Origin of the sequence: Bacillus sp. SDLI1 (assembly GCF_001553895.1) — a bacterium.
In the GTDB taxonomy this organism is placed as follows: domain Bacteria; phylum Bacillota; class Bacilli; order Bacillales; family Bacillaceae; genus Bacillus; species Bacillus siamensis.
This window is the reverse complement of the sequence record NZ_CP013950.1, coordinates 227,178-284,848: the sequence shown is the minus strand read 5'-3', so window position 1 is coordinate 284,848 and position 57,671 is coordinate 227,178. Positions and strand designations below refer to the sequence as shown.

General features: G+C 49.8%; 24 protein-coding genes and 1 pseudogene (2 of these 25 cut by a window edge). 3 read left to right on the top strand and 22 right to left on the bottom strand.

The annotated features are described in order from the left end of the window. From AUL54_RS01470 to AUL54_RS01440, 7 genes are all read right to left on the bottom strand, one after another. Positions 1 to 61: the 5' portion of a GntP family permease gene (locus AUL54_RS01470; protein WP_060962660.1), read on the bottom strand. 1,385 nt of this gene lie to the left of the window's left edge; 61 of the gene's 1,446 nt are visible here — the first part of the coding sequence; its start codon is at positions 59 to 61; its stop codon lies off the left edge, out of view. A 312-nt stretch (positions 62 to 373) separates the two neighbouring features. Continuing rightward, on the bottom strand, positions 374 to 1,570 hold the full coding sequence (locus AUL54_RS01465; RefSeq protein WP_060962659.1) for a cytochrome P450: 1,197 nt from the start codon (positions 1,568 to 1,570) through the stop codon (positions 374 to 376). Position 1,571: 1 nt separating this feature from the next. Then, entirely contained in the window at positions 1,572 to 2,591 is a 1,020-nt protein-coding gene (gene bioB / locus AUL54_RS01460) for a biotin synthase BioB (RefSeq protein ID WP_060962658.1), read from the bottom strand. A 2-nt stretch (positions 2,592 to 2,593) separates the two neighbouring features. Beyond that, complete coding sequence (gene bioD / locus AUL54_RS01455; RefSeq protein ID WP_060962657.1) at positions 2,594 to 3,295, bottom strand: dethiobiotin synthase; 702 nt, start codon at positions 3,293 to 3,295, stop codon at positions 2,594 to 2,596. Next, a complete protein-coding gene (gene bioF / locus AUL54_RS01450) occupies positions 3,292 to 4,446 on the bottom strand; it encodes an 8-amino-7-oxononanoate synthase (protein WP_060962656.1) in 1,155 nt (384 codons plus the stop codon). The genes bioD and bioF overlap by 4 nt, the downstream gene beginning before the upstream one ends. Then, positions 4,436 to 5,782, bottom strand: coding sequence for an adenosylmethionine--8-amino-7-oxononanoate transaminase (gene bioA, locus AUL54_RS01445; protein WP_060962655.1), 1,347 nt, complete (start codon positions 5,780 to 5,782; stop codon positions 4,436 to 4,438). The genes bioF and bioA overlap by 11 nt, the downstream gene beginning before the upstream one ends. Continuing rightward, a complete protein-coding gene (locus AUL54_RS01440; RefSeq protein WP_060962654.1) occupies positions 5,779 to 6,549 on the bottom strand; it encodes a 6-carboxyhexanoate--CoA ligase in 771 nt (256 codons plus the stop codon). Before AUL54_RS01440 ends, bioA begins: the two co-directional genes overlap by 4 nt. A 222-nt stretch (positions 6,550 to 6,771) precedes the next feature. Between AUL54_RS01440 and AUL54_RS01435 the strand changes: the two are divergent. From AUL54_RS01435 to AUL54_RS01425, 3 genes and pseudogenes are all read left to right on the top strand, one after another. Beyond that, positions 6,772 to 7,202 (top strand): annotated as a pseudogene (locus AUL54_RS01435) (GtrA family protein); the annotation flags it as partial. A 6-nt stretch (positions 7,203 to 7,208) separates the two neighbouring features. After that, positions 7,209 to 8,102 carry a UTP--glucose-1-phosphate uridylyltransferase GalU gene (gene galU, locus AUL54_RS01430; RefSeq protein ID WP_060962652.1) on the top strand — a complete coding sequence of 298 codons (894 nt, stop codon included), beginning with the start codon at positions 7,209 to 7,211 and terminating at the stop codon, positions 8,100 to 8,102. A gap of 74 nt (positions 8,103 to 8,176) precedes the next feature. Continuing rightward, positions 8,177 to 8,767, top strand: a complete 591-nt coding sequence (locus AUL54_RS01425) for an undecaprenyl phosphate transporter UptA (protein WP_060962651.1) — start codon at positions 8,177 to 8,179, stop codon at positions 8,765 to 8,767. A 55-nt stretch (positions 8,768 to 8,822) separates the two neighbouring features. Here the strand turns inward: AUL54_RS01425 and AUL54_RS01420 are convergent, their stop codons facing one another. The 15 genes from AUL54_RS01420 to dacB all read right to left on the bottom strand — a co-directional run. Further along, positions 8,823 to 10,352 carry an acyl-CoA carboxylase subunit beta gene (locus AUL54_RS01420; RefSeq protein WP_060962650.1) on the bottom strand — a complete coding sequence of 510 codons (1,530 nt, stop codon included), beginning with the start codon at positions 10,350 to 10,352 and terminating at the stop codon, positions 8,823 to 8,825. A 17-nt stretch (positions 10,353 to 10,369) separates the two neighbouring features. Further along, positions 10,370 to 11,149 (bottom strand): enoyl-CoA hydratase, encoded by a 780-nt coding sequence (locus AUL54_RS01415; protein WP_060962649.1) that lies wholly within the window; start codon positions 11,147 to 11,149, stop codon positions 10,370 to 10,372. Positions 11,150 to 11,164: 15 nt separating this feature from the next. After that, positions 11,165 to 12,064: a hydroxymethylglutaryl-CoA lyase gene (locus AUL54_RS01410; protein WP_060962648.1), complete on the bottom strand. Its 900-nt coding sequence runs from the start codon at positions 12,062 to 12,064 to the stop codon at positions 11,165 to 11,167. 15 nt (positions 12,065 to 12,079) lie between these two features. Continuing rightward, complete coding sequence (locus AUL54_RS01405; protein ID WP_060962647.1) at positions 12,080 to 12,292, bottom strand: acetyl-CoA carboxylase biotin carboxyl carrier protein subunit; 213 nt, start codon at positions 12,290 to 12,292, stop codon at positions 12,080 to 12,082. Beyond that, a complete protein-coding gene (locus AUL54_RS01400) occupies positions 12,289 to 13,638 on the bottom strand; it encodes an acetyl-CoA carboxylase biotin carboxylase subunit (RefSeq protein ID WP_060962646.1) in 1,350 nt (449 codons plus the stop codon). Before AUL54_RS01400 ends, AUL54_RS01405 begins: the two co-directional genes overlap by 4 nt. Before the next feature lie 21 nt (positions 13,639 to 13,659). Further along, on the bottom strand, positions 13,660 to 15,300 hold the full coding sequence (locus AUL54_RS01395; protein ID WP_060962645.1) for an AMP-binding protein: 1,641 nt from the start codon (positions 15,298 to 15,300) through the stop codon (positions 13,660 to 13,662). A gap of 44 nt (positions 15,301 to 15,344) precedes the next feature. After that, positions 15,345 to 16,487, bottom strand: coding sequence for an acyl-CoA dehydrogenase family protein (locus AUL54_RS01390; RefSeq protein WP_016935926.1), 1,143 nt, complete (start codon positions 16,485 to 16,487; stop codon positions 15,345 to 15,347). A 140-nt stretch (positions 16,488 to 16,627) separates the two neighbouring features. Beyond that, the gene (locus tag AUL54_RS01385; RefSeq protein ID WP_060962644.1) at positions 16,628 to 18,166 is read right to left on the bottom strand and encodes a glycoside hydrolase family 10-like protein; all 1,539 of its coding nucleotides are present in this window, start codon (positions 18,164 to 18,166) and stop codon (positions 16,628 to 16,630) included. A 117-nt stretch (positions 18,167 to 18,283) separates the two neighbouring features. After that, complete coding sequence (locus AUL54_RS01380; protein ID WP_045927036.1) at positions 18,284 to 18,664, bottom strand: DUF1360 domain-containing protein; 381 nt, start codon at positions 18,662 to 18,664, stop codon at positions 18,284 to 18,286. Positions 18,665 to 18,736: 72 nt separating this feature from the next. Next, a complete protein-coding gene (locus AUL54_RS01375) occupies positions 18,737 to 22,540 on the bottom strand; it encodes a non-ribosomal peptide synthetase (RefSeq protein WP_060962643.1) in 3,804 nt (1,267 codons plus the stop codon). An 18-nt stretch (positions 22,541 to 22,558) separates the two neighbouring features. Next, positions 22,559 to 33,334, bottom strand: coding sequence for a non-ribosomal peptide synthetase (locus AUL54_RS01370; protein ID WP_060962642.1), 10,776 nt, complete (start codon positions 33,332 to 33,334; stop codon positions 22,559 to 22,561). 25 nt (positions 33,335 to 33,359) lie between these two features. Further along, a complete protein-coding gene (locus AUL54_RS01365; RefSeq protein WP_060962641.1) occupies positions 33,360 to 41,006 on the bottom strand; it encodes a non-ribosomal peptide synthetase in 7,647 nt (2,548 codons plus the stop codon). Positions 41,007 to 41,021: 15 nt separating this feature from the next. After that, entirely contained in the window at positions 41,022 to 48,719 is a 7,698-nt protein-coding gene (locus tag AUL54_RS01360) for a non-ribosomal peptide synthetase (protein ID WP_060962640.1), read from the bottom strand. A 25-nt stretch (positions 48,720 to 48,744) separates the two neighbouring features. Further along, positions 48,745 to 56,403, bottom strand: coding sequence for a non-ribosomal peptide synthetase (locus tag AUL54_RS01355; RefSeq protein ID WP_060962639.1), 7,659 nt, complete (start codon positions 56,401 to 56,403; stop codon positions 48,745 to 48,747). Positions 56,404 to 56,878: 475 nt separating this feature from the next. Continuing rightward, positions 56,879 to 57,671: the 3' portion of a D-alanyl-D-alanine carboxypeptidase/D-alanyl-D-alanine endopeptidase gene (dacB, locus tag AUL54_RS01350; protein WP_060962638.1), read on the bottom strand. Its footprint extends 683 nt past the window's final position; the window shows 793 of its 1,476 coding nt (coding positions 684-1,476); its start codon lies off the right edge, out of view; its stop codon occupies positions 56,879 to 56,881.

The following is a 57,671-nucleotide window of genomic DNA, read 5'->3' as shown; positions in this document are numbered from 1 at the left end:
AGCCTCGATAAGCCGCAAACATCAGCAAGCATAATGCCAATAAAATAATGATAATGTCCACAAATCCCCCTCTTTTCTGCTTCATGATAGCAAACGCTTACAAATTGATTCGAAGGAAGAAAATGCAACAACCATGCCAAGCTTACATCATGCTTCGTTTTTTCGAAAAAAGACGAATGAATTCTGGACAATCGGAAGTTTCCGTTTTGGCGGAAAGAAAAGGAAGCCCTTGTTACGTTATATTGAATGGCTGAGCGGTGAGTTTTTTTGGATATGAGAGAGAGGATTTTTGCTTTATAAATATGTATTCTTTTTTCTTTCATTTATTTCCTGCAAGAGGAACCGGAAAAATCCGGCCCTCCTGCATGGTCATTCAGCCGACGACAACCGGAAGCTCTGTGAGCGATCTAAAACCAATGAGCTTGCGGTATTCAAGCTTAGGTGCGGCCAGCCGAAGCTTAGGCAACCGCTCTAACAGCGCGAGAATGGCTATTTGTGCTTCAATGCGCGCTAATCGTGAACCCACGCAAAAATGGGCATTCTTTCCGAATGCAAGATGCGGATTCGGTTTTCTTTCAATGTCCATTTTGTGAGGCTGATCGAATATGCTTGGATCACGATTGGCTGCACCTAAAAGGATATATACCTGCTCTCCTTTTTTTATGATCTTTCCATATATTTCGCAGTCTTCTGAAGCGGTGCGGGCCGTCAGCTGTGTAGGGCTGTCGTAACGCAAACATTCCTCGACTGCAGTTTCAATAAGCGTGGGGTTTTCTCTCAGTGCGCTAAGCTGTTCAGGGTGTTTCAATAAAGTATACACACCGTTGCTTATGAGGTTTACCGTCGTCTCGTGTCCGGCTATGATAAGTAATACACATGTCGCGAGTACTTCGTCTTTTGAAAGCTGTTCCTCCATAATAAACCTGCTGATTAAGTCTTCCTTGGGATGCGTTTCCCGCTTGTGAATCAAATCTCTGAAATATGACGTCATCCTGCCTTGGGTGTCGCTTGCTCTGACTAATGTTTTTCTTGACCGGGTAAAATCAATGGCCTGAATGACGTCTGCTGTCCATTGTCTGAATTGATATCTCTCCTCTTTCGGCACTCCGAGTATCTTCGCAATGATGAGGCTTGCCAATGGAAAGGCAAACTCTGAAACAAGGTCTGCGGTTTTTTTGTTTTGCACTTGATCCAATAAGTCATGCACCGTTTCTTTTATACAGGGGCGGAGTGATTCCGCCGTCTTTGCGGTGAATTCTTTCCCTATAACCATCCGCATCCGCTTATGGTCTGATTGATTTTTAAATAACAGCATATCGTGCTGGATATGCGATAGATTTTGATATTTCGTTGATGTTTCCGGAAGAGGAACTCGGTTTTTAAACCGGGTGTCTTTCAGAATCGCTGCCGCCTCTTTATACCCGGTGACATACCAGCCCGGATATTTTAATACGGTTCCTTTATAAACAGGATCAATGGCCCGCAGGTTGTCATAAAACGGGTAAGGGTCATTCCAAAAATCCGAATCCGCCTGGAGGGACGGATGTGAAATTGATACGCCCGCCGTCATCTTATACCTCCGTTTTGCAGGCGGATTGTAAGCCGGCTTTCATTTCTTCGACGGATTCAACTTCAAAACCTAGATCATGGAGCATTTGATGATCCTCTGTTTCATGCTGTCCTGAGGTTGTTAGGTAATCGCCGACGAATATAGAGTTTGCCGCGTACAGGCCGAGCGGCTGCAGCGAACGCAGGTTGACTTCCCGGCCTCCTGAGATACGGATTTCTTTTGCCGGATTGATAAAACGGAACAAGGCGAGCACTTTCAGGCAGTACACCGGACTTAATTCGCTTACTCCTTCTAACGGAGTTCCGTCAATCGCATGCAGAAAATTAACCGGGATGCTGTCGGCATCAAGCGCTTTCAAGCTGTTCGCCATATCAATGACGTCCTGTTTCGTCTCTTTCATGCCGACGATGACACCCGAACAAGGTGACATCCCCGATTGTTTCGCCGTTTCCACTGTATTGACCCTGTCGTCATACGTGTGTGAGGTCGTAATGTTTGCGTGATTCCTTTGTGATGTATTGATGTTATGATTGTATCGGTCGACTCCTGCCTGTTTCAGCCGCTCCGCCTGTTCCGGCTTCAACAGACCGAGGCATGCGCAGATTTTTAAACCGTACGTTTCTTTTATTTCTTTGACAGCATCAACCACTTGGTCTACTTCTCTGTTTGACGGTCCCCGGCCGCTGGCGACGATACAGTATGTTCCTATATTCAGGTCATGGGCGCGCTTTGCCCCTTTAAGCAATAAATGCTTATCCACCATCCGATAAGACTCGATCGGCGCTTTTGATATTGAAGATTGTGAACAGTACCCGCAATTTTCGGGACACAGGCCTGACTTTGCATTCATAATCATATTCAGCTTTACCTTTTTTCCGTAAAATCGTTTTCTGATATGAAAAGCGGCATGCATCAGCAATAAAAGATCCTCATCAGGGCAATTTAAAATGGCAAGCGCTTCCTGGTTCGTTACTTCCGCCCCGTCCAGCACTCTTTCTGCAAGATCCATCCATTGATTCATGTTTATCTCCCCATTTGTGTCAGATTCATGAAAGAGGAAACATCTACATGTTTCTCAATCATGTGTTGAATGTTTTCTGCTGAAACGTGATCCAGCTTCGGTGTCATTCCCAAAATCGGAACTTTGCATAATCTTTCAATCATGCTCGGGTTTGTCTTTTCATCCAGACCCGGCCGGCTCTTTACGCCGTTGATAATGATGCCGAGAACCTCTATCCCCATGTTTTTCGCATATTCAACGGTTAAATATGTGTGGTTGATGGTTCCGAGATCAGGCCTGGCCACAATCACTGCCGGCAATTCCAAGGCCTTTATCAGATCACTGACTAAATAATTTTCACCAAGCGGGACGGAAATGCCGCCTGCCCCTTCGACGATGAAACACTCATGACGATTTTTGATCTTTCTCCAGTGGGCCGTGACCTCCTCCATGCTCACGGATTTTCCTTCAAGCATGGCGGCCGTGTACGGTGCAAGCGGCTCTTTCCATTCAAATGGCGTAATCTCTTCATGAGACAGGGCGGTTTGTGAGATGTCTTTCAACATCGAGGTGTCACTGTCCGGATGAGTCCGCGGCACCCCGCTTAAAAACGGCTTAAACACTCCGACATCCGCACGTTTCTGCCTGAATGCCGCGGCTAGTCCGCAAGAGACGATAGTTTTTCCGACGCCCGTATCTGTTCCTGTGACAAAAAAACTTCTCATTTGTTTATATTCAGCTCTTTTCTAATGGAATCAAATGCTTCTGTAAGCTCGTCTATGTCCTGTAAGCTGCGGTCCGCCGTGACGGTCAGCCTGATTCTGCTTTCACCGTCAGGAACGGATGGCGGGCGGATGGCCGGGGCGCAGATTCCCTTTTTCTCCAGCAGTGCAGCAACTGAAACCGCTGTTTTTGCATCACCGATGATGACGGCGATGATTGGTGTATCTCCGCCTCTTACGGTAAAACCCATATCGGCCAGACGGGTTTTGATCGTTTTGACAGACGACAGCAGTTCACGGCGCGTATCGTACATATCTGATATGATGTCAAATGCCGTATGGGCAGCCGCACAAATTGACGGCGGAAGGGCCGTCTGAAAAATAAACGTCCGCGCATGATTCAGCAAAAAATCAATGAAAATGTTTGACCCCGCGGCAAAACCGCCTTCCGTTCCGACCGCTTTGCTTAACGTGCCGATGACAACATCAGGACAAACACCGAAATATTCACTGGTTCCCCCGCCGTTTTCCCCGAGTACACCGGTTGCATGCGCGTCATCTGCTATCACAAATGCCTGATACTGCTTTGCAAGCGCCATTATGCGGTCAAGAGGCGCAATGGTGCCGTCCATGCTGAAGACGCCGTCCGTGACGATAAAGCGGCGGTTCCTGGACTGAACGGAGGCAAGTTTTTCCTCAAGATCAGCCATATCAATATGGCGGTACATGATGGTTTCCGCTTTCGATAAACGGCAGCCGTCAACAATGCTCGCATGGTTCAATTGATCGCTTAAAATGACATCGCCTTTTTGCGGCAGTGAAGCAAGCACGCCCATATTTGCCAAGTAACCGCTGGAAAACAATAAAGCAGCTTCTGTCTGTTTAAAATCCGCGATTGTTTGTTCAAGTGTTTCATGCCAAAAAGTATTTCCTGTCGTTAACCGGGAACCGCTGCTTCCCGCTCCGAAGCAGCTTAGCGCCGTTTGCGCAGCTGTGATCAGCCGTTCATCTTTTGACAGGCCTAAATAGTCATTGGATGCCCAGATCTTTTCCCTCTTGTTTTTGAGAGCGGTTTCCTGTTTCCGCAGCGTCCGATACAGCCCGTCTCTTTTCACCGCATCGAGCCTTTCGAAGAGCCATCCGTCAAAATCCACGGCCGGTCACCTCGGCTATCGCTTCTTTCATAATGGAGATCATGGCTTTTAACTGATCGGTTGTGCTGGCGAGCGGCGGAAGAAAGGCGATGACGTCTCCGAGCGGCCTCGTCAGCATACCGAGCTCTCTCATTTTCAAAGACACCTTATATCCAACACGCTTTTCAGGCGGATAAGGCTGTTTTGTCCCCTTATCCTGCACGAGCTCTATGCCGCACATGAAACCGAGCTGGCGGACATCGCCGACATGAGGAAGCTGCTTCAGATCATGAAGAAGCATCGCTGCCGTTTTTGATTTTTCGGCAACTTGTTCAACGATGCGCTCTGATTCAAATAAACGAAGATTTTCAATTGCCGCGGCACAGCCCAGCTGATTTCCTGTATAGGAGTGGCCGTGGAAAAATGTTTTCATATTTTCATAGTCGTCATAAAAAGCTTCATAAATCGCTTCTGCGGCAAACGTCACGGCGATCGGCAAATAGCCTCCCGTAATTCCTTTCCCTGCGGCCATCAAGTCCGGCTGGACATTTTCATGCTCACAGGCAAACATTTTTCCGGTGCGGCCGAACCCCGTCGCCACTTCGTCAACGATCATTAACACATCATATGCCGTACACAGCTTTCGTACGCCTGCCAGAAAGCCTTCAGGCATGACGATCATGCCGGATGCGCCTTGCACCATCGATTCAATCGTAAGTGCGGCAATCTCTTCGTGATGCTTTGCAAGCAGCTGTTCGAGCGCATTCAGACATTCATCCCGGCACTGTACAGGGTCGCCGCTTTCAGATCTGTATACGTAAGGAATCGGCGCTTTGTAGCTTTCAAACATCAGCGGGCCGTATACATGGTGAAAGAGTTCAATAGAACCGACGCTGACGGCTCCGATCGTATCGCCGTGATAGCCGTTCTGCATCGAAATGAATGTCTGCTTTTTGGGCCTCCCTATGTTTTTCCAGTATTGAAAGGCCATTTTCAGAGCGATTTCCATTGCTTCGGCTCCGCTGTCAGAGTAAAAAACACGTGTCAGATTTTCAGGTGTAATGCCCGTCAGCATCTCGGCAAGTTCTGTTGCGGGAACATTTGTCATGCCCAGCAAGGTCGAATGAGCGATTTTTTTAAGCTGTTTTTGAATCGCCTCATCCATTTCTTTTTTGCGGTGGCCGTGTACATTGAGCCATACTGAGGAAAAGCCGTCATAGTATTCTTTGCCGCTTGTGTCTTTCAGCATGATTCCGTTTCCGCTTTCAATGATTAACGGATCTTCATCGTAATCTTTCATTTGTGTGAAAGGCAGCCAAAGATGCTTTTTGCTTTTTTCTATCATTGATTGTTTCATATGTTCCCCTCCCGCTGAATGAACACAGGCTGTTTCTCTAAAAAATGGATACAGCTCTGTGTATCTGTGATTCCATCTGAAAAGAAAATCCGGCAGCCGCATTCATCGCCGTCATTCTTCATCTTGGTAATCCGCTGATAGCCCAGCTTTTTTGCGGCAACGTAGCCCGTTATGTAATCAGGGTCATCTGACCAGCACACTTCAGCTATGATTCCCGGATGCGCGCAAACCTTTGCCGCGATGGCATGTGCTTCTTTGATTCGGGAATTTTCCGGCATGTTGTGCTCAAAAGCCCATTTTTGAAAATCGTGTGCCGGCCAATCCACTCGGGATACCCGCACACCTCTTTCCCTTCTGCCGTCAATACGTTTTCCTGTCCGGATGTCAAACAGGACCGCTCCTCTTGCTTCTCCATATTCCGCGATGCTTTGATAGGCTTTCTCTATCATGCGCGGAGGAATTCCTGCTTTTTGCAAAAGCGTCCGGGCGATTGCTTGTCCTTTCTCTGCCGTATCTGTTTGATGTACGGTAATCGGCAAAGGGCGGATCGTTTTGATCGGTTCATTGACGCTTTCAAGCTGGATCTGCATAAAATCAGGTGTCCCTCTTGAATGCGAGAAGCCTTTATGTAATAAGCCATTCACCGCTTCCTGTATTCCGCTGTAAGTGATAAGCCGTTCTCCGCCGGAAATGTGTTTTCCGCCCTGTTCATGAGGGGCGTTTCGGGAAGCTCTCATTCTGACGCTGTAATAGGTTTCTTCCTCCAATCCTTTCCCCTCCTTTCTCTTACCTTGAAAGATAATGTTAACCAAAATAATTAAAGGTTAACACTTATACAGAATATTAGTGTCCCTCTCGAAATATGTCAACCTAAACTATCAATATGTTAACTTAACGTTTTCATGTTTTGTTCATATTTTAGTCATTGTTTTTTCAACGCTGTCCGCTAAAGTAATCGATATCAACAAATATGACAGCCATCTGCATCTTATTATGAGGGGAGGTCACCGTTATGCTGAAAGGAAAAATAAAGACGTTAGGCCGTTTCTGCACGGTCGGGGCCGGAAATACGCTGATCGATTTTGGTGTTTTCTTTCTGCTTACCGCCTGCCATGTCCTTTATCTGCCGGCACAGATCTGCTCCTATTCGGCTGGAATGATCAATAGCTATGTGTGGAACCGGAATTGGACGTTTCGTGTTAAGCGCAAGGCTGACGGGAAAGAGATCGTGCGCTTTCTCATCATTAATCTTGCTGCGTCGGGGATCACCTTTTTGCTGCTGTACGCGTTTCAAAAAAGCGGCTGTTCGCTTTTGGTGAGTAAGCTCGCCGCCACTATCGGCGGAATGATGATGAATTTTATCGGAAACCGACTCTGGGTATTCGGAGACACGCTGAAAAACATACAGGATCAGGAGTGAAGATGAATGAGAAAAAAAGTGAGAAAAGCGGTCATTCCCGCAGCGGGTTTAGGAACGAGATTTCTGCCGGCGACAAAGGCGCAGCCGAAAGAAATGCTGCCGATCGTGGACAAACCGGCAATCCAATATATCGTAGAAGAGGCCGCCGAGTCAGGGATTGAAGATATTCTGATTATTACAGGAAGAAACAAGCGCTCGATTGAAGATCATTTTGACCGGTCGGCGGAATTGGAATTCAATCTGCGGGAAAAAGGCAAGACGGAGATGCTGAAGGAAATGCAGCAGATTGCCGAATTGGCCAATATTCATTACATCCGACAAAAAGAGCCGCTCGGCTTAGGCCATGCGGTGCTGTGTGCGGAGCATTTTATCGGAGAAGAGCCTTTTGCCGTTCTCCTAGGTGATGATATTATGGTATCTGACACTCCCGCGCTCTCGCAGCTCATAGACGTCTATAACCAACACGGCACAGAAACGATCGGCGTACAGCCCGTCGATCCCGCCGATGTCAGCAAATATGGTATTATACAGACAGGGCGGCACAACGGTCATGTGTACCAAGTTGAGGATCTGATTGAAAAGCCGGCTGTTGAAAAGGCGCCCTCTCACATCGCCGTGATGGGCCGTTACATATTAACCCCTGCCATTTTTAAAGCGCTGAAGACGATCGAAAGAGGCGCAGGCAACGAAATCCAATTGACAGACGCGCTGCGCGAAGCGTGCCGCACCCAAAGTATCTACGCGCGGGAGCTTGAAGGAAGACGGTTTGATATAGGCGACAAGCTCGGCTGTTTTAAGGCCGGCACGGAGATCGGGCTGCTGCGGAAGGAAATGAGACCGAAACTCTTAGCTTATTTAGAAGAGGTATTAAAAAGAGAATCTGAAGAAAACGTGCGTTAAAAAATAATTTGTAACCATTTTGCTTGTCAATCAGTCATATAATTGGGTAAAAAGATAAAGAGGTTGTGAACAGTGTGGGCAATTTTATTAGTGAAATATTATCCTGGCTGACAAGTATGGGCTATTTAGGGATTGCGCTCGGATTAATGATCGAAATCATTCCGAGTGAAATCGTTTTGGCCTATGGAGGCTATATGGTGTCAGAAGGCACGATCGGTTTTCTCGGCGCCGTTATCGCCGGCGTGATCGGGGGAACGATCGCGCAGTGCTTTATTTACTGGATCGCCCGTTATGGGGGGCGGCCGTTTTTGGACAAGTACGGCAAGTACTTACTGCTGAAAAAGCATCATATTGATGTTGCCGAAAACTGGTTTCGCCGTTACGGCGCGGGCGTAGTATTCTCGGCCCGGTTTATCCCGGTCGTCAGACACGCGATTTCCATCCCGGCCGGCCTCGCGAAAATGCCGCTTTCCAAGTTTCTCACCCTGACGACGCTTGCGATTATTCCGTGGTCTGTCATTTTCGTTTATCTCGGGTATCAGCTCGGCGGACAGTGGAAAGATGTAGACAGCTATGCCGGAATGTATACGACTCCGATCATTATATTGGCTCTTGTATTTATTGTTGTTTATTTTGTCGTGAAAAAGATGAGATCAAGACTATGAAAAAAAGACTGCATAGAAGAACGGCCGCGGGCCGGATCTATGCGGTCTTTTTTATTTATACCGGGTATACGGGATGTTTCCGGTGTGTGAAAGTCAGTTGTTTAGACATGTAAGCAGTGAGGCGTTTATTGAGTTCGTCCCGCAAGGAATCAGCGGGAACGATGCCGTCAATCACCATTTCAGAGGCAAGACGGTAAAGGTTAATGTCTTCCTTGTATTCATCTCGCTTTTGCTGAATAAAAGCCGGCCTTTCTTCTGGAGCGAGTTCGTTGATTTTGTTTGCGTAGACCGCATTTACCGCTGCTTCAGGCCCCATTACGGCAATCTGCGCAGTCGGAAGCGCTAAGCAGCAGTCCGGTTCAAAAGCCGGGCCCGCCATCGCATATAATCCCGCACCGTAGGCTTTTCTGACAATAACGGAAAGTTTCGGAACAGTCGCTTCCGCCATTGCTGAGATCATTTTTGCGCCATGCCTGATGATGCCCGCCTGCTCAACCTTCGTTCCGATCATGAATCCGGGAATGTCTGTTAAAAACAGAAGCGGAATATGAAATGCGTCGCACAAAGCGATGAATTTTGCGGCTTTATCCGCCGAATCGAGAAATAAAACCCCGCCCTTGACACGCGGCTGGTTGGCGATAATGCCGACCGGCTGTCCGTGAATCCGCGCAAGTCCCGTTATTAATTCCTGCGCGAATAACGGTTTAATCTCAAAAAATGAGTCTTCATCGATGACACGTTCAATTAAATCCAGCATGTTGAACGGTGCGTTTTGATGTGCCGGGATGACATCTGAGAGCGGTTTTTCAAAATCTTTCGGGTTCTTGGATTCGCTGACAGGCGCTTTTTCCGTATAATTTGCCGGAAAGTAGCTGAGATATGTCCGCGCCATCGTGATTGCTTCCTGTTCCGTCCGGGCGAGGAGATCACCGCAGCCTGATACGGAACAATGCATACGGGCGCCGCCCATCTCTTCAAGCGATACTTTCTCGCCGATTACCATTTCCGCCATGCGCGGAGAGCCTAAGTACATGGATGCGTTGCCTTCGACCATAATGACAATGTCGCAAAAGGCCGGAATGTAAGCGCCGCCCGCAGCGGAAGGGCCGAACAATAAACAGATTTGCGGTATGCGTCCCGACAGCTTTACTTGATTATAAAAAATGCGGCCGGCTCCCCTTCTGCCCGGGAACATGTCGACCTGATCGGTAATTCTTGCACCTGCTGAATCAACTAAGTACAGAAGCGGACACTGCAGCTTTTCAGCCGTTTCCTGAATGCGGATGATTTTTTCCACCGTTTTCGCGCCCCACGAGCCCGCCTTTACGGTTGAGTCGTTTGCCATCACACAAACGGTTCTGCCGCTGATGGTTCCGATCCCGGTGACAACCCCGTCGGCCGGCAGTCCGTCTGACATGCATTCGGCGAAAAAAGCGTCTTCAACGGATATGCCGTCATCGAATAGAAGCTTCAGCCTGTCTCTTACAAAAAGTTTTCCCTTTTTTTCGTTGCTTGCGTGATATTTAGCCGCTCCTCCCTTTTCAATCGTTTTGCTGCGTGTCTGCCGTTCTTTTTCGTAATCCATCCGAGTCCCTCCAAGTTTTATTTTCCTTTGTATTCAGGGGGTCTTTTTTCTTTAAAGGCGCGCAGCCCCTCTTCTCTGTCAAGTGTCGGGATGACTTGTGCATATGCTTTTCGTTCGATTTCGAGCCCTGTATTGAGATCTGTCTCCAGCCCCTTGTTTATCGCGAATTTTGCTTGTCTGACGGCGATCGGCCCATTGGCGGCGATGCGGCCGGCCAGTGCTTTTGCTTTTTCCATAAGTTCTTCGGCATCACATACATGCTCGACCAGCTTTATGTCTTTTCCCTCTTGGGCCGTGAGCCTCCGGCCGGTGTAGATCAACTCTTTTGCCGCACCGGGTCCGATAAGCCTAGGCAGTCTCTGTGTTCCGCCCGCCCCGGGTATAATCGCAAGGCCTGTTTCAGGGAGGCCGAGGCCCGCCCGGCTGGCGGCGATTCTGATATCGCAAGCGAGGGCGAGTTCAAGTCCGCCGCCGACTGCCGTTCCATTCAGCGCTGCAATGACCGGCTGCGGGAGTGCTTCAATTGAGGCGGCGGTTTCACCGATACGACTGACGCTTTGTTTGACTTGTTCATGGTTCATCTCCGCTCTTTCTTTTAAATCAGCACCGGCGCAGAATGTGTTTCCGAAGCCGGTGAGAATGACACAGCGAATGGATGGCGAATTTTTGATGTCTGTAATCACACGCTGTAAATCATCAATCATTTCTGATGACAGTGAGTTGGCCGCATGCGGGCGGTTCAGCGTGATCAGACCGATTGTTTCTTGACAGACGGAAAACAATACGCAATCTCCCATGGCTTCTCCTCTCTCTCATTTCGTTCTGAAGACTTGCAGGTTTCTGCTTGGCAGGTCTTTGCCGATTTTATCCCCGATCCAGCCGGCGGCTTCAAGTAGTTTATTCATGTCCGTCCCGGTATTAATCCCCATTTGTTCAAGCATGTAAATGACGTCTTCTGTGGCGGCGTTTCCTGCTGATCCCGGAGCATACGGACAGCCGCCAAGCCCGCCTGAGGAGGTATCAAAGGATGTAATCCCCATATCAAGGGCGGGAATGATATTTGCAAGAGCCGTGCCTCTTGTATCATGGAAATGGAGTGCGATTTTTGAGGCGGGAATTCTCGGCAAAAGAGCTTCAAGCACGGCTATGACCTGTAAGGGGTTCGCCGCGCCGATTGTGTCGCCGAGCGATAATTCATCAACGCCCATTTCAAGAAGCGTGTCTGTGAGCCGGATAACTTGTTCGATCGGTACGTTTTGTTCGTACGGGCATCCGAATACAGTGGAAAGATAAGCTCTCGTTGCCATGTTTTCAGCTTTTGCTTCAGAAATGACCTGCCTGAGCTCTTGAACGGTCCGGTCAATCGGCTTGTTGACGTTTTTTTGGTTATGGGTTTCGCTCGCTGATAAAAACACACAGGCTTGATCAATTCTGCCTTCTGCCACACGCTCCAGCCCGATGAGGTTTGGAACGAGAGCCGCGTATACTGTATGTTCTGTTCTGGCAATTCCCTTTGCAACGTCCAGACTGTCACGAAGCGCCGGAATCCACCTCGGATTCACGAATGAAGTTACTTCGATATAGGAAAGTCCTGTTTTTGACAGCATATTGATCCACTCAATCTTATCTTCTGTATCCACCCACGCGGACTCATTCTGCAGGCCGTCACGGGGCCCCACTTCGTTGATGCGGACATGCTTCGGACAATTCATGCTGCACCTCCCGTTTTATTGGAGCTCAATCAGGACCTCTCCTTCATCGGTGAAATCACCTTCTGCTTTTTTCACTTCTTTCACCGTTCCGGATACTTCAGCAATAATCGGAATTTCCATTTTCATTGATTCCAAGACAGCTACTTCCTGTCCTTCTTCGATGACATCGCCCGGTTTCACATGAATTTTCCACAGATTTCCCGCCATCTGAATTTTTATCTCGCTCATTTGGACGCCTCCCCGTTCATGGTTTGTAAAAATCCGGTTGTCGCTTCACCCTTTTCAAACGCTTCTGAATGGGCAATCTTTGACAGCAGCGGAATATTGGTTTTAATCCCTTCTACATGGTATTCGCGAAGAGCGGTTTTCAGTTGTTCAATGGCTTGTTTTCTCGTATTCGCCGTGACGATCATTTTGGCAATCATCGGATCGTAAAACGGAGAAATGGTGCTTCCCTTTTCAACGGCGCATTCGTGTCTCACTGACGGATGCCGTAATACGGAGAAAGACGAGATGGTGCCGGGTGACGGATAAAAGGTGACCGGATCTTCCGCATAAATCCGCACTTCGATCGCATGCCCGTGATGTGTGATGTCTTTCTGTGAGAAAGTCAGCGGCTGCCCCGCGGCAATTTTCAGCTGCTCTTCCACAAGATCCAGTCCTGTAATTTCTTCTGTCACCGGATGCTCTACCTGCAGTCTTGTATTCATTTCTAAGAAATAGATTTGTTTCTTTTGGTCGACGAGAAACTCTATGGTGCCCGCATTTTGGTAGCCGATTGATTTAGCGGCTTTAACGGCGGTTTCGCCGAGTCTTTGTCTTAATTCATCATCAACAAACGGGGACGGCGCTTCTTCTATCACTTTTTGATGGCGCCTTTGCACTGAACAGTCACGTTCAAACAGATGAACGGTATTGCCGAAAGAATCTGCGAGAATCTGAATTTCAATATGACGGGCGTTTTCAATGACTTTTTCCATATACATCGCGCCGTCTCCGAAAAAGGATGCGGCCCGCTTTTGATTGCCTTCAAACGCTTTGGCCAGCTCTTCTTCTGAATGTACGATCTGCATGCCGATTCCGCCGCCTCCAGCGGACGCTTTCAGCATGACCGGAAAGCCGATGGCGCGCGCCTCGGCTAAGGCCGAGTGTACATCGGGCAACGGTTCTGAAACACCGGGAACGATCGGGACCATTGCTTTTTGCATCGTTTTTCGGGCTTCTATCTTGCTGCCCATCTTGGCGATGATGTCAGCGGGCGGGCCGATAAATGTGATTTGTTCCTTCCGGCAGCGTTCGGCGAACGAACTGTTTTCTGACAGCAGTCCGTAGCCGGGGTGAATGGCGTCCGCTCCGGCGGCTTTAGCGGCTTCTATAATTCTGTCGATATGTAAATAGCTTTCATTTACTCTCGATTTTCCGATCGGATAAGCCTCATCTGCCGCTTTTACATGGAGCGCATTCTGATCGGCTTCTGAATAGACAGCTGCCGAGGGGATGCCGAGACGTTTGCAGGTGCGGATAATTCGTAAGGCGATTTCTCCTCTATTGGCAATCAGGATTTTTGTAAACAAATGTGAAGCACTCCTTTTTCATTAAGTTAACTTGAGCTCTTCAATCGTTTTTTCCCGCAGCTTGAATTTCTGAATTTTTCCTGAGGCTGTCATTGGATATTTATCTGTGAATAATACATACCGGGGGACCTTGTAGCGGGCGATATGTTCTTTGCAAAAGGCTCTGATGTCTTCTGCGGAAGCGGTTTGTCCGTCTTTGAGCCTGATCCACGCCGCGGCTTCTTCTCCGTATTTCGGGTCAGGCACGCCGACAACTTGAACGTCTGCTACTGCGGGATGCCGATATAACATTTCTTCAATCTCCCGGGGATAGATATTTTCGCCGCCTCTTATCAGCATGTCTTTCAGACGGCCGGTGATTTTGCAGTACCCGTCTTCATCCATGACCGCCAAATCACCCGTATGCAGCCAGCCGTCTTTGTCTATCGCTTCTTCGGTCGCTTCTTGATTTTTATAATAGCCTTTCATGACATGATATCCGCGGGTGCAGAGCTCTCCCTGTTCGCCCCGGGCGGCCTCTTCGGATGTTCCGGGCTGAACGATTTTGATTTCGATATGAGGAAGCGCCCGCCCGGCTGTTTCCACTCTTCTTTCAAACGGATCATCCGTTCTTGTCTGCGTAATAACAGGTGATGCTTCGGTCTGTCCGTAGGCAATGGTAATGCCGGTCATCCCCATTTTGCCGATCACTTCTTTCATGACTTCCGCCGGACATGGCGAGCCGGCCATAATTCCGGTTCGGATGTGAGAAAGATCATATTCAGAAAAACGGCTGTCATTTAGGAGGGCGATAAACATCGTCGGCACACCGTGCAGAGCCGTGCAGGCTTCTTGCTCCACCGTTTTCAAAACGGCTGGCGGAGAAAACTGTTCAATCGGGATCATCGCTGCACCCGCGGAAACACATGCCAGCACGCCGAGCACACACCCGAAACAGTGGAAAAACGGCACGGGAATGCATAAACGGTCACTTGGGGTAAGCTTCATGCACTCTGCGATATTGGCCGCGTTATTGACGATATTAAAATGTGAGAGCATGACGCCTTTCGGAAATCCGGTCGTACCCGATGTATATTGCATATGAATGCAATCATCCTTATCCAGGCTGTCCATCCTTCCGTCAAGCGCTGCATCCGTTACAGACTCGGCATCCTTCAGCAAAGAATCCCAACGGTGCATTCCGGGCGGTCTTTGATCCCCGATATATAACACCGTCCGTAAAAAGGGATACCGTTTCGAACGCAGCCTGCCGCGCTCACACGTTTTCAGCTCCGGAATCAGCTTATTCACCATTTCAACATAAGATGTCTGCCTGTAGGAATCCATGATAATCAGGGACGTGACGTCTGAATGTGCCAGCAGGTAATCGAGCTCTGCGATTTGAAAATTCGTATTGATGGTGACCAGGACGGCGCCGATTTTCGCCGTTGCAAATTGCGCCGCGAGCCATTCCGGTATGTTGGATGCCCATATGGCCACATGATCTCCTTTTTCAACTCCCAGCTTCATCAGCCCTTTTGCGGTTTGCCGGCATAACCGGTCAAACTCCGCATACGTATAACGAAGGCCGCGCTCAGGGTAAACAACCGCTTCATGATCCAGAAAAAGCTCCGCGGTCCGCTCTAGCAGCTTCCCCGCTGTTAAATGGATAAGTTCAGCCATATGACCTGCTTCCTTCCATTCTTGTTTTGGTAAACGTTTTCATTTCACTTCAAGAGCTGTCTTGCAATGACCATTCTTTGAATTTCTGACGTTCCTTCGCCAATCTCCATCAGCTTTGCGTCACGAAGCATGCGTTCGACACCGCACTCCTTCATATAGCCGGAACCGCCGTGAATTTGGATGGCCTGAAGGCATGTTCTGACAGCCATTTCTGAAGCATAGAGCTTGGCGAATGCCGCTTCTTTCGTAAATGGCAGGTTTTGATCCTTCAGCCAGGCCGCTTTAAGCACCATTTGTCTGGCAAGGTCAATTTCCATCGCCATGTCAGCGAGCTTAAATTGGATGGCTTGAAATGACGATATCGGGCTTCCGAACTGCTTGCGTTCCTTCGCATATGAGAGCGACGCCTCCAACGCTCCTTGAGCGATACCGACAGCCAGCGCCGCAATCGAAATCCGTCCGCCGTCTAATGTATATAAAAATTGCTTGAAACCTTTTTCAGGATCACCGAGCAGGTTGTCGGCAGGCACCCTGACATCCTCCAGCACAAGCTCGGCCGTATCCGATCCTCTCACACCCATCTTGTCGTACGGACTTGTGATCGTAAATCCCGGTGTGTCTGTCGGGACGATGAGAGCTGAAATGATCGGTTTTCCGGCGGAGTTCTTTCCCGTAACGGCGGTGACAATGACCGTGCGGGCGTAATTGGCGTTAGTGATCCAGCATTTCTCTCCGTTTATCACATAGTCAGCACCCATTTTCTCGGCCTTTGTCTGTGTTCCGCCAGCATCTGAACCGGCATTCGGCTCCGTCAATCCGAATGATCCGAGCGCTTTTCCGGAAGCTAGCGGAGTAAGGTGTTCTTGTTTTTGCTGTTCAGTACCGAAATAGTACAATGGGCTTGCACCGAGTGACACGGCTGCCGCATAGCTCAGCCCCGTGCTTCCGCAGGCTTTTCCGATTTCTTCAACTGCCGCTGCATAGGAAATGGTATCACCGCCCGCTCCGCCGTATTCTTCCGGAAACGGAATTCCGAGAAGGCCGAGTTCGCCCATTTTCTTAAATGTGTCTATCGGAAAGACGGCTGATTGATCAACCTCATGGGCTTTCGGGGCAATTTCATTTTTGGCGAAATCTCTGACCATTTCGCGCACCATCTGCTGTTCTTTTGTCAGTTGAAAATTCATTAACCTTCCTCCTTCTGCTGCTTTCTACATTTTATTAATGGGGATCTTTATTCATTCCATCCAAATAAAGTCTGAACATTCGGACTCATCCGCCGCAAAAAAACTGACAGCGCGGCAACTGTCAGTTTTTTTCAGAAATGCTATTTAACCGTCCGTTTTGAGGAAGGACGGCTTTCATGGTGAAGCCTGTCAACGGAAGTAACGATATAGGTGCAGGCGCCTTTCGCCTGGATATCAGTATCTGAAAATGTCTGCGTCCGTGATGCTGTCTTTCTGACTGTATCCACTAAATAAGGCCGCTTTCCCTTTTCTGCGCGGTAAATGGCGTAATAAGCCGTTTTTTTACCGTTGGATTTCGCATCTTCGATATAGAGTGTATTGCCTGAAGCGTTCTTCTCCGCCCGTTTGACAGCCGGTTTTTTTAAAGCGGAATGTCCGAGCCAAGGCATCTCGGGTATTAATGCGGGACGGCTGTACATGTCATTGATCAAGCGGTTTTTCACATCGAGCGGGTTACGGTTCAGATCCTTTAAACTGAAATGCATGCTGCCTTTAATCCAAGCTGATTCCCTGTTAAGAGCAATCTGTCTTCCGTATTCCTCCGGATCGGCCCAAGGCGGATCAGCGTTGTTGTTGATTTTATAAGCTGCCTGCCCGATATATAAATGCACGGGACGATTTTTCACTTCATTGCCCCACCAATCCGCTAAGACGTCATATGCCGCCGCTTTAAAGCCGATACTCCAGTAAATCTGCGGTGCGATGTAATCAATATATCCTTTTTGGATCCATTCACGCGTATCAGCGTATAAGTCATCGTAGTTCCGCACTCCGGCGGCCGTTTTGGAGCCTGTCGGGTCATCTGCGGCATTTCTCCATACGCCGAATGGGCTGATTCCGAATTTGACATAAGATTTTTCTCGTTTAATGGCCTGATTGATCTCTTTTACAAGCTGGTTGACGTTATCTCTGCGCCAGTCATCAACTGATGCAAAGTGAGCTTTTCCGTACCGTTCGTATGCCGCCTGATCGGGAAATTCCTTTCCGGCGATTTTATAAGGGTAAAAATAGTCATCCATATGAACCGCATCAATGTCATATCGACTGACCACCTCTTTGATCCCATCCGTTATAAATTGCCGTACTTCGGGAATGCCCGGATTATAATACAGCTGATTTCCGTATGCGGCGACCCAGTCCGGATGAGAACGGGCGGGATGATCATCTGAAAGCGCATTCAAATTTGTGTGATTCATCGTGATCCGGTAAGGGTTGAACCAAGCGTGGAATTCAAGATTCCGTTTATGTGTCTCTTCAACTAAAAAAGCAAGCGGATCGTACCCCGGATTTTTGCCTTGAGTTCCTGTCAAATACTCTGACCAAGGACCGTAATCTGATGGATAAAAAGCATCAGCCGTCGGTTTAATTTGAACGACCACGGCGTTCATCCCCATTGCCTGAACGTCATCCAGCAGCTTGCTGTATTCTTTTTTTTGCTGATCGGGTGACAGCCCTTTTTTAGAGGGCCAGTCGATATTGGTGACAGACGCGATCCATACGGCTCTCATTTCTCTCTCCGCCTGAGTGCCGCCAGCTTTTGCTGGTGCTGAGACTGTAAAGATGCCGGCTGTCAGTAAAACGGCCAAAAACCATATGATGCTGAAACGGCAGCCTTTCATGTTTTTCCCCCTTTCAGCTTTACGGTATTCCGAAGCATTCCGGGCGGTGAATCAAAAAGCCTGCTTTATTCCTCTCAGCCTAAAAAAAGAAAAAAGTCCTAAAGCGGATGAAACGCTTCAGGACTTTTTATGTTTCATGGCGGCGAGCACGTCAATGACCTTCGTTCCGACGCCGACACAGGTTTCAAGAATGGCCTGCGCTCCGGCAATGGACAAAATGAAAATAACCGGATGTGCATAGCGGGGCCAGACCAAGTAGCAGATGCCGATCAATATGGCGCACCAGACACCCGCACACCAATAACATTGCAGCATATAACCGAATGCGGAGGAAGGGACTTTTTTTTGGACGGCGCGCCCGTTTTGATCGATGGTTTTTTCTTGCTTTAAAAAGGGTTTTCTTATGAATTCGGTAATCTTATCAAATACAATTAAATGGGTCAGCCGATAGCTGGCAAGGATGATCATTACATATGTAAGCCAAGATAGGTTCGTCATAATAAAGCCTCCAAAAACCTGGTTTGATTCCCCTATCTTGCCCTCTGTCATCCTGAACCATTCTGCCGGATGCTACAGATTCCGTTCCAAGCGTCTGCCGCTGTTTGCAACGATGTCCAGTATGACCTCGGCATTTTTGTGTGCAAACTCGGGTTCAAACATATCTTTATGGGCTCCCTCGCCCTGATATTCCTGATAGAGTCCCGTTGTGGCGCCTTCCCATTTCTTCGGCTCAGGCTCAGCATTGTGCTCTTCCTTTATGCCAGCCTCAATAAAATGGAGGTTTGCCGCAATTTTGCCGTCATTTATCAGTTCCGCCCAATACGTTTGATAGCGCTCTGTTTTTCGGATGACCGCTTCCCTGACGGCTTCCGGGACATTTTCGGCTGTTGCGTTTGTTGGCTGCGGCGGCAGTGCGTCAAGCTTTCTGTACGCGTCTGCGATAATGATGTCGCTGATTTCTAATCCGCGTTTTTCCATTGCTTTTGCCGCCTCGAATGCCGTATTGCCCCCTGCTGAATATCCGAAGAGGATATAAGGGCCTTCCGGCTGGATTTCCAGCATTTTATCAATGTATTGTTCCATTCTGCTGTCTTCTTCAATAAAGTTAAAGCCGTACACAGCAGCCCGTCCATTTAATGCCGCCGCCAGATCTTTGAAGAAAATGCCGAAACCTGAAATTGGCGGAAAACAGAAAAGGTTGCGGCCTTTCGGCTGATTCAGTCTGCTGATATGCTGTTCGGCGGCTTCTGACAGTTTGCTGGAATACAGATTTTCAGCCAATTGTTCAATTGTCGGATATTCAAATATCATTTCAATCGGGACATCCATCTGCTGTCTGGTCTTCAGCTGGTGAATGACTTGCAATGCTTTCAAAGAGTGCCCGCCAAGCTCAAAAAAGTCATCCTGTATGCCCAGCTCCCCGCAGCCGAGTATCGGCGACCAAATGTCGATCAGCTCACGTTCTACCCAGTTTCGCGGGGGAACGGCTTTTGATGACGTCTTTTTCCGTTCTGGCGCAGGGAGTCTGCGGCGGTCCACTTTGCCGTTTGCGGTAAGCGGCATACGGTCAAGCTTTACCATATACTGCGGAATCATATAGTCGGGAAGCAGCCTTGCCAATAGGGAGCGAATGGTTCTTTCTTCAACATGCGCGCCCGTATAATACGCACAAAGGATTGCTTCTTGTCCTTCGTCTGACACGATGACTGCCGCTTCCCTGATTCCATCAATTTCAATCAGCCTCGCTTCAATTTCGGCCGGCTCGATACGCTTTCCGCGAATCTTGAATTGACGGTCGATACGGCTGATGTATCCGATGCTTCCATCCGGCAGCCAATAAGCCAAGTCGCCTGTTTTGTAAATCTTTTCTTCAGGATGAATCGGGTGGCTGACAAATGCTTCACTTGTTAAGTCAGGCCTGTTTAAGTAGCCTTTGGCAACCCCGTCACCGCCGACACACAGCTCACCGGGCACGCCGATCGGCGCAAGTCTGCCATTTTTCTCAATGATATACGCGGTTGAATTAGTGATCGGTTTTCCGATTGGGATCGGCTGAGAAAAATCATGCCTGATTTCATAAAAGGTGGAAAATGTCGTATTTTCCGTCGGTCCGTATATGTTATAAAGACTGAGATTCGGACAGCGGTGTCTGACCTTATTGATGAGCGCCGGGGACAAAGCTTCTCCGCCGACATATAAGGTGTGCAATCCGGAAAACATCTCCGGATCAGCCTGGGCAAACTGGTTAAAGAGCGCCGTCGTCAAAAACAGAATCGTAATACGATTGGAACAAAGATAATGGCCGAACCTCTCAGGCGCAAGCATTGTCGTGCGGTCAACTACATGAAGGCACGCTCCGTTCAAAAGCGCTCCGAAGATTTCAAACGTCACTGCGTCAAAACCGATGGACCCTGTCAAAATGAGACGGTCCGTCGTGCCGGCCGACGTGTAATTGCTGTTTGACACGAGCGATACGACGTTGCGGTTGGAAATCATCACGCCCTTCGGTTTTCCTGTTGAACCGGATGTATACATAATATAGGCAAGATCATCAGGCGATGTAACTGTATTCAGTTTTCCCGCGTCAGCGGTTTGTTTCTCAGCGGCTGCCGGGATAGAGATGATGTGAGAAAAGTCAATATGAGTCTCAATCCCGTTTTGTACCGTTAACAGCTGTGCTCCGCTCTCAGTGAGCATATCGGCGATCCTGTCGGAAGGCAGATCTGCATCGAGCGGAAGGTACGTCCCTCCCGCTTTCAAAACAGCGAGAACTGCGATGATAAATTCAGGTGAGCGTTCGGCTAAAATCCCGGCAATTCCCTTTTGCGCCAAACCGTTTTCCAGCAGGGTGCTGGCGAATGCAGTTGACCGTTCATCAAGCTCCCGGTACGTCAACGTCAGTCCGCCGGCGTGAAGCGCCTGATGATCCGGGGTTTTCTCCGCCTGACGGCTGAACAGGCTGATGATGCTTTCGTCTCTTTCATAAGTTGTTTTCGTGTTATTAAATTCGCTGATTATTCTTGATTTTTCCTTTTGTCCGAGCATCGGAAGCCGGTCAGCAGGAACATCGGGATGAAAAGCGGCGCAGCGCAGCGCTTCTTCCAAGTGTCCTTTTACGCTCTCTATCCATACTTCGTCATACACGTTCGCATTGTAGCTGAATTTGATGAGCAGCTCATCGCCGGGCGCTATGATGAGGTTAAAGTCGTAGCCCGATTGTTCCGACACGTTGACATTCCCGATTCTAAACGGTGCATCCGATTCCTTTTCCGCGTCTTTCATCTGCTGCTGAATCGGATAATTTTCAAACACGATAATATGGTCGATTAAATCCTGTTTCAGCTCAGTCTGAGATTGGATGTCGGCAAGCGGATGATAGCTGAACGCCTCTGAATCAAGCATTTCCTTCTGACAGCGGCCCAGCAGTTCTCTAAAGCTTTCATCACCCGTTTTAATGCGTACTGGGACAGTATTGATAAACAGTCCGATCATGCTTTCCACGCCGTCAATGACAGAAGGCCGCCCTGATACGACGGCTCCGAACACAGCATCGTCCATCCGGTTGTAGCGCTGCAGCATCAGGCCCCATACGGTCTGCATAAGAACTGCAAGCGTTGCGCCCTCTTCTTTGGCGATCGTTTTCAGCTTGTCCGTCAGGTTTTGATCTAAAGAAAACAGCAGCTCTTTCTTGCGGTAGCCTTTTTCCTGGGGCCGGACCGATATTTTCGGCAGTCCTGATGGGGTCTCAAAGCCCGCTAAATATCCTTTCCAATACTCAGAAGCTGCGTCGTTGTCCTGATCGGTCAGCCATGTAATATAAGTGCTGTACGGCTTAGCGGGCTCCAAGGTGACGGGTGAGCCTGATTCAATCGCCCGGTACATATGCATAAATTCCTGAAGGACGATGCCGAGGCACCAGCCGTCCATGAGGATGTGATGATGGCTCCAGACGCATACATATTCCTCGTCAGCCGTTTTAAACAAAGAAACACGCATCAGCATATCCTTTTGCAAGTCAAAGCCCTTTAAGCGGTCACGTTCCTTAAATCGCTGTATATAGCTGTTTTGTCCCGCTTCATCCAAATGTGTAAGATCTTCGCGGTGCAGCCGGAATTCCCGCTCACGCAGCACAACTTGGCGGGGGCCGTTCAGCTGAGCGACATGAGGTAAAAAAACCGTTCTGAAAATATCGTGGCGGCTGATGACAGACTGTACGCTTTGCTCAAACAATTCCGGACGAAGCCGGCCTTTTATGGTGAAGACGGATTGTTCGATATATGCAGCCCCCTCCTTTTGCAGAAAGGAATGAAAAAGCATTCCTTCCTGCATTCGGCTGAGGGGATAAATATTTTGGATATTTTTCGTTTTGTCCATGTGTTCCTCCCGCTCGGTTTAGTGGAAGCTGAGTAAGTCGGCAATATCCTGCAATGCTTCCTCAGTCAGCTCCCGATCATCAAAGTCACTGACGGTTTTCTCCGTATCGGTTTTACTGAGGCAATGTTCCGACAGTTTCAGGAGAAAATACCGGCAGCTTTCGGACAGCCGTTCGATCGTATCCTGCCGGAAGCGTCCCGTTTCATAGGAAATGCTGACGGTCATCCGGCCTTTTGCCGCAATCGCGCTGATTTCAAGTGACTGCTCCCGTTTCCATGTATCCGTCACATCATCTCCGCTGCCCAAAGGAGAAAACTGAAACGCGTCAAGCTGTTCCGTTTCTGCCGGATTCCCGCCGGGCGCATAGAATTGTCCGAGATAGTTAAAGCTGATCTCCGGTGCTTTCCCGAAAGTCATCCCGGCAAGCTTCGGCGGTGTCAAATATTTAAGGACGCCGTATCCGTTCCCTTTATCCGGAATGCGCCGCAATGTGTCTTTGACGGTTTTTAATGTGCGAATTTCATATTCTTCAAGAGGTTCATAAGCTCCCGCCCGGAAAAGCACCGGATAAATGGAAGTGAACCACCCCACCGTTCTGCTGATGTCCGCACCGCCCTGCTCCGATTGGCGTCCGTGTCCTTCAAGGGCGATTTTCAAAGCGTGCCGCGGTGACCATTTCTGAACAGCGAGCACGGCGGAAGCCAAAAGCACATCTTGCGTATCCGTATTGTAGGCGCTGTGCACATCTTTCAACAGCGCACTTGTTTCACTTTCTGTTAATGTGAAAGATACCGTGTTCCGTTTTTCCGCAGAAGTTTGAGATCGTTCTGCCTGCTCACAAGGGAGACTTTCTGTTTCATAGTGTTCTATCTCCCGCCAATACTCCGCCTGCTGAAGCAGCTGACGGCTTTCAGCATAATCTCCTAGATGCTCCGTATATGATTTGAATGACATGGTTTTCGGCGGAAGATTGATTTCTTTTCCGGAGATGGCCTGCTCATAGGCAGAAGCCAAGTCTTCCAATAAAATCCTCCATGACATCCCGTCAACGGCTAGATGATGGACGGTAAGAAACAAGTAATCTTCTGCTTCAGAGCGGAACAGCCCCGCCTGTACAAGCGGCCCGTTCTCCAAATCCATGTTTCTCTGAAGCTCTGCGACGCGGCGTTTTATAAAACGTTCCTTTTCATCCTCATCGCCTGCCGCTTCCAAAATAGTCAGGCTGTAGAGCTGCTCATCTGGGAGGCCAGCCGGTCTGTTGAAGAGGAAAAGGCCTTTCTCTCCGTCTTTTTTGCACACAAGACGCAAGGCATCATGATGAACGGTAATGGCTTTTAACGTCTTCCTCAAAGCCTCTTCATCAATTGCATTTGTTCTCGTCAGCATAACGGACTGGTTAAAATGGTTTGCTTCCTTCATGTCCTGTGCGAAGAACCATTTTTGAACAGGCGACCACTTCACTTCTCCTTCTGCGGGAGCTTGGCTGACCGGCTGCCGCTCTGTACGGACATAAGGCGCCAGTTCTTTAATTGTCGGCCGGCTGAAAATATCTTTTACAGCGATCTGTTTTCCTGTCTGGTGTAATCGGGCTGAGACTTGCAGGGCTTTGATGGAATCGCCGCCAAGCTCAAAAAATGATTGATCCGCTGCAATGTTTTCAGTTCCGAGCACGTCGCTCCAAATCGCGGCCAATTCCTTTTCAATGGAGCTGGCAGGTTCTGTAAACATCTGTCCCGTTTGCATTTTTTTCCGCGGCTCAGGAAGCGCGCGGCGGTCAAGCTTCCCGTTCGGTGTGACCGGCAGGGCCTCAAGGGTTTCAAAGAGCGCCGGCACCATATAAGCGGGCATTTCATTTCTGAGCGCCTGCTTCACCGTTTCGCTTTCTGTTCCTTCTTCTGTCACGATATAAGCGCATAGTTCCGTTTGGCCTGCTGACGCGGGCAGAGCAGTGACGGCGGCTTCTTTGACACCTTTTATGCCTGTTAAGGCGGCCTCAATTTCTTGCAGCTCCACCCGGTAGCCTCTGATTTTGACTTGCTCGTCCATTCGGCCGATATATTGCAGCGTGCCGTCCGGCAGCCATTTTGCCAGATCGCCCGTGCGGTACATGCGCCGGTTCTTGTGGAACGGGTCTTGGACAAAGGCTTGAGCTGTTTGTTGAGGAAGATTGCGGTACCCTCTTGCAAGGCCGGAACCTGAGATGCAAAGTTCCCCTGTTACACCGATCGGCTGCAGATGATCCCCGTTTAAAATATAAACGTGTGAATGATCAATCGGCCGGCCGATCGTAATCTCCTCATTTTGTTCTATATGTCTTGCCGCTGCAGTGGCGACGCTGTTTTCCGTCGGACCGTACTCGTTGGCAAGTTCCGTGTGAGGACAAACCGATAAACTGCGGCTGATCATGTTTTGATCGACCGCTTCTCCCGCTAATGTGACAATCCGGAGAGACTCGGCATCTCCCGGCTCCAGTACGTCAAGCAGTGTACGGTACAGCACGGGAACAATAATCATGTGAGTAATGCGGCAAGAAGCGAGATAGTGTTTAATGGCCAGAATATCTTTTGCTTCGTCTTCAGCTAAAACGGCCACTTTCGCGCCGGAAATCAGCGGTGTGAACATACTTGTTACAAATCCGTCAAAGGAAAATGAAAAGAGCTGAAGAACCGTATCTTTCTCATTCAGATCATAAAATCCGCTCCGCCATTGAAGGGTCTGGCTGACGGATCGATGTTCGACCATAACCCCTTTCGGCCTGCCTGTCGTCCCTGACGTATAAATGATGTAAGCCAAATCCTCCGGCGCCGATAGTGACTGAACCGGTGAAGCGTCCTGTTCTTGTATATCTTCCAATGCGAGTACTTCACCTTTAAAACGATCAGGCACTTGATCTATCGCGCCCCGTACGGTAAGAAGAATCGCTGCGCCGCTGTCTGAGGTGATATATTGCTTCCGTTCCTCCGGATATTCAGGATCTATCGGGACGTAGGCGCCTCCGGCTTTCCAAACTCCGAAGACTGCCGCTGCTTGTTCCGGCGATCTTGGTATCACAATGCCGACGGCTGCATCAGGTCCGATCTGCCGTTTTTGCAGAGCTCTGGCGATTTTATTCGACCATTCATCTAAATCTTTATATGTGACCAATGTTTCCCTGCTGATAAGGGCCGCAGCATCAGGTGTTTTTTGTGCCTGGGTGATGAACAGTTCATGAACTGTTTTTTCCGGCAGCTGTTTATCCGTCATGCCGTTAAAATCCGCAAGAATCCGGTTTCGTTCCGGTTCTGTCAGCATATTGATCTCCCGTAAAGAGGATTCCGGTTCACGGACAATGTGTTCAAGCATCGTCAAAAAGTGGGAAGCCCAGCGTTCCATCGTTTCTTTCCGGAATAAAGCCGCGGCATATTCAAACAGAAAATGTATCTGTCCCCCGCCTTCAGAAGCCTGCAAAGTGAAATCAAATTTGGAAACCGGACGGGACATGTCCGCAGGCTGAATATGCAAACCGTCCAGAAGCAATTCCTCATGCTCCATATTTTGTACGACAAGCATCGCATCAAACAGCGGATTGCGGCTTGTGTCCCGCTGCACGCCGAGCCGTTCCACAAGCTCTTCAAACGGATAGTCCTGATGCTCATACGCTTCCAGTGCGGCCTGGCGGACTTCCGCCAAGTAATCGGTAAACCGTTTGTCCCCCTTCGGCTCCGTTCTGATGGCGAGTGTATTGACGAACATCCCCAGAATCGGTTCAAGGTCTTTATGCGGGCGCCCGGCAATCGGCGAACCGACGATAATGTCTTCCTGTCCGCTCAACCGCGCGAGCAGCGTATTGTACGCGGCGAGAAGCACCATGTACAAAGTGGAGCCGTGATCGCGGGCGATGCGGTGAAGGCCGGATGCCGTTTCAGCGTCTAGCGTGCACGATACGTTGCCGCCCGCAAAGCTTCTGACGGCCGGACGAGGCTTATCAGCCGGAAGCTCAAGCACCGGAAGCTCTCCTTCAAGCCGCTTCAGCCAGTAGGCTTCCTGCTTCTGATATCCTTCCTTCTCCTGAAACGACCGCTGCCAGACGGCATAGTCTTTATATTGAAGACGCATCGGCGCAAGCGGGCGCCCTGCATACAGCTCTCCGAATTCTTTAATCAAGGTGTTGACGGACACACCGTCGGAAATAATGTGATGCATATCCGTTAATAAAAGATGGCGTTCATCCGATTCTTTCACGAGGGCCGCGCGAAAGAGCGGCACTTCATCCAGACAAAACGGCCGGACAAATGCGTCTGCTGACTCGGCTTCATCCAGCTGAAACGGCACGCTGTCATGGATGCGCTGCACCGGTTCGCCGTCAGGCCCCGTTTCAAAGGACGTTCTAAGCGATTCGTGCCGCTCCACAAGCTGCCGGAACGTCTCCTCCAGCCGGCCGCGGTCAAGCGGGCCCGTCAGTTCCAGCACAGCCGGCATATTGTAGCCGACACCGCCGTCTTCAAGCTGCTGGAGCACATACATCCGTTTCTGCGCTGAAGACACCGGATAAGTATCCTGTGTTTTCGCCGGCTGAATCGCTTCATACGGGCTCTCTTCGAGGTCCTGAATGACCGATGCGAGCTCTTCCACCGTCGGCCGGGCGAAGATGTCCTGTAACGGCACCTGAACGCCGAACTCTTTGGCGATGCGGGAGACGAGAGCCGTCGCTTTTAACGAATGGCCGCCCCGCTCGAAAAAGTGGTCCCGGATGCCGACGGGGCCGTTTTTCAGCACCTCTTCCCAAAGGGCGCAAAGCTTCATTTCCGTGACGTTCCGCGGTGCGGTGTACGCCTGTCTGCCTGCCGCTCCGTCAGGAGCCGGCAGCGCGCGGCGGTCAAGCTTTCCGCTCGGTGTGACCGGCCACTCTCTCATCTCTATAAACTGAGCCGGCATCATGTAGGCCGGAAGGCGTGTCGCAAGCTCCGCCCGCACGTCATCGCTTCCCCGTCCTTCGATATAGGCGTAAAGCGCGGTCTCGCCGTGTTCGGTCCGGGCGGTGACCGCCGCCTCACGAATGCCGTCAATGCGCCGGATCGCCGCTTCGATTTCCCCCGGTTCAATCCGGTAGCCGCGGACTTTCACCTGTCCGTCTGAACGGCCGAGCCATTCGACAAGCCCGTCTTCTGTCCAGCGTGCGATATCGCCCGTCTGATACATGCGCTCTCCCGGATAAAACGGATCATCGAGAAAACGTTCAACCGTCAGCTCAGGCCGGTTCAAATAGCCCCGGGCCACCCCTGTCCCCGCGATGTGCAGTTCTCCGATACATCCCGGCGGGAGAAGCCGTTTCTTTTGATTTAAAATATACAGCCGCATGTTATGTCCTGAAATGCCGATCGGAACATTGTGAAATTCACTTCCTCGCCGTAAATCAAAGTACGAGGCTTCCACAGTCGCTTCTGTCGGTCCGTAGGAATTTGTCAATTCCGTTTTCGGCAGAAGGTCATAAAAACGGGAAACCAGGTGTGGGCCCAATTGTTCGCCGCCGGCAAAAATCCTTTTTAAGCTGGTCTTTTTGACGGACTGTTTTCTGGAATTTATATATTCCAAGAACGCATGAAGCATAGAAGGCACAAAATGGGCCGCCGTTATGCGGTTATTCTCCAGTGCGTTCAGTATTATTTCAGGGTCTTTCTCGCCGCCTTGCGGAAGAAGGAAAACAGAAGCTCCCGCGATCGGCCACCAAAACAGCTCCCAAATCGAAGCATCGAAAGAGTATGATGTTTTATGCAAAATGATGTCAGAATCACTTAATCCATAACGCGTTTGCAGCGAGTATAAAAAGTTTACGGCTGACTGATGTTCAACCTGCACGCCTTTTGGGCGTCCGGTAGAACCGGATGTGTAGATAATATAAGCCAATGAATCGGATTTTACGGGAACATTCGGGTTGGCCGCGGCTTCCGGGTTTCCTGTTTGCCCGCTTTTCAGCGATATGATCTCTCCATCAAAAAGATCTGCGGCCGAAAGTTCCGGTTCCGCAAGTAAAAACCTTACGCCGCTGTCTTTCAGTAAAAAGCGAATCCGCTCTTTCGGGTAATCTGGATCAATCGGCAGATATGCACCGCCTGCTTTTAAGATGGCGTAAATGCCGATCAGCATGTCAGGAGAACGCCGGCCCATGATGGCGGTTTTATCCTCCAGCCTTATCCCCCGCTTTATCAGCTGGTGCGCAAGCTCATTTGCCCTTTCGTTCAGCTCTTGATACGTAATCGAAATGTCGTCAGTTAAAATTGCCGGACGGTCCGGCGTTTTCTCCGCCCGCTGTTCCAGCAGAGCATGAAGAGGCTGCTCAAGCGGAAACGCTGTTTTCTGCAAGGGGCTGAAATCGTGAAGCAGGGACATTTCTTCTTTTTCTGATAAGACGGAAATATCGTCTAATTCCAATCCCGGATCAGCAGCGGCGTTTTCGGAAAGTGTCGCAAAAAATCCCGCCCATTTTTGAATCGTTTTTCTCTCAAACAAATCAGTACTGTATTCAAACTGGCAGTACAATTCACCAGCGTTTTCCGAGATGTACAGCGACATATCAAATTTAGAAATCGGCAGGCTGATGTCTGCCGGCTGCAGTTCAAGCCCGTCTGCCCTAAGCTTTTGCTGTTCCATGTTCTGCAGCGCAAATGTTGTATCGAACAGCGGATTTCGGGACATATCCCGCGGCACACCGAGCTTATCGACGAGTTCCTCCAACGGATAATCCTGATGTTCGTAGGCCTCAAGCGCCGTTTGGCGAATCTCCTGTAAATAATCTTTAAATGTCATGCTTCCTTCGGGACGCGTCCTGAAAGGAAGCGTATTGACAAACATGCCCAGAACGCTATCAAGATCGGCATGAGGCCTTCCCGCAATCGGAGACCCGACAATCATATCTTCCTGTCCGCTTAAACGGGCTAACAGAACGGTGTACACACCGAGCAGTGTCATATACAGTGTGCATTTGTTTTCTTTCGCCAGCTTTTTCAACTGTGCTGTATGTTTTTCGCTGATGACAAATGACACCCGGTCACCGGAAAAGCTCCGCACTGGCGGACGCGGCTTATCAGCCGGCAATTCAAGTACGGGAAGCACCCCGGCAAGACGGTTCAGCCAGTACTCCTCTTGTTTTTTGTATGCGGCGCCGGCCATAAATGATTGCTGCCAAACGGCATAATCTTTGTATTGAATCCGTAACGGAGGCAGACTTCTCCCAGCATACAGTTCACTGAATTCACGTATCAAAAGATTGACGGATACGCCGTCTGAAATAATATGATGCATGTCAGCTAAAAGCAGGTGCCGGTCTTTTTCAATTCGGACAAATCCGGCCCGGAAAAGAGGTACTTTGCCGAGGTCGAACGGCCGGATAAACGCTTCGGCTGATTGTTCTTTTGTAAATGCAAACGGCACGTCATCATGAATCCTCTGCACAGGCAGGCCGTTTTTTTCTTCAAAGGACGTTCTGAGCGGTTCATGCCGCCGGATCAGTTCCTTGAACACGGCTTCCATCCTGTCTCGGTCAAACGGCCCCTTCACCTCTAAAACGGCTGGAATGTTATAGCTGACCCCTCCATTTTCAAGCTGGTGAAGGACGTACATCCGTTTTTGTGCGGATGAGACAGGATAGGTTTCTTTCGTTTCTGTTTTTTCTATAGATGCGAACGGATTCTCTTCTGCTTCGCTGATGATATTGGCGAGTTCTTCTACGGTCGGATGGCTGAAGACATCGCTCAGCGGAATTTGCACGCTGCACTCTTTGGCTATTTTTGCCACGAGCGCCGTCGCCTTTAATGAATGGCCGCCAAGCTCGAAAAAGTGATCGTGAACACCGATCGGGCCGCTCTGAAGCACTTCTTCCCATATCCGGGTAAGTTTCAGCTCCGTCACATTCCGGGGAGCCGTGTATTGACGGCCTGCGGCGTACCCCGAAGCTTCCGGAAGGGCACGCTGGTCGACTTTTCCGTTTGCAGTGAGCGGAATCGTGTCAACAAAAGCCCATTTAACCGGAATCATATAATCAGGCAGTTCTTTCGCCAAATCGCTCCGCAGCTGAGAAGGATCTGTCGCTTGTGAGACGCTGCAGTAGGCGCATAATTCATTTTCGCCCGACTCATTCGTTTGAATCAGTACGGCAGCTTCTTTCACGGCATGATGATTTGCCAGGACGGTTTCAATTTCTTTCGGTTCAATCCGGTACCCTCTGATCTTCACTTGATCATCTGTCCGGCCGATGTATTCAATTTGACCGTCCGCACGCAGTCTTGCCAAATCTCCGGTCCGGTACATGACGGCGCCCTTTCTGAACGGATCCGGCAAAAATTTCTCTTCGGTGAGCGCCGGATTGTTCACATAGCCTCTTCCTGTATTCGCTCCGGAAATATACAATTCTCCCGCAATTCCGAGAGGCTGAAGCTGTCTGTTTTGGCTGAGAATATACATCTTGTTATGATGGATCGGTTTCCCGATCGGCGGATGTTCAGGTATGTCATCTCCCGCAGAAATCGTATACGTTGAAACCACATGGGTTTCTGACGGGCCGTAATGATTATGCAAATGCATACCGTGTAAACGGAGCGTCTGCCTGAACAACCGCGAGACGGTCAGCTGCTCTCCGGCCGTAATGACATGCTTCACACAGCGGGGAAAAGACTGTGCATAATCTTCTTCATTGAAAAGCATTTTGACAAAGGCAGTCGGGAAAAATACCACTTCTGCTTTATGCTGATCGATAAACGAATACAACTGAGAAACATCTCGTTTGATTGATTCCGGCACGATACAAAGAGTGCCGCCGCTCAAGAATACTGAAAATAACTCCTGGTAGCAGACGTCAAATGCCACAGATGCGTACTGCAGCACATTGGTGCAAAAATCAATGTCTGTGTTCGTCAACTGGTGAGAAAGCAGGTTGGCCATATTTTTATGTTCAAGCAGCACACCCTTCGGTTTCCCTGTCGTTCCGGATGTATAAATCATATAAAGCAGATCGTCCGCTGTATTAATGGATTGCACATTGCTTCCGTCCGCTTCTGTCCCGGCTTCTTCTATGTATGTAACTTGCAGCATTTGTTCTGCGGGAACTGACTGATGCCGCTCTGTTACAACATGGACGCAGCCGCTGTTTTCAATGATATAGCGGATACGCTCCTTTGGACTGCCGGGATCTATCGGGACAAAGGCGCCGCCCGCTTTTAAAAGACCGAGAACGGCCGCCGCTAAAGAAGGGGAACGGCCGAGCATGACGCCTACCGGCTCCTCCCGCTTTAATCCGCGATTTTGCAGCAGACGGGCCAGCTTATTAGCCGATTCGTTCAGCTCTTTGTACGTCACTGACTCGCCTTCATACTTGATCGCGATTTGATCCGGCGTTTGTGCGGCCTGCCGTTCAAACATCGCATGAATCGTGTCATATTCAGGCTTTTCGGTTTCTTCAGAAATTGGAGCAAGAAGCTGCTCTTTTTCCTCAGGAGTTATGATTACAAGGTTATCCGGCGTAATATCAGGTTTGTCGAGAATCTGGGAAACGATATGTGTCAAATGACCTTTGATATTTTCGATAAATTGGCGGTCATACACGCTTGAATCGTATCTCATTTTCAAATGAATCTCGTCACCCGGCGCCACCATTAGATAAAAACTGTAATTGGTTTCGTCTTCCATGCTGAAATCATGGATGCGGAAAAGATCTTTCGTATCTCCCTCGCTGTTCAGCACGTCAAGCTCTTGTTCAACCGGATAATTCTCAAAGACGAGAATATGGTCAATTAAGCCTTGTTTTACTTGTGAATTCGCTTGTATGTCATAAAGCGGATGGTAGCTGTACGCCTGCCCTTTCAAAACATCCTTTTGTACGTTTTTGATCAGTTTTTGAAACGGGATGTCCGCTCCGCTGATCCGGACAGGGACGGTGTTAATGAACAGGCCGATCATTCGCTCGATGCCTTCGATTTCAGACGGCCTTCCGGAAATGACAGAACCAAAAACCGCATCCTCTGTCTGATTGTACGCCTGGAGCAAAATGCCCCAGAGCGTGTGGAAAATGGTGCTCAGTGTGACCTCTTCTTTCACGGCCAGCTCTTTCAGCTTGGCTGTGTCCCTTTTTGAAAAGGAAAACGTCACTTCCTCCTGTCTGCTGCCGCCGGCTTTTTTCTGTTTCGGCAGAACAGTCTGCTGCTCAAAGCCTTCAAGGTATCGCTCCCAGTACGAAGCTGCTTTTTCTTTATCTTGCTCCATCAGCCACTTGATATAGGTCCCGTACGGCACAGCGGGCTCAAGCGTTAACGGTGTTCGGCGGAGCCGCGAGGCGTATATCTGGAAGAACTCTTTCAGCACGATTCCGAGACACCAGCCATCCATAATGATGTGATGGAAGCTCCATATGCACGTGTATTCACGTTCTCCGGTTTGCAGCAGCGTCACCCGCATCAGCATGTCCTTTTGCAGATGAAATCCTTTCTCACGATCTCTTCGTTTGGCTTCTTCGATATACTTGGTTTGATCAGCCTTGTTTAAATTGGTGAGGTTTTCCTCAATGATGCTGACGTTCCGCTCTTTTAATACGACCTGCTGCGGAACGGACACGTTCTGGCTGATAAAGATCGTTCTGAAAATATCATGTCTTTCGAAAAGAACATGGACGCTCTCTTCAAACACGCGGGTGTCAACCTTCCCCGTGATTGAAAAGGAGGCCTGTTCGGCGTAAGCCTGTGATTCCTTTTGCAGGAGGGAATGAAAAAGCATTCCTTCCTGCATATAAGACAGCGGATAAATATCCTGAATTGCATTCTTTTTTGTCATGTTATGATCTCCCCGTCGCCTTTTTCTACAGTTCTTCGACAAAACTCGCTATGCTGTCCAAATCATCAGATGTTAACGTTTTGCTGCTAAAATCACTAACGGTTTTTTCTGATTCTTCTTTGCCGGTGCAGTGCGCCATAATTCCACGCAAATATTGTTGTAAGGTTTGCAGCAGCTGTTCCATCGTTTCTTTGCGAAAGCGGCTCGGCGGATAGCTCAAACTGAAGTGAAGCTTGTGCTGTGCAGCCATCGCGCTCATTTCCACCGCTTGTTCCCGCTGCCATGTCGGCGTAATGTCGTGCCCGCTCGCAAGACCGGATAAACTGAACGTGTGCTGATCTTCCGTATCATTGAATTGCCCTAAATAGTTAAAGCTGATTTCAGGCGCTTGTCCGAACCGAATTGTTTTTTGCTCGGGCGGTGTCATATATTTTAAAATGCCGTAGCCTATTCCTTTATCCGGTATTCTTCCGAGTGTGTCTTTTACTGTTTTTACCGCCGTCCCAAGTTCTGAACCGGCTGTATTCAAGTCAATGAGCACCGGATACATGGAAGTAAACCAGCCTACGGTGCGGCTGATGTCAAGCTCCGGCATGATATGCTCTCTTCCGTGCCCTTCCATCGCGATGCGGAGTCTGCCTCCTGTCCAGTCCCGTAAAGCCAAGGCTGCCGCAGTCAGAAGAATATCCTGCGTATCGGTATGGTAGGCCCGGTTGACCTGCTGCAGCAAAACGGACGTTTCTTCTTCTGAAAGCGTAAAGCTTACCGTTTGCCGAATACTGTCGGCTCCCGTCTGATGCAGCGGTTTTTCATAAGGAAGTGCGGCGGCGGTTTCTTCTTCAATAAAACGCCAATCGTCTTCTTCTCGCATCAGCTTGCTGCTTTTCGCGTATTCGGAAAGCCTTTCTGCGTACTGCTTAAAGGAATCAGTCTTTGGCGGAAGCTGAACCGGCTGACCTTTTACAGCTTGAGTGTAAGCGGCTGATAAATCCTCCAGCAAAATACGCCATGACACTCCGTCAACCGCCAAGTGATGGATGGTAATGAATAAATAATCCCCAGACCGGGTTTTGAACCAGCCGGCTTTTAATAACGGCCCTTTTTCAATATCCATCCGCTGTTGGAGTGCAGCCACTTCAGTTTCTATTTCTCTTTCCCGTGAATCCGTTTCAGACAGATCCCATATATCCAAGCTGTACAGTTCATCTTTTTGGATGCCGTGATTGATTTGTCTGTGACTTCCGTTTTCTGCACTGGCGGTGATCCGGAGTGCATCATGATGAATGACGAGATGCTGCAAAGCTTCTTTGAGCGGCTGTTTACGCAAAGCGTCCGAGCTGAACATCATGACGGACTGATTGAAATGATTTCTGTTTTCCATCCGCTGTGATAAAAACCAGTGCTGAACGGGGGTCCAAGGAATATCCCCTTCAACCGGCCGCTGATCGATGACTCTTTCCGCTTTCCGGATAAGAGGCGCGAGTTCCTTAATGGTCGGATGGCGGAACAAGTCACTTGCCGCCATTTTCCACCCATAGCGTCCGAGCCGCGCGGAAACTTGCAGCGCTTTGATTGAATCGCCGCCCAATTCAAAAAATGAGTCTTCAATTCCGACTTGCTTTGCGCCGAGCACTTCCTGCCAGATCACGGAAAGCTGTTCTTCAAGCTCAGTGCGGGGAGCTGTGTATACGGTTTGAAGCGCGAGCTCCGGTTCGGGCAGATTTTTCCGATCCAATTTACCGTTCGGCGTAAGCGGCAGCCTCTCAAGCTCCATCATATAGGACGGAACCATGTAATTCGGCAGGCGCTGAGAAAGTAAAGAACGCACTGTTTCTATGTTCATGTCCGCCTGCAGGCTCATGTATGCGATCAGTTCTTTATTGCCGGACTGTCCGGTTCTGACTGACACTGCGGCTTCTTTCACGCCGTCCAAGCTCCTCAGAGCGGCCTCGATCTCTCCCAGCTCCACCCGATAACCGCGGATTTTCACTTGATCATCCATCCGTCCGGCATACTCGATCGTTCCGTCCGGCAGCCAGCGGGCTAAATCTCCGGTGCGGTACATTCGTTCTCCGGGAACAAATGGATTAGGGACAAATTTTTCTTCCGTCAGCTCAGGACGTCCGAAATATCCTCTCGCCACACCGTCTCCGCCCGTGCATAATTCGCCGATGACGCCGATCGGCTGAGGTGTTCCCCTGCCGTTTATGATATACGCGGTTGAATTTCCGACAGGGCGCCCGATCGGGATCGAATGATCGTATGATTGTTCAATCAAAAAGCATGTCGAGAACGTTGTATTTTCAGTCGGCCCGTATCCATTCCATACTGCAAGATGCGGCAGTGCTCCACGAACCCGGTTGACATGGCTTGGGGACAGTGCTTCTCCGCCGATAATCAATCGTGATAATCCCGAAAACACATGTTCATTTTGTTCGGATAAATGGTTAAACAGAGACGATGTAAGCCAAAGTGTCGTTATACCGTTTTGCTGTATAAATGCATCCAAAACATCAGAATCGAGATAGGTTTCCTGGTCACTTACATATAGAGAAGCACCGTTTAAAAGCGGGCCGAATATCTCAAATGTCGTGACGTCAAATCCTAATGATGAAGTAAACAACAGTCTGTCTTTCGGCGTGAAATCAATATAATTGCTGTTTTTCACAAGGCGGATCACGCTTCGCTGTTCAACCATGACGCCTTTTGGCGCGCCTGTTGACCCGGATGTATAAATCATGTAGGCCAATGATTCGGGTCCGCCGAGCGGTTCGGGATTTTCCGAACTCAAGCCGGCCTTTGTTTGAATATCCTCTATGAATAAACGTTTTCCTGAAAGCGGCAGACCGTCAACTTTATCAGATTGAAGGAGAATATCAGCTTTGCAGTCTTTAAGCATCCATTCAGCCCGTTCCCGCGGCACATCGTCAGCGATAGGCAAGTAGGCGCCCCCCGCTTTTAATATTCCAAGAATGCCGGAAACAAGCTCTGTTGTGCGGCCGGTTAATAGTGCGACCACACTTTCCGGACCGGCGCCATTTGATCGGAGCGCCGCAGCAATTCTGTTAGCCCGTTCGTTCAGCTCTCTGTATGTCAAGGTTTGTCCGCGATATACAACAGCCTGGGCATCAGGGGTTTCTTCCGCCTGCCGCTCAAATAAACGGCTGATGGTTTCGTGTTTGGGATAATCGCTTTTCGTCTGATTAAATTGATAAATGACGCGATTTGTTTCAGCATCATCCAGCACGTGAATGTCACCAAGCGGTATTGTTTGGTCTTCAATCACTTTCGTAAGAATACGGGTAAAATAAGAAAGCCATTTTTCGATTGTCTGTTTTTGATAGATATCTGCATTGAATTCAAAATCAAAGCTGATGGTGCCGTCAGACCCTTCTGCCGCATAAAGCGTGGCATCAAATTTTGCTGTTTTATGGCCGGTATCCGCAGCTTGAGTCAAATGCAGCTCATTTAAAACCAAGGATTCACGCTCCATATTCTGGAGCACAAACATCACGTCAAACAGCGGATTGCGGCTTGTGTCCCGCTGCACACCGAGCCGTTCCACAAGCTCTTCAAACGGATAGTCCTGATGCTCATACGCTTCCAGTGCGGCCTGACGGACTTCCGCCAAGTAATCGGTAAACCGTTTGTCCCCCTTCGGCTCCGTTCTGATGGCGAGCGTGTTGACGAACATTCCGAGAATCGGTTCAAGGTCTTTATGCGGGCGCCCGGCAATCGGCGAGCCGACGATAATGTCTTCCTGTCCGCTCAGGCGTGCGAGCAGCGTATTGTACGCGGCGAGAAGCACCATGTACAAAGTGGAGCCGTGATCGCGGGCGATGCGGTGAAGACCAGATGCCGTTTCAGCGTCAAGCGTGCACGATACGTTCCCGCCCGCAAAGCTTCTGACAGCCGGACGGGGCTTGTCAGCCGGAAGCTCAAGCACCGGAAGCTCGCCTTCAAGCCGCTTCAGCCAGTAGGCTTCCTGCTTCTGATATCCTTCCTTCTCCTGAAACGACCGCTGCCAGACGGCATAGTCTTTATATTGAAGACGCATCGGTGCAAGCGGGCGGCCGGCGTACAGCTCGCCGAATTCTTTAATCAAGGTGTTGACGGACACACCATCGGAAATAATGTGATGCATATCCGTTAATAAAAGATGGCGTTCATCCGATTCTTTCACAAGGGCCGCCCGGAAGAGCGGCCCTTCCTCCAGACAAAACGGCCGGACGAACGCGTCTGCTGACTCGGCTTCATCCAGCTGAATCGGCACGCTGTCATGGATGCGCTGCACCGGTTCGCCGTCAGGCCCCGTTTCAAAGGACGTTCTGAGCGACTCGTGCCGCTCCACAAGCTGCCGGAACGTCTCCTCCAGCCGGCCGCGGTCAAGCGGCCCCGTCAGTTCCAGCACTGCCGGCATATTGTAGCCGACACCGCCGTCTTCAAGCTGCTGGAGCACATACATCCGTTTCTGCGCTGAAGACACCGGATAAGTGTCTTGTGTTTTCGCCGGCTGAATCGCTTCATACGGGCTCTCTTCGAGGTCCTGAATGACCTTAGCGAGCTCTTCCACCGTCGGCCGGGCGAAGATGTCCTGTAACGGCACCTGAACGCCGAACTCTTTGGCGATGCGGGAGACGAGAGCCGTCGCTTTTAACGAATGGCCGCCCCGCTCAAAAAAGTGATCCCGGATGCCGACGGGGCCGTTTTTCAGCACTTCTTCCCAAAGGGCGCAAAGCTTCATTTCCGTGACGTTCCGCGGTGCGGTGTACGCCTGTCTGCCTGCCGCTCCGTCAGGAGCCGGCAGCGCGCGGCGGTCAAGCTTTCCGCTCGGTGTGACCGGCCACTCGCTCATCTCAATAAACTGAGCCGGCATCATGTAGGCCGGAAGGCGTTTCGCAAGTTCTGCCCGCACGTCATCGCTTTCCCGTCCTTCGATATAGGCGTAAAGCGCGGTTTCGCCGTGTTCGGTCCGGGCGGTGACCGCCGCCTCACGAATGCCGTCAATGCGCCGGATCGCCGCTTCGATTTCCCCCGGTTCGATCCGGTAGCCGCGGACTTTCACCTGTCCGTCTGAACGGCCGAGCCATTCGACAAGCCCGTCTTCTGTCCAGCGTGCGATATCGCCCGTCTGATACATGCGTTCTCCCGGATAAAACGGATCATCGAGAAAACGTTCTGCCGTCAGTTCAGGACGGTTCAAATAGCCCCGGGCCACCCCTGTCCCCGCGATGTACAGCTCTCCGGCAACGCCCGCAGGCTGAACGGTTCCCCCGCCGTCTAACACATAAAGACGGGCACCCGGAACGGGTTTTCCGATCGGAAGCCTTGTCCGTCCGCTGTCCCGTTTTCGGTCACAGACGTAAAACGCTGCATCAACCGTCGCTTCTGTCGGCCCGTAACCGTGGATGAGCACGGTCTCCGGCAGAAGATCAGCAAACCGGGCAGCCGTAAGCGGCGAAAGAGCTTCCCCTCCGGCAAACACGCGTGTCAAGGTTTTGCCAAGGCGGATTCTTGTTTCCTCAGGCTCTGTTTCCAGCGCGTCTAAAAAGCTGTTGACCATCGCCGGAATAAAATGCGCGGTCGTCACCTTTTCCGAGGCAAACGCTTCGATCATCCGCGCGGGATCTTTCTCCCATCCGGCCGGAAGCAGATACACGGAGGCGCCTGACATCGTCCACCAAAACAATTGCCAGATGGAAGCGTCGAAGGAAAAGGATGATTTCAGCACGATTATATCCTCTTCCGTTAACGGAAACTGCCCTTGCATCCCGGATAAAAAGGCGGCGGCCTGACGGTGTTCAACAGCCACCCCCTTCGGTGTTCCCGTCGAACCGGACGTGTAAATAATATAAGCGAGCGAATCGGCATCCGCTTCTTCAGAGACAGCCCCTGTCTCCGTCTCACCTGTAAGGGCAGAAAGAGACACTTCTAGCGTCTCGCCGGAAAAACCGGGAACGGATAATCCCGACTGTTGAAGCAGGAGACAGGCGCCGCTGTCTTTGAGCATATAGCGAAGCCTGTCCTCAGGATATTCCGGGTCAAGCGGCACGTAGGCGCCGCCCGCTTTTAACACGGCAAGCACTGAAATCACCATCTCCGGCGAGCGTTCAGCGAGCACGCCGACCTTGCTTTCTTTGCGGACGCCTTTTTGGCGGAGCCGAACAGCGAGCCTGTCTGTATACCGGTCAAGCTCGGCGTACGTCAGCATACCGTCTGGGAAACGAAGCGCCGGACGGTGCGGAGAAAGCGCGGCGCGGCGGGTAAACAGCCCGTGCAGCGTCGGGGCCGGCGGTTCAGCCGCTTCTGTACGGTTAAACGCATCCAGCATATTTCTGGCTTCACACGCATCCAGCAATGCGATCTCGGAGGCGCTCATTTCAGGATCGGAAATGACTGATTTCATCATATGCCGTAAAAAGGTTTCAATCTTCTTCATAAAAACACGATCGTATATACCGGTATCAAAGTTTAAGCGGATATAAAGAGAACTTCCCGGAATCACTTTTACGCTGCATCCGTAGTTTGTGACTTCCTCCATCGTGAAATCCTCTACCGCAAAATCAAATGAACCGGCCTGACTCACATTTTCAATTTCACGCTGGGCCGGCACATTTTCAAACACGATAATATGGTCAAACAACGCCTGCTTCAGAGGGCTTTGCGCCTGAATGTCATACAGCGGATAATAGCTGTACGCTTCTGCTTGCAGCGTCTCCTGCTGCAAATGTCTGACGAGCTCCAGGAAGGAAAACGAACCGCTTTTTACCCGCACGGGAATCGTATTGATAAACAGTCCTACCATTTTTTCTACGCCCGCCAGATCCGACGGCCGGCCGGAAACGACAGAACCGAAAACGGCGTCTTCGCAGCGGCTGACTCGCTGCAGCAAAATGCCCCACAGTGCCTGAAACACCGTATTCAGCGTTGCCCCCGCCCTTGCCGCAATGTTCTTCAGCTCATTTGTCTGCTCTTCAGAAATAGTGAAAACAGCCTGCTCAAGCTCGCCGTTTGGTTCCGCGGATTTTTTCGGAAGAGACGCCGTTTGCTCAAGATCGGCAAGTCTCGTTTTCCAAAATGACTCGGCTTCTTTACGATCTTGCTTCATGAGCCATTTAATATACTTTCCATATGGCTGAACAGGCTCGAGAGACGGGAGCCGCCCGTCTCCGAGAGATTGATAGATCATCAGAAATTCCTTCATGACAATTCCGAAGCACCAGCCGTCCATGACGATATGATGGTGGCTCCAAATACAAACATAGCGTTCGGGCGCTTTTTTCAGAATGGAGACTCTCATGAGAGGGTCTGATTGCAAATCAAAGCCTTTATCTTTGTCTTCTTTACCGAACCGGTCGGCATACATGTCTTGCGCTTTTTCATCCAAATGAGAAATATCATGAAACTGAACGCGGCTCGGCCTGTTTTTTAACACGACTTGGCGGGGCTTCGCCACATTCTTATGAATAAACGTCGTACGGAAAATATCGTATCGTTCAAAAACAGCATCTATACTTTTTTGGAATCGTTCCCGGTCAAGCTGTCCGCTGATCGTAAACACTGCTTGTTCGAAGTAGGCTCTTGAGTCATGATCCAAAAGAGAATGAAAAAGCATGCCCTCCTGCATAAAAGATAAAGGATATATATCTTGTATTTCCGGTTGCTGCCCCATTGCGCCTCTCCTTTTCTATAGTTTGTTGACGGCTCCCATAATGTCACTCAGATCTTCCAGCGTTAACTCTTCATCACTGAAATCAGCAGCGCTCCATTCACGCTCCTCTTTGCCTGTGCAATGCGCGATGATCTGCTTGAGAAAGGTATGAAAATGCCTCGTCAAAACTTCAATCGTTTCTTTTTGGTACTGAAAACGGTTGTACACCATATTCAAGCTGAGACATTCCGATGATACGGAGCCGCTGATATCAAGTGTGTACGGACGTTCCCAGTCTGGGCTGACTTCATTTCCCGCTTTTACGGGAGAAACATCGAAGCCGGTTGAACGGATCTCCCGGTCAAACTGCCCCAAATAGTTAAAACTGATTTCAGGAGAATCAGATTCAGCCTCTCCCCAGAATTTGCTTATATATTTCAGCACCCCGTATCCCGCTCCTTTATGCGGAATGCGGCGCATCATGTCTTTTGTCCGCTTAATGTGATAACCGAGACGCCCGCCGTCATCAGCCTGATCTTGAAAACTTGCGTCAACCAATACCGGATAAATTGACGTAAACCACCCGATGGTTCTGCTGATATCAAGATGCTCCAGATGCTCTTCCCTTCCGTGGCCTTCCATGCTGATTTTGAATGTCTCATTTCCAGTCCATCTGTTCAGCGCAAGGCTTAACGCTGCAAGCAATAATTCACCTGTCTCCGTTGTGTATGCCCTGTTTGCCTCCGTTAACAGCTGCTCAGTCTCCTGTTTTGTCAATGTAATGGTCATCACATCTGTATCTTTAAGGAGATTGGAAGAGATGCGGGCATCTTTCGGAAGCGGTTTGACCGCCGCTTCTTCTCTTTCAGACCAGTAATCTGCTTCCTGCAGAAGCCGGCGGCTTTTTGCATAATCAGAAATTTGCTTTGCATAAGTCTGATAGGAATCAGTTTTCGCCGGAAGAACGGCTTCTTTTCCAACAAGCGCCTGCCTGTAACACGCGGTGAGATCTTCAAATAAAATCCGCCATGATACTCCGTCAATGACAAGGTGATGAATGGAAAGCAGCAGATGATCGCCATCAGCGGCGTGAAATAAACCGACAGCTATGAGCGGACCCGTTTCCAGCCTGATGGAAGTTTGAATACGGGCGGCCGCCTGTTCAATTGCGGCGTGCTCCTCTTGTAATGACCCTGTCCCTCTCACGTCAAGCGTTTCAAACGTAAAGAGTTCTTCTTCAGAAAGGTTCTCAGCTCTGTTATATTGCATCACCGATCCATTTTGCGTGCCGCATATCATCCGTAATGCGTCATGATGAACCGCGAGCTGTGCCAGCGCTTTTCTCATTGCGGATTCATTGATTCTGTCCGCACTGCGGAGCATAACGGTCTGATTAAAATGATCATGCGGCAATGATTGTGACAAGAACCAGTGCTGGATCGGCGTCAACGGCACTTCTCCGGTGACGGGAGCCTGATCAATGACGCGGCGGACTTTCCGGAGCCGCATCGACACCTCTCCCAGTGTCTGGTGCTCAAACAGCTCACGGACGGTCGTTTCGTAGCCCTGCTGCTTCAGCCTCGCACATACTTGCAGCGCTTTAATCGAATCTCCGCCGAGATGGAAGAAATGAGCATTGGGGCCAAGGCCTTCAACACCTAAGAGTTCCTCCCAAATGTCAGCCATCATTTCTTCAGTTTCATTCCTCAGGCTGATATCATCTCCGGGATTTTCATTTAATTCAGGCTGCGGGAGCGCCTTCTCATCCAGCTTTCCATTCGCCGTCAGAGGCAGTTCATTAAGCTGCATCAAGCGGGCGGGAATCATATATTCCGGCAGGAAAGCTCTGAGAGAGGCCTGAACCTCTGCTTCTTTTAACTTTTCGTTTCCGTGTAAGACGGCATAGGCGTAAATGGAGTGCTGACCGTGCTGATCAGCACGTGTGATCACGGCGGCCTCTTTCACGAAAGAAAGCTTCTGCAGCGCTGATTTAATTTCTCCCAATTCAATTCTGTGGCCTCTGACTTTTACTTGCGCATCTTTCCGCCCGACATACTCCAGCTCGCCATTTGAGAGCCTTTTGGCGATATCGCCCGTCCGGTAAAGCCGCATATCGGAAACGTGCGGATTCGTGATGAAACGGGAGGCAGTCAAATCATCTCTATTTACGTATCCCCTCGCGACGCCTTCTCCGCCGATATAAAGCTCACCGGGAATTCCGATCGGCTGCGGATTCATATAGGCGTCCATGACAAAAGCATGAAGGGTTTCCAGCGGTCTTCCGATATTGCTTTTATTTCTCTCGATATCTTCCATATTCAGTTTTTTGTATGTGACGTGAACCGTGGTTTCCGTAATGCCGTACATATTCACAAGCTCCGTCTCCGGGTACTTCTCTTTCCAGCTTTTCAGCATGCCGGGCTGAAGCGCTTCTCCGCCGAAAATGACATATCGAAGCTTCAGCTTGTCCGTATGCCCGGCTTCTTCATGAATGAGTCCGGAAAAAGCGGTCGGCGTTTGGTTCAGCACCGTTACGCCTTCACTTAGCAGCAGCTGCCGGTACAAATGCGGATCACGGGCTGTTTCTTTCGGCACGATGACTACTTTTCCGCCGTATAAAAGCGCACCGAATATTTCCCAAACAGAAAAATCAAAGCAATAGGAATGAAACAGCGTCCAGACGTCTTCTGACCCAAAATCAAACGGCAGCCCTTTATGTGTGATAAGGCTGATGACATTACGGTGTTCCGTCATCACGCCTTTCGGTTTCCCTGTTGTGCCCGATGTGTAAATCACGTAAGCCGGCTGTTCAGGCGTTATCGTTTCTTTCGGACTGTCTGCTGAAACAGATTCCGGCTTATCGATATATAAAACCGGCATACCGTCCATTCCGGAAATCCCGAGACCCGATTGCGTCAAAAGAACACGCGCGCCGCTGTCAGTCAGCATAAATGAAATCCGCTCGTCCGGATATTCAGGATCAATCGGCAGATACGCCCCTCCCGCTTTTAAAATACCGAGAATCCCAATCAGCATATCCGGAGATCGTTCAGTCATCATCCCGACGATCTGTCCGGAGCGGAGCCCGTTTTCTGAGAGCATATCGGCGATTCGATCCGCCTTTTCATTGAGCTCGCGGTAGGTGAGACGCTCATCGGCCATGACGGCTGCGATTTGATCCGGCGTTTTTTCCGCCTGTTTTTCAAATAAACTGACGATCGTTTCATGCCGCGGATACTCAGCCGTTTGATGATCAGCTTCCAGAAGCAGCTGCCGCTCGTTTGTGTCCAGCAAATGAATGTCAGACAGCTTCCGATCGTAACCCGACGCGATTTGTCCTAAAAGCTCTTTAAAATGACCGGCCCACCGTTCGATCGTTTCTTTTTCAAACAATGCGGTACTGTATTCAAAATGAAAATCCAGGGCGCCATCCGGCCGTTCCTCAGCATGTAGCGTCAAGTCGAATTTTGAAATGTCATGCTTCACTGCATGTGCAGAAACGGATAAGCCCGGAAGATTCACTTTGAAATCATCACTGTTTTGCAGAACGAGCATGGCATCAAACAGCGGATTGCGATTGACTTCCCGGTGTGTATCAAGCTTTTGGGCGAGTTCTTCAAACGGGAATTCCTGATGTTCGGCTGCGCCGAGGGCGAGCATTTTCACCTCTTCTAAATAAGCGCGGAATGTCTTATCACCTTCCGGCCTGCTTCTCATGGCCACGGTGTTAACAAACATGCCGATAACCCCTTCAAGCTCAGCGCGGCTTCTGCCTGCCGCAGGTGAACCGACGACAACATCTTCCTGTCCGCTCAATTTAGACAGGAACAGGGAATAGCCGGCCAAAAGAATCATATACAGCGTGGAACCCGTCTCATCCATGAGCCGGCGCAAATTCTCCGCCGTTTCCTTTTGAAGACGCGTTCGGACCGCTGATCCGCTGAAATCAGGAAGCTGCGGGCGCTTTTTATCCAGCGGAAGATCAAGAACGGGAATGTTTTCCCCAATCGCATCCAGCCAATACCGCTCATGTTTTTTGAACTCTTCAGCGGCAGACCGGTCATGCTGCCAGACGGAAAAATCTTTGTACTGCAGTTTTAACGGCCGCAATTCCTTCCCTCTGTACAAATCCGTCAATTCCTGAATTAGAACGCTCATTGACACACCGTCTGCGATAAGATGATGCATATCGAGCAGCAGAAAATGGCGGTCTTCATTGACTTTGGCTAAAGTCACCCTCAAAAGCGGCGCTTTTTCCACGTCAAACGGTTTAACGAAAGTTTCCATCGTCTCGTGAAGAAGTGACTCGGACGGCATGTGAAGCTCTGTGAGTTCGAGATCAGCATGTGAATGTATGTGCTGCATCGGCTCCCCGTTTCGTAACACAAATGATGTGCGTAACGCTTCATGCCTTTGCAGCAGCGCTGAAAAGGCTTCTTGCAGACGGTCCCGATTGAGCCTGCCGCTCAGTTCCAGACAAGCGGGCATATGATAGCCTGTGCTGTCTGAAGCAAGCTGGTGAAGGGCATAAAGCCTTTTTTGAGCAAAAGATAACGGGTATAAGTCCTTCGTCTTTGCAGGCGTGATTTCCGCATATTCTCCTCTTGTCCTCTGTTCAAGGAAGCGGGCCATGCTCTCAATGGTCGGATGTTCAAAGACATGGCGGACGGCAAGTTCAATTTGCAGCCGTTTATGTATATTTGAAACAAGTGATGCAGCTTTCAGCGACTGTCCGCCGATTTGGAAGAAATCATCTCTCATACTGATGCGGTTCCGTTTCAGCACATCTTGCCAAATAGACAGCAGCTCAGTCTCAAGCATTGTGCGGGGCGCTTGATAATCACCGGTTCTCTCAGCTTCTTCCGGTTCAGGAAGTGCGGCCCTATCAAGTTTTCCGCTCGCAGACAGCGGCATTTCCGTCAGTTTGGTAAAGCTTCCCGGTATCATATAAGCAGGTAATGTCCCGGCCAATTCGGCGTGCGGATCAAATGTCACACCCGCGTTTTGCAGTACGACATAAGCTGCAAGCTCCTGTTCTCCGTCCGCCGTTTTGCGCACGGTAACTGCCGCCTCTTTTACCCCGGACAGACTTCTGAGTGCCGTTTCGATTTCTCCTAATTCTATTCTGTAGCCTCTGACTTTCACCTGATCATCAAAACGTCCCATATATTCAATCGTTCCGTCCGGTAAAAACCGGGCTGCATCCCCCGTTCTGTACAGCCGTTCACCTTCACGAAACGGATGAGGGGTAAAGGCTTTGTCCGTCAGCTCTTTTTGCTGAAAATATCCGTGTGCAAGACCTTTTCCTGAAATACACAGTTCACCGACGGCTCCGACCGGCTGCAGCTGGACACCGTGCATGATATAGACGGATGTATTGGCGATCGGGCGTCCGATCGTAATCCGGCTGCTTTTTTGCAGATTGCGCAGGATCGTCGCTGCCACACTGTTCTCCGTCGGGCCGTATTCATTCAGCAGCTCGGCATTCGGGCATATATTCCGGCTCGCTTCCACGATATCAGGGGTTGCCGCTTCCCCGGCAAATGTCACCGCCCGAAGCGTCTGTGCATCTTTTTTTGTCAGAGAATCAAGCAGGACGCGATACAGAGACGGAACGATCAGAAGATGGCTTACCCCGTGGCGGGCGATTTTCTGTTTCATTGAAAGAACGTCTTTTGCATCGTCTTCATCAGTCAACAGTACACAAGCGCCGGACAGCAGCGGAGTGAAAAGACTTGTCAAAGAGCCGTCAAATACGTATGAAAAAAGATGAAGCGCTATGTCGCCTTCTGACATGCCGTATTCTTCACGCCGCCATTGCAATGTATTGCTGATCGCTTTGTGTTGTACAAGCACACCTTTCGGACGGCCTGTCGTTCCCGAGGTGTAAATGACATACGCCCACTTTCCGCTGCCGGACACCGGCGGAAGCGGCTCGGTCTGCCGGGAAACCGTTTCCTCCAAGATGACGACGCTGCCCTTGAAATGCGGCGGAATGAGAGGAAGCAGGTCTTTTTCAGTCAAGAGCAGTGAAGCTCCACTGTCTCTCAGCAAAAATGAGATCCGTTCAGGCGGATATTCCACATCAATCGGCATATAAGCGCTGCCCGATTTCCAAATTCCGAGCAGAGCGGCGACCGTATTCATCGATCGGCGCAGCATAACAGCGGTAATCTGATCGGGACGGGCGCCTTTTTCCCTTAACGCGTGCGCAATCTGATTCGCCCGCTGATTTAATTTCTTATAGCTCCAGCTTACCCCGTTATATCTCAACGCTTCCTGGTCGGGCGTTTTGGCAGCCTGTTCTTCAAAAAGCCCGTGAACGGTTGTCTCAGGATACGGACGGTTTGTGTCGTTAAACGAATGAATCAAGGCCTCTTCCTCCGGCGGCACGAGACTGATGCTTGATAAGAGCCTGTCCGGATCCTCCGTTACACAGGAGATGACCTCAAGAATATGCCCTTTGATCCGTTTCATGTCCTCCCGATCATAAATGTCAGCATTGTAGCTGAATTTCACATAAAACTCTTCCCCCGGAACGATGACGACGTTGAGATCATAGTTCGTTTCTTCCGCCATCGAAAAGTTTTCAAGAGAGAGCGCATGGCTTTCAGTCTGCTGCCAGCCGTTTACCGCAGCCTGCATCTGAACCGGATAATTTTCAAAGACAAGGATATGGTTCAAGAGATCTTTTTGCAGACCGCTCTCGTTTTGAATGTCATAAAGCGGATAATAGCTATGCTCTTCCGCTGCGAGTGAATCTTTTTGCACTGCTTTAACAAGCGATGCAAACGTCATATCCTCAGCTGCGCGCACCCTCACCGGAACGGTATTGATAAACAGCCCGGCCATGGATTCAATGCCGCCGATAGCTGACGGCCTGCCGGAAACAACCGAACCGAAGACCGCATCTTCAGTCCCGTTGTAACGATGGAGAAGCAGGCCCCAAATCCCCGTAAATATAGTATTCAGCGTGACCCCGATGCCCCGGGCGATGTCTGTCAGTTTTTGTACGGTTTCAGGCTCAAGGGAAAATTGAAAATGCTCAGATGTATAACCGTTTTGCGCCGGTTTATTCTTCGTTTGCGGAACGGAAACAGTTTCTCCGTAATCTTTCAAATAGCCGGACCAGAACGCTGACGTTTCTTCTTTATTCCGGCTTCGGAGCCATTTGATATAAGTGCTGTAAGGATCCGGACTGCCGAGGTTTACAGGCCGCCCGTTCCGGATCGAATAATACATGCTGAAGAAATCTTTCAGCACAATGCCCAGGCTCCAGCCGTCCATCATAATGTGATGGTGAGTCCAAACACATGTATGGCGGTTTTTTCCCGTATGAAAAAGAGCAAGGCGCATTAAGGGGCCTTTTTGCAGATCAAACCCCTTATGCCGGTCGTTTTCCTTGAATTCGTCAATGATGCTTTGCTGCTGTTCTTCCGAATAATCTGAAATGTCTTCAGTCCGTACGGCAGTGTCACGGCGTGAAAGGACAACTTGCTGCGGCCCTTCAAGGTCAGGTACTTCTTTTATGAAAATCGTTCTGAAAATATCATAGCGGCTGACAAGCATATCAAGGCTTTTTTGAAATGTATCAACGCATAAATCTCCGCTGACCGTAAATGAAATCTGCTCGACATATGCGTTTGATCCGGAGTCTAAAAGCGAATGAAACAGCATGCCTTCTTGCATATATGATAAAGGATAAATATCTTGGATTTCTGTCGCTTGTGTCACGAATGCCACACACCTTTTTATGAAATTAAAGTCCTTTTACGAGATCTTCAATGCTTGATAGTGCTTGAGCGGTCAATTCCTTATGGCTGTAATCAGTCAATGTTTTTTCCCGCTCTTTCCTGCCAGAACAGTGGGCGATAATGTCCTCAAGATGAGTTTGGAAACGATTCATGAAAGACTCAACTGCCCCGGGTGCAAATACGCCGGTATAAACGGCTTTTACCTCCAGACGTCCGTCCGCCGCCATCGCATTAATATCCAGGTCAAACTCACGGAGGCGCCCGGCCGCTATATCATGCTGCGGCTTGAACGGCGACATCTTCAGTCCTCCCTCAAGACCGTCAAACGCACCGAGATAGTTAAAGCTTATTTCTGGGTCTTTATAAAGAATGTTTCGCGAATATCTCAGCAGCCCGTAGCCGGTTCCGTAATGAGGAACCCGCCTCATCATGTCTTTTACCGTCTTTATGCGGTGAGCGGTTTTTTCGCCTGAGCCGTCCGGCACTCTCATATCTAAGAGCACCGGATAAACAGATGTAAACCAGCCTGCCGTTCTCGAAATATCAATGTCAGGCATATGACCCTGGCGTCCGTGTCCTTCAGTGCTGATAAGCATCTGTTCAGAACCCGTCCACTCATGAAGCGCCATTCCAAGCGCCGTTAAAAGCAATTCATGAACATCCGTGCCGTATGCCTGCTGTGTTTCTAAAAGCAGCTGTTTTGTGAGCTCCCTGCTTAATATCCACGATGCCGTGCGCGCGTTTTCCTGCATCCGTCCGGCATTTCCATCATTTATTTTCGGCAGCGGCGCTGTTTCAAAAGACATCACACTGTCCCAGTACGCGGCTTCTTCAAGCAGCGCTTTGCTTTTGGATATGTCAAAAAGTTGTTCGGCATATGTGATATAAGAATCGCTTTTCGGCGGCAGTTTGATTTGTTGGCCTTCTAATGCCTGCTGATAAGCTGTCTGCAGATCTTCAAGCAATATTCTCCACGACACGCCGTCCGTGATAAGGTGATGAATCGTGATCAGCAGATGGTCGGCTTCTTTCAGCCGGAACACTCCGAGATGAAACAGAGGCCCTTGATCAAGGCGCATGGCCTGCTGTATTTCTTTTTCTTCGGCGGCTATCCGTTTTTCCGGCTGTGTTTCTTCTGAAAGATCTATGACGTTAAGCGTAAAGATTTCTTCATGCCGCTCTGTGATTCCGCGGTTATATTGAACAACTTCCCCATGCTCATTTTCAGTGAATGTCATTCGCAGCGCATCGTGATGTTCTGTCAGCGAGCGAACCGCCTGAGACAAAGCATTTATCTGGAATCTTTCTTCACTGCACAGCATGACTGATTGGTTATAATGAAGATCAAAAGCACCCGGTTCCTCAAAAAATCTCTTCTGGATCGGTGTCAGCGGAGCGCTTCCTTCTATCGGCCCCTGATCAGCCATTGCAACAGCCGGCGTGAGGTGCTTCGCGAGTTCTGCAATCGTCGGGAACTGAAACAAATCGCGGATCGACATGTTCCAGCCTTCTCCGGCGAGTCGGGCTGACACTTGAAGCGCCTTAATGGAATCTCCCCCAAGTTCAAAGAAAGAGTGATGAATTCCCGCTTTCTGAATATGAAGCACATCTTCCCAAATCCGGCATAACATCGCCTGTTTTTCATCGCCGGGCGCGACAAATGCCTGTGATGAATGTATCTCTTCTGCCGGCAGAGCCGATTTATCAAGTTTGCCGTTCAGTGTCAGAGGCATGCTGTCTAAACCGATAATATGAGACGGCATCATATAAGCAGGAAGCTCCTGCATAAGAAACTCGCGAAGTGATAAGATATCAGCTGTTTTAGGTACGATGTACGCCGCTAATCTGCCCTGTCCTTCGGCATCTTTCATGACGGTAACAGCCGCTTCTTTGACTTGATCGTGTTTCAAAAGCACACTTTCAATTTCTCCCGTCTCAATTCTGTATCCTCTGATTTTTACCTGCTTATCAATCCGCCCTTGAAAACGAAGAGTGCCATCCGGCAGCCAGCAGGCTTGATCTCCGGTTCTGTAAAGTATTTCTCCCGTTTGAAACGGGTCGCTGAATGCGCTCTTTGTCAGCTCCGGCTGTCCCCAATATCCTTTGGCGACGCCGGCGCCTCCGATATACAGCTCTCCGAAAACGCCGATCGGCTGAACCTGTTTGTCTTTGTTTAAGACGTACATTTGCACATTCGGAAGCGGAACACCGATTGGCACATCATCTTCCCGCGGCTTTTCGCTCATTTTGGCTTCATAATACGAAGAATCAATTGTCGCTTCTGTTACACCGTAGCTGTTTATGATCCGCATGTTTTCTCCGAAACGCTTATGAAGCGTATAAAAATCCTTCGCTTTGATCATATCTGAGCCCAGGACCAGTACTTTTACACTTTGCAGCGCTAGGTTCCGGCGGTATATATATTCCATAAACGGAACAATCAGCGCGGGTGTCGACTCCATAAATGTGATACGGTGCTGATCAATGAGCTGATAAAGCTGTTTCGGCTCAAGCCGGACGTCATCCGGACAAATGACAAGCGTTCCCCCATTTAGCAAGGCGCGGGCAAGATCTCCTGAAAAGACATCAAATGAGAAACTCGCCATCTGCAGCACCTTGACCGGTATACGGTCAAGCTCATAAATACTGCGCCATGCAAGTGCTGCATAGGTAAAGCTGCGATTTCTGACTTCGACTCCCTTCGGCGTTCCCGTCGTTCCTGAAGTATATATAATATAAGCAGTATCATCCGGAGACACTGCCGGATGAATATTCTCCGCACAAATATCGTATTGATCTTCCTGATCGAGCTGAATGAGCAACAAATTGTGATCCGCAAGCTGCAAAGCAAGCTCTTTGTATTCAGACTGCACCAACAAGACGGATGCCGCGCTGTCCTTTAATAAATAGCGAATTCGTTCCTTCGGATAATGTGAATCAATGGGGATATACGCCCCTCCCGATTTCATGACGGCAAGAACACTGACGATCGCTTCAATCGAACGATTTGCCAATATAGCTGCTCTTTTTCCCGGACCGAATCCGTTTTTGTGTAATGTTCGTGCAAGCTGATTTGCCCGCTCATTAAGCCGCGAATAGCTGATCTGTTGTGTTCCTTCAATGACGGCCGTCTGATGAGGCGTTTCTGCTGCTTTCGCTTCAAATAGCTGATGGAACAGTTTGTATTTTTCCGAGAACTCGGTTTGTGTGTTATTAAAATCAGTCAGTATCTTTTGCTTTTCCTCTTCTGTCAACATATCAGCTTTTGATAGTGTGCCTTCCGGTTCGGCGGCAACATGGCGCAAGAGATTCAGTAAGTGGCCCATCCAGCGTTCAATCGTTTCTTTCATAAAAAGCTCTGTGCTGAATTCCATTTCAAAGCGGATGTTTCCATCGGATTCAGCAGCTGATAAGGTCAGGTCAAAACTTGATACATCATGTTCGGTATGCTCTGATCGTGACGCCTTCAGCCCGGCCAGATTTATCTCTTCTCGCTCCATATTCTGAAGAATAAACATCGCATCAAACAGCGGATTGCGGCTCATGTCCCGCTGCACGCCGAGCCGTTCCACAAGCTCTTCAAACGGATAGTCCTGATGCTCATACGCTTCCAGTGCGGCCTGGCGGACTTCCGCCAAGTAATCGGTAAACCGTTTGTCCCCCTTCGGCTCCGTTCTGATGGCGAGCGTGTTGACGAACATACCCAGAATCGGTTCAAGGTCTTTATGCGGGCGCCCGGCAATCGGCGAGCCGACGATGATGTCTTCCTGCCCGCTCAATCGCGCGAGCAGCGTATTGTACGCGGCGAGAAGCACCATATACAAAGTGGAGCCGTGATCGCGGGCGATGCGGTGAAGACCGGATGCCGTTTCAGCGTCAAGCGTGCACGATACGTTCCCGCCCGCAAAGCTTCTGACAGCCGGACGAGGCTTATCAGCCGGAAGCTCAAGCACCGGAAGCTCGCCTTCAAGCCGCTTCAGCCAGTAGGCTTCCTGCTTCTGATATCCTTCCTTCTCCTGAAACGACCGCTGCCAGACGGCATAGTCTTTATATTGAAGGCGCATCGGTGCAAGCGGGCGGCCGGCGTACAGCTCGCCGAATTCTTTAATCAAGGTGTTGACGGACACACCATCAGAAATAATGTGATGCATATCCGTTAATAAAAGATGGCGTTCATCCGATTCTTTCACAAGGGCCGCCCGGAAGAGCGGCGCTTCCTCCAGACAAAACGGCCGGACGAACGCGTCTGCTGACTCGGCTTCATCCAGCTGAAACGGCACGCTGTCATGGATGCGCTGCACCGGTTCGCCGTCAGGCCCCGTTTCAAAGGACGTTCTGAGCGACTCGTGCCGCTCCACAAGCTGCCGGAACGTCTCCTCCAGCCGGCCGCGGTCAAGCGGCCCCGTCAGTTCCAGCACTGCCGGCATATTGTAGCCGACACCGCCGTCTTCAAGCTGCTGGAGCACATACATCCGTTTCTGCGCTGAAGACACCGGATAAGTGTCTTGTGTTTTCGCCGGCTGAATCGCTTCATACGGACTTTCTTCGAGGTCCTGAATGACCGAAGCGAGCTCTTCCACCGTCGGCCGGGCGAAGATGTCCTGTAACGGCACCTGAACGCCGAACTCTTTGGCGATGCGGGAGACGAGAGCCGTCGCTTTTAACGAATGGCCGCCCCGCTCAAAAAAGTGATCCCGGATGCCGACGGGGCCGTTTTTCAGCACTTCTTCCCAAAGGGCGCAAAGCTTCATTTCCGTGACGTTCCGCGGTGCGGTGTACGCCTGTCTGCCTGCCGCTCCGTCAGGAGCCGGCAGCGCGCGGCGGTCAAGTTTTCCGCTCGGTGTGACCGGCCACTCGCTCATTTCTATAAACTGAGCCGGCATCATGTAGGCCGGAAGGCGTGTCGCAAGCTCCGCCCGCACGTCATCGCTTTCCCGTCCTTCGATATAGGCGTAAAGCGCGGTTTCGCCGTGTTCGGTCCGGGCGGTGACCGCCGCCTCACGAATGCCGTCGATGCGCCGGATCGCCGCTTCGATTTCCCCCGGTTCGATCCGATAGCCTCGGACTTTCACCTGTCCGTCTGTCCGGCCGAGCCATTCGACAAGCCCGTCTTCTGTCCAGCGTGCGATATCACCCGTCTGATACATACGCTCTCCCGGATAAAACGGATCATCGAGAAAACGCTCCTCCGTCAGTTCAGGACGGTTCAAATAGCCCCGGGCCACCCCTGTCCCCGCGATGTACAGCTCTCCGGCAACGCCCGCAGGCTGAACGGTTCCCCCGCCGTCTAACACATAAAGACGGGCACCCGGAACGGGTTTTCCGATCGGAAGCCTTGTCCGTCCGCTGTCCCGTTTTCGGTCACAGACGTAAAACGCCGCATCAACCGTCGCTTCTGTCGGCCCGTAGCCGTGGATGAGCACGGTTTCCGGCAGAAGATCGGCAAAACGGGCAGCCGTCAGCGGTGAAAGAGCTTCCCCGCCGGCAAACACGCGTGTCAGGGTTTTGCCGAGGCGGATTCTTGTTTCCTCAGGCTCTGTTTCCAGCGCGTCTAAAAAGCTGTTGACCATCGCCGGAATAAAATGCGCGGTCGTCACCTTTTCCGAGGCAAACGCTTCAATCATCTGCGCGGGATCTTTCTCCCATCCGGCCGGAAGCAGATACACGGAGGCGCCTGACATCATCCACCAAAACAATTGCCAGATGGAAGCGTCGAAAGAAAAAGATGATTTCAGCACGATTATATCCTCTTCCGTTAACGGAAACTGCCCTTGCATCCCGGATAAAAAGGCGGCGGCCTGACGGTGTTCAACAGCCACCCCCTTCGGTGTTCCCGTCGAACCGGACGTGTAAATAATATAAGCGAGCGAATCGGCATCCGCTTCTTCAGAGACAGCCCCTGTCTCCGTCTCACCTGTAAGGGCAGAAAGAGACACTTCTAGCGTCTCGCCGGAAAAACCGGGAACGGATAACCCCGACTGTTGAAGCAGGAGACAGGCGCCGCTGTCTTTGAGCATATAGCGCAGCCTGTCCTCCGGATATTCCGGGTCAAGCGGCACGTAGGCGCCGCCCGCTTTTAACACGGCAAGCACTGAAATCACCATCTCCGGCGAGCGTTCAGCGAGCACGCCGACCTTGCTTTCTTTGCGGACGCCTTTTTGGCGGAGCCGAACAGCGAGTCTGTCTGTGTACCTGTCAAGCTCGGCGTACGTCAGCATACCGTCCGGGAAACGAAGCGCCGGACGATGCGGCGAAAGCTCGGCGCGGCGGGTAAACAGCCCGTGAAGCGTCGGGGCCGGCGGTTCAGCCGCTTCAGTACGGTTAAACGCAGTTAACACCCGTTTCTTTTCTTTTTCATCCGCCATATCAATATGCCGAATCAGCCAGTTTGGATTTCTAACGGCATTTTCAACGATCGTCAGCAAATGAGTTTGAATCCGTTTAATCGATATTTCAGTAAATAAAGCGGATTGATAATCAAAATTCAGCTCAATCAATCCCGTATCTGTCCGCTCCTTAATTAAAATGGACAGCTCATTTGCCGTATGCCCGCTGAAAAACATCGCCGTTTCATAATCGAAACCTTCCGCCTGACGCCATGCGAGAGGCTGGTATTGCATCGAAATCCCGATGATATTTTGCAGATCGTGATGAATCTGCCTTAATTCATTGACAAAAAGATTGTAAGGATATTTCTGGTGCCGCATAACAGACAGCTGCTGTTTTCCTACACTGCGGACAAAAGACAGGAACTCCGCATCCGGATCTGCCGTCATTCTGATCGGCAGTGTGCTGACAAACATGCCGAGCATATCCTTTTCGAGCTTGGAGCCCCGGTTTCCGTAATAAGTACCGATGGCAATATCCTTTTTAGCCGTCAGACGGCTGATGCATATGTATAACGAAGCCATAAACAGGGAGATGATGCTGACATTATGATCTTTGCAAAAACGCCGGATTGATTGTTCTAAGGAGTGGGAAAGAGTGATTGTATCTCTGGAAGCTGCAGTGCTTTGTCTAAGATGAGAGGTTCGTTCCGCAAGTGAAAGGTGTTCAGGAACAGTTCGGTACGTTTCAGTCCAAAATGAACGATCTTTTTGAAAACGGGAAGATTGTAAATATTGCTGTTCTTTTTCCATGTAGCTGAGATAGGAAGGACTTTGATGGTCGGCCAAATCCTCGCTTCGCATGATTTTTTGATAGATTTCAATGAGCTGATTGCCAAGCAGATTGAGCGAGATGCCGTCCATGATAATATGGTGAAATTTTGAATAAAGCCAAACTTCTTCGTCTGACATGACAAGCAGAGTAAATTGATACAGCGGTGAATGAAACAGCTTGAACGGAACACGCGTCTGTTTGTCAATCCATGCATCCCGCTCTGATTGATCCATATGAGTAAAATCAACGGTCTCTAAAGAAATCGGCCGATGCCCGGCCAGATACAGCTGGGGTTCTGAGCCGTCCCCTTCCGTCAGTTGAAACCTGAGCGAATCATTTTGCAAGATAGAGAAATCTAAAGCACGGCGCAATACGTCAAAGTCGATGTTCCCCCTGAATTTGACGCACGCCGCGAGATTGCAGATACTTGTGCCTGGCTCGAGCAGCTCTGTAAACCAGACTCTTCTTTGGGCGTGAGTTAAAGAATAAACAGTGTTCTTCAATGGAATCCCTCCATTTCAATTTAAGAGGATAAGAAAGTGAAATAATTACAACTAAAATTCGACATCATATGACTAAATCATCCATATAGCATTATTTTAAAACATATTTTAGAAATCACAATAAAAAATTAAATTTTCTCTAACATTTTTTAGAATATAGTATATTATACTTACTTAGATTCTTCATTTCTATAATTTTTATACCATGTAAAACGGTATGTATGCACAGTACAAACTGGTTCTTAAACACTATAATAAGGAATAAAATGTATAATAAATCGCGTCTTTAAAAAGATTTTGCCTCCCGGAAAGAAGTTTTTATAATAAAAATGAAAAATCGGTAACACTTAAGAAAAGAAAGTGTCAAAAAAGGCGGAATATTGAAGATATTACTTTTTGAAGAGATTGTTTCATAATAGCAATATAATATTCGTTTTCCATCAAAAAAAGCCGGATCCTATAAGGATCGGCTTTTTTATTGATTTGCCAGCACGACTGCGATTTTGTCTTCAATGTCTTTTCCGTCATCTTCGTCAAGCAATCCGTTTTGAAGCACGGAAAAAATAAGCGTATCCCCTGTTTTTGTTTCCGCATAGCCGGCGATTGAACTGACTGATGTTAGTGACCCGGTTTTCGCTTTAATTTTGCCTTCTGCAGGAGTATTCTTCAGCCGATTCCGAAGGGTGCCTCCCGTCATTCTGTCACTTGCACCGGCGACAGGGAGCGAACGAAGGAAAGCCGGGTACCACTTTTCTTTCTGAACGGCATACAAAAGCTCTCCGATTTGGCCGGCGGATACGCCGTTAATATGAGAAACGCCGGAACCGTCTCTGGCAATCAATTCATCCGGATTCAGCCCGAACGATTTAAGCTCCGATTTCATCACGTCCAAACCCTTTTCCCAACTGCCCTCGCCTTTTTTCACTTTCCCCATTTCCTTGATCAGAATTTCGGCGTGCCCGTTGTTGCTCAGTTTCATAAACGGGATCAATAATTCCGAAAGAGGCATGGATGTCCGTGATGTGACTGGCTGGGTGTGATGCGGCATGCGCCCGGTTTTGACCTTCCCTTTTACAGTGATCCCCTGTTTAGTAAGCGCTTGTTTCCATAAATCTAAAGCATAGGACGACGGATCCCACACTGCCGCCCATTCTCTTGCCTTTGCCGCGCCCGCCGGCATGGTTCCCTTTACCGTAATCACATTGCCCCCATGCTCCCGTTCAACCGTCAAATCTTTCTTTTCATCAGAAGCGACGGTTTTCACTTCA

Bases quoted from the DNA above. Each gene is read 5' to 3' on its own strand.
- AUL54_RS01375 (WP_060962643.1), bottom strand. From the start codon at position 22,540: ATGGACAAAACGAAAAATATCCAAAATATTTATCCCCTCAGCCGAATG.
- AUL54_RS01370 (WP_060962642.1), bottom strand. From the start codon at position 33,334: ATGACAAAAAAGAATGCAATTCAGGATATTTATCCGCTGTCTTATATG.
- bioA (WP_060962655.1), bottom strand. From the start codon at position 5,782: ATGAAACAATCAATGATAGAAAAAAGCAAAAAGCATCTTTGGCTGCCT.
- AUL54_RS01405 (WP_060962647.1), bottom strand. From the start codon at position 12,292: ATGAGCGAGATAAAAATTCAGATGGCGGGAAATCTGTGGAAAATTCAT.
- AUL54_RS01390 (WP_016935926.1), bottom strand. From the start codon at position 16,487: ATGAATTTTCAACTGACAAAAGAACAGCAGATGGTGCGCGAAATGGTC.
- AUL54_RS01395 (WP_060962645.1), bottom strand. From the start codon at position 15,300: ATGGCTGAACTTATCCATTTAACAGCGGGGAAGCTGCTAGAGCGGACC.
- AUL54_RS01365 (WP_060962641.1), bottom strand. From the start codon at position 41,006: ATGGGGCAGCAACCGGAAATACAAGATATATATCCTTTATCTTTTATG.
- AUL54_RS01420 (WP_060962650.1), bottom strand. From the start codon at position 10,352: ATGGATTACGAAAAAGAACGGCAGACACGCAGCAAAACGATTGAAAAG.
- galU (WP_060962652.1), top strand. From the start codon at position 7,209: ATGAGAAAAAAAGTGAGAAAAGCGGTCATTCCCGCAGCGGGTTTAGGA.
- bioB (WP_060962658.1), bottom strand. From the start codon at position 2,591: ATGAATCAATGGATGGATCTTGCAGAAAGAGTGCTGGACGGGGCGGAA.
- AUL54_RS01380 (WP_045927036.1), bottom strand. From the start codon at position 18,664: ATGACGAACCTATCTTGGCTTACATATGTAATGATCATCCTTGCCAGC.
- AUL54_RS01415 (WP_060962649.1), bottom strand. From the start codon at position 11,149: ATGGGAGATTGCGTATTGTTTTCCGTCTGTCAAGAAACAATCGGTCTG.
- AUL54_RS01385 (WP_060962644.1), bottom strand. From the start codon at position 18,166: ATGAAAGGCTGCCGTTTCAGCATCATATGGTTTTTGGCCGTTTTACTG.
- AUL54_RS01410 (WP_060962648.1), bottom strand. From the start codon at position 12,064: ATGAATTGTCCGAAGCATGTCCGCATCAACGAAGTGGGGCCCCGTGAC.
- AUL54_RS01465 (WP_060962659.1), bottom strand. From the start codon at position 1,570: ATGACGGCGGGCGTATCAATTTCACATCCGTCCCTCCAGGCGGATTCG.
- bioD (WP_060962657.1), bottom strand. From the start codon at position 3,295: ATGAGAAGTTTTTTTGTCACAGGAACAGATACGGGCGTCGGAAAAACT.